The organism is Faucicola sp. SE7633 (genome assembly GCF_059264685.1).
The window spans coordinates 1-57,355 of sequence record NZ_JCADBW010000004.1 but is presented as its reverse complement, the minus strand read 5'-3'; the positions used below and the strand labels follow the sequence as shown (position 1 = coordinate 57,355).

Below are 57,355 nucleotides of genomic sequence, written 5' to 3'. Positions count from 1 at the left end.
ACCGCGTGGCACATTGACGCTGACTTATGCCACAACCAGCGATTACCAGTTGGCGGATTTGTTGGGGTTTGCCGAGCGTATCAACCCCAAACGCGCGTTTTTGTTTGTCTCTAAAGTCTTGGGACGGCATATTCCCGTCGCGCCTGCCAAGATGCGCCGTGCCTTTGTGGCGTTGGCGGCGCAAATCCCCGATGACTTGCCCACGCCAATCGTGGTATTTGGCATGGCAGAGACCGCCGTCGGGCTGGCAGCTGGGGTGCACAGTGCGTTGCAGGCGCGTTATCCCGATGCAATTTTGCTCAATTCGACCCGCCATGCCCAAGACGCGCCCTTGTTTGCCACATTTAGCGAAGACCACAGCCACGCCAGTCGGCATTTGGTTTACCAAAGCCGTGACCCCGACTGCCAAGCCGAGGTGCTTGCCGCCAAGACCTTAATCGTCGTCGATGATGAAGCTTCAACGGGGCAAACGTGCCAGAACGTTGTTCATGCCTTGCGTCAAGCAGGTATGCACGATTTATCTGCCGTGCATTTGGCAACCTTGGTGGATTGGTCGCTTGCTCAACCAACCACCACGCCCAATGACAGCTTGGACGGTTTGCCGCTGATTCGCCATCACCTGCTGGCAGGTAGTTGGCGGTGGAATGCCGCGCCCAATCCGCCACCGCTTGCCATGCCGCGCGTCGATACCACGGCAGCAGGCAGCCAGCCAATTTTGCCAACAGGTCAATGGGGGCGTACACCCACGCGCGATAGCCAAACGGGGTTGGCAACCTTGTGGGCGAATCTTAGCCAAAAAGTCAATCTTGCCAACTGGCAAGGCAAAAACGTGTTGGTGTTGGGTAGCAATGAATTTGTTTGGTTGCCGTTTTTGTTGGCAGAGCGTTTGGCGCATCAGCTGGCAGACACAACGGTCAAATTTGGCGCGCTCACGCGATCGCCGATTGCCGTAAGCACGCCGACCCAACCCACCGATATTCACCACGTGCTCAGCTTTGCCGATAACTATGGCTTGGGCATGACCAATTTTGTCTATAACGTCACCCCAAGCGATTGGCACGTGATTGTGTTGTGTCTTGAAACACCGCCTGATAGCGTTGATACACTGTGGCGCAGCCTAGACAACGTGGTCATCGTCAGCCCAGCCCAACCTTGATACCACATGCCATGCACAGTTTTCATTTAACGCCCGATACCATCAGCAAGCCCTACGCGCTGATGGACTTGGATGACACGCTGTTTCAGACCCTGCGCAAGCTATCACCCGACCAACGTGGCGACGACGCGCTGACCGTCGCAACGCTGGATAAGCGCGGACAGCCTTTGAGCCTGATGACCGCCAAACAGACACGGTTTTTTAACTGGTTGTATCACAGCTGCGAGCTGATACCCGTGACCGCACGCGATACCGCAGAAATCACCCGTGTGCTGCTGCCCTTTAACAGTTGGCGCATTTTGACCCACGGCGCGGTGGTGGTTGCGCCCGATGGTACGTTTGAGCCAACGTGGCAAGCGTATTTGGCAAGCGTTTTACAACCGCTACAACGTCCACTGACGGCGATTGGCGAATATCTGCAAACAGCCGATTTTAGCCAGCTGCGTGTCACACCGCATTATGAACGTTTTGGCGATGATGATTTGTGCGTGTATATCGCGGTGAAACATGTGACAAAAGACGCAGCGGCGTTGCAAGCACTTGCCACACGCTTGCCGACGCTGCTTGGTATCGCCGATTTTGCTGCAAATTGGTACATTCACCACAATGCCAACAATTTGGCGATTTTGCCCAAGGCGGTTCACAAGCGCCATGCCGTGGCGTTTTTGCAAACCACGCATTTGGACAGCACGCGCCCGTGTTTTGGTTTTGGTGACAGCTTGGCAGATGTGGATTTTTTGCGGCTACTTGACTGGTACGGCACGCCTGCGCGTGGGCAGCTGCATGGACAAATCGGTGCATGGCTTGCACACACGTTCACACGGACATGAGCCCATGTGACGTGGTTGATTGATTGTATCAAATCTTGGCTACAAAAATTTTGGCTGCAAAAATATTTTCTCAAATTAAATTGCATAAAATTTAATTTTGTCCTATAATCTTGTCATCCACCGCAGCCAATATACGATTTTGTTATGTACGAACAGCTTAAACTTGCCAACCAACTGTGTTTTCCGTTGTACAGTCTGTCAAAAGCCATCACCAACCGCTATCGCCCACTGCTACAACCGCTTGGGCTGACGTATCCGCAATATTTGGTGATGTTGGTGTTGTGGGAGGATGCTCCGCTTAGCGTCAATGACATCGGCGCACGTTTGCAGCTAGATAGCGGCACGCTCACGCCGCTGCTCAAGCGGTTGCAAAATCAGCAGCTGATTGAACGGCAGCGTGATTCCAACGATGAGCGTCGGGTGCTGATTTATTTGACCGAAGCAGGGCAAGCCTTGCAAGCGCGTGCCAAAGATGTGCCTGCCCAGATGGCGGCGTGTATCGCGGCAACGCCTGAGGACATCGCCACCTTGCGCGCACTGCTGGCGCGAGTGGTACAATGATAGGTTTAATTAATTTTATTTATTTTTTAACCAAAACATCTGGAGTATTTGATGAAAATTTTTTATAAAACCTCTGCCACCGCCACAGGCGGACGCGACGGCCACACCCAAGTTGATGATGGCTCAATCGGTTTTGACTTGGTTGGTTTTCAAAACGACAGCGGCAAAGTCGGCACTAACCCTGAGCAGCTATTTGCCATGGGCTATGCGGCGTGTTTTGACAGCGCGGTAAACCACGTCGCGCCATCTTTGGGACTCAAGCCCACCAAATCAAGCACCAACGTGGCGGTCGGTATTGGGCAAAACCCAGAAGGCGCGTTTGGCTTGGATATTGATATCAGCATCACGGTTGAAGGCCTGAGCGTGGACGATGCCAAACGCTTGATTGAAAAAGCGCATGCAGTCTGCCCATATTCTAACGCCACACGCGGGAATGTCGATGTACGCTTACACGTCAATGTCGTGCAAAGTTTTGATTTGTGATATGGTTGATGTTATGACAGCCAAAAACGCCCAAGTGATTTGGGCGTTTTTTGTACACAGGCAAAAAACGCTACGCCACATGTGACAAAAATCTGCTACACTAGCGCGGCGTTGCCTGCGTGATGGATGATAGTTGATGCTAAACAACGATTAACGCTAAATTATTACGACGACTATTAAAAACATCGTTTAATTGCTTCTATGGATTTGCCACTTTATTCGCCAGCGCCTACTACCCCGTTTAGCGGTAGCTTTTTGCCCAGCGATGTCAGCTTGCTGCTTGATATCGTGCCTGCCGAGTGCGTCACCCATGTCGCGCCTGCGCAAAAAGAGGCACTGATTCAATCAGGTGCGCGTCACTACGCGGATATGCTGACGTTAGAATCCGCGCCAACTGCCGAACACATGCGGCTGTATCGCACGGCATTGGCCAACGGGTGTGAGCGCATGGCACAAGCGATTGCCGATTTGGCCGCCAGTTTGCACGCGCAATTTGGGGAGACGGTGACCCCACACGCGCCATTGGTGTTGGTCAGCCTTGTGCGTGCTGGGCTGCCCGTTGGGGTGTTGCTACAACGCGCGCTGGCCGACACACACCACCCGACCGCCTTACCCAGCGTGCATTATGGCGTGAGTATCATCCGTGAGCGCGGTCTTGATGGTGCAGCGTTGGCGCATATTGTCGCCACGCATCCAGATTCAGCGTTGGTTTTTGTCGATGGTTGGACGGGCAAAGGCGCGATTTTTACCGAATTACAAACCAGTTTACAAGCTTTGTTGCCAGCCTTGCCTGCCAAGGCTTATGAACAAATTTATCATCACGGGCATGGCGTGCTACCGCTACTAACGCTTGCCGATCCTGCTGGCGTGGCATGGCTTGCCGCCAGTGACGATGATTGGTTGATGCCTGCCAGTCTGCTCAACGCCACCGTGTCGGGGCTGATTTCACGCACGCTATATCCTGCCAAAGCCACTGATTTTCATCAAGCGGTGTACTATAGCAAGCTACAGCCGTATGACCAAAGTTTGGCCTTGGTTGAGATGATTGACGCACAGCGGCATGGCTTGGTGGGCAAAGCGATAACACCCACCCCTAGCCCTCGTTGGCGCGCACAAACGGTGATTGACGCGCTGGCTGCCCGTTTTGGCATCAGCAACCGCAATCGCATCAAGCCCACCATTGCCGAGGCCACGCGTGCCTTGTTGCGCCGTGATCCTGCCTGCGTGCTGATTCATCCTGACGCACCTGCCGAGGATGTCGCGCTGATTCGGCTCTTGTGCCAGCAAAAAAACGTGCCCATCGTGACCGACGCACAGATTGCGCCGTACCAAGCCGTGACCCTCATCGCCCAACGCAATTCATCCTTTATCCTCCATGTTTGACCGACGACTATGACGCTTATCAACCTACCCAATCAAGCCATTTTGCCGCTTGGCGACCCTCCCATCAACCCCTACCGACTGGGCGCAAGCCTGTATATGCCTGCCACACGCGCCGATTTGTGGCAGGTCATCACGCGCCAAAAACTGCCCACCGTTAATAGCTTGATTATCTGTTTGGAAGATGCGGTCAGCGCAGGCGATGTAGATAGCGCACTGGCCAATGTTCAGCGTTTGCTTAGCGAGTGGCAAGCGCAGGCCGCGGCTAACTTGGCCAGCGCTGGGGCAAACCATCGGCATTTAAACAACGCTGGCTTAGATAAAACCGCAGGCGACCGTCCTTTGGTGTTTATCCGTCCGCGTCATGCCGCGATGTTGGCACAGATGGCAACATGGCAAGGCATCGCGCTGATTGATGGATTTGTGTTGCCCAAAGTCGATATGCTAAGCCTGGCCGATTGGCGGCTGGCTTGGCAGCAACACGCCGATGGCCATGCCACGCCGCCTTTGGTCATGCCAACGCTAGAAACCGCACCGATTTTTAACCCCCATCACAACCATGAACTGGCGCAAGCGTTTATCGAAGCGTTTGCCGAGCGCGTGTTGGCATTGCGGATTGGCGGTAATGATTTGTTGGCGTGCCTGCGCTTGCGTCGGCCGCGCCAAGCCACGATTTATGCCACACCGCTTGGCACATTGATTGACCAGTTGGTGGGTTGTTTTGTGCCGTACGGTTTTTATTTGACCGCGCCTGTGTTTGAATACCTTGACACGCCCGAGCTGTTCACGCAAGAACTTGAGCACGATGTTGCGCTTGGCATGGTGGGCAAAACCGTGATTCACCCAAGCCAAATCACCGCCGTGCAGCAGGCATTTGCCGTTCAAGCCCGTGCCGTTGCCGATGCACGCGCGATTTTGGCACACAATGCCAAGGCGGTGTTTAAGCAAGACAACGCCATGCTTGAGCCTGCCACCCACGCCGCATGGGCGCGAACGATAGTGGCGCGCGCCGCCGTGCATACGGTACTTGATTGATACTGGCTTAAAAATCTGTGAAAATTTCCATGACAACACACACCTTACCCACGTTTCCACAAAACAAACTGGTTTTAGCCAGCAACAACGCAGGCAAGTTGGCCGAGCTGCGCCAAATGTTTGCCCAAGCAGGGCTTGACATTGAAGTCATCGCCCAAGCCGATTTGGGCATTGATGACGCGATTGAAGATGGCAAAAGCTTTATTGAAAATGCGCTGATTAAGGCGCGGCACGCCAGCGCGCTCAGCGGCTTGCCTGCGCTTGCCGACGACTCAGGGCTGTGTGTCGATGTATTGGGCGGTCGTCCTGGTATTTATTCGGCGCGTTTTGCCGCTGATATGCCTGATTTTCAACAAGCCAGCGTGCGTGCCGACAAAGATCGCGCCAACAACCAAAAATTGCTTGCCGAGCTAAGCGCATACCGTGATGACGCACCCATCCACGCGCAATTCGTCTGCGTGTTGGCACTGGTGCGCCACGCTGATGACCCGTTGCCGATGATCGCACAAGGGCTATGGCGCGGGCAGATTTTGCCTGCACCGCGCGGTGCGCGTGGTTTTGGCTATGACCCGCTGTTTTGGTTGCCCGAACACGCCAAATCTGCCGCAGAGCTTGACAGCGCGTTTAAAAACCGCGTCAGCCACCGCGCGCAGGCGTTGCAGCAACTGCTTAGCCAGCTTACAACAACGCCCAACACCGATTATCAAGCCTCAAAAGCCAGCAAGGTTAAATAGCGTTTAACGCTGCTTGATTCTTTTTTGCACTTTGCCCACGATTTGCTTATACTATATCCCTTTTTGGTTAGATTTTGGCAAATACCCATTGGGTAGGCCTTGATAACGCCCAAATGCCACCGCTGACCAACGAATTTTTACGCCCACGCCGTCTAGGTTTATGCTTAAAAAATAAGCCTGCGGTATGGGTCATGGTGCTTTTAAGCATTAGATTTGCCATGTGTTTTTATCCCTTGTTTTTATAGGAAATTGTTATGTCAGATTTACAAGTCACCACCACCAATCCCACCAATTTAACCACCCAAATGACGGTAAAAGTGCCTGTTAGCACCATCCAAAGCCGGGTTGAGCAGCGTATTCAACAAGTCGCCAAAACCGCCAAAATTGACGGCTTTCGTCCCGGGAAAGTGCCTGTATCGCACATTCGCGCGCAATACGGTGCAGGTATTCAGCAAGAAGTCATCAACGATGTCATCCGCGACACCGTGTTTGATGCGATTCGTGAGCAAAATATCCGCGCGGTGGGTATGCCCAACATCGACGATGTTAAACTAGAAAACGACTTTTTGGTGTACCAAGCCACCGTTGAGATTTTCCCACGCGTAGAAGTACAAGGTCTAAATGAAATCAACGTCACGCGCCAAAACGCCCAAATCAGCGACGCTGACATTGACACGATGATTGAAAACTTGCGCGAACAACGCAAAACCTTTGTGGAAAAAGACGGCGCAGCCGAGCAAGGCGACCAAGTTAAAATTAACTTTGTTGGCCGCGTGGACGGAGAAACGTTTGAGGGCGGCAGCGCGACCGATGTTGATTTGGTGTTGGGCAGCGGCCGCATGATTCCAGGTTTTGAAGATGGCATCGTTGGCATGACCGCAGGCGAAGACAAAACCATCGATGTGACCTTCCCAGAAGACTACCAAGCCGAGCACTTAGCAGGCAAAGCGGCGCAATTTGACATCCATGTCACCCATGTACAAACCCCACAGTTGCCAGAACTTAATGACGAGTTTTTTGCCGTATTTGGCGTGACCGAAGGCGGTTTGGACAAGCTTAAAGAAGACGTGCGCAACAACATGCAGCGCGAAATCAAAGCCGCCGCGCGCAACCAAGTCAAAGAAGCCACCTTTGACGCTTTGCTTGAAAAAAATGACATCGAAGTTCCCCAAGCGTTGTTGGAGCAAGAAATCGGTCGTCAGCGCGATATGATGGTACAGCGTTTTGCCCAGCAATTTGGCGCAGACCCCAAAATGTTTGGCGAAGACATGCTACCCAATGAGCTTTTTGAAGAGCAAGCCCGCCGTGCCGCGCAGCTTGGCATCATGGTGACAAGCCTTGTGGAAGGCAACAACATGCAGGTAGACCCAGAGCGCGTGACCGCCTATATCGATGAGATGGCACAAAGCTATGAAGACCCCAATGAAGTCATCGACTACTACACCAACAACGCGCAAGAACGCGCCAACATCGAGGCGGTGGTGCTAGAAGACCAGTTGATTGACTTTATTTTGGCACAAGCCAACGTCACGGACGAAGAAGTCAGCTACCAAAACCTATTGTCAGCCGCCCAGCAGCAATAAACCTGTGTACGGTTTGGCCAATTTAGGTACGATTGGCTAAACCCATCTTGACGGCTTGTTTTTTTGCCAAATTGCCCTTATACAGTAGCCAACCGTGTAAGGGCTTTTTATTATTTTTATCCAGCACACCTCGTTAGCCTTTGCATGCATCGATGGTTAAAAATGACGCAACAGCGCAAGGATAGTCTATGTTAGAGCAATTTTTGGATTCACCATTTGCCACCGCGCAAGTGCAAAACACCGTCACCCGTGGCCTTAGCCAGCCGCAATCTGCCCTTGTGCCGATGGTGGTTGAGCAGTCATCACGCGGTGAGCGTTCGTTTGACATTTATTCACGCCTGTTGCGTGAGCGTGTGGTGTTTTTGACAGGTCAAGTCGAAGACCACATGGCAAACTTGATTGTCGCGCAGTTGCTGTTTTTGGAGGCCGAAAACCCCGAAAAAGACATCAGCTTATACATCAACTCACCCGGCGGCTCGGTCAGCGCAGGCATGGCCATGTATGACACCATGAACTTCATCCAGCCTGATGTATCCACCATCTGTCTGGGTGGCGCGTACAGTATGGGCTCATTCCTACTGGCTGCAGGTGCTAAGGGCAAACGCTATGCCCTTGCCAACTCGCGCGTGATGATTCACCAACCATCAGGCGGCGCACAGGGTCAAGCCAGCGATATCGAAATCAACGCACGTGAAATTCTCAAAATCCGCGCGCGTCTTAACAAAATTCTAGCCGAGCGCACAGGACAGCCACTTGAAAAAATCGCCCTTGATATGGAGCGCGATTACTGGCTGGATGCGCAAGAAGCCAAAGCCTATGGCTTGGTGGATGAAGTGCTCGAAAAACGCCCCAGCACCGCCAGTGGCGACAACGCCTAAGCAGACTGGCTGATAGATCAAGCACATTATCTTAGGTAAAAGGTTTAGGTCAATGGCAAAAAAAGATATCACGCCGCTGTGTTCGTTTTGCGGCAAATCCAAAGACGAAGTAAATAAGCTGATTGCAGGGCAAGATGCCAATATCTGTAATGAATGTATTGAGCTGTGCCAAGACTTGATTGGCGATGCCAGTGCACAGGCAGGTAGCGACGACCGCGCAAGCCACGATGAATGGCTCACACGCAAGCTGCCCACGCCCAAAGAAATCCGCGCCCACCTTGATGACTATGTCATCGGACAAGACAAAGCCAAAAAAACGCTGGCGGTGGCGGTCTACAACCACTACAAACGCCTCAAGGTTGCCGAGCAGCTGCGCACGCAAGATAGCAGCCAAACAGGCCGCGATGATGCCATGGTTGAGCTGGCAAAAAGTAACATCTTGCTGATAGGCCCGACAGGTTCGGGCAAGACCCTATTGGCGCAGACCCTAGCGCGGCTACTTGATGTGCCATTTGCCATGGCAGATGCCACCACCTTGACCGAAGCAGGCTATGTGGGCGAGGATGTCGAAAACATCGTCCAAAAACTGCTCCAAGCCGCGGATTATGACGTTGAGCGCACCCAAACGGGCATTATTTATATTGATGAAATTGATAAAATCACCCGTAAAAGTGAAAACCCATCGATAACCCGTGATGTCTCGGGCGAAGGCGTACAACAAGCCTTGCTAAAACTCATCGAAGGCACGGTTGCCAACATTCCCCCACAGGGCGGACGCAAACACCCAAATCAAGAAATGATTCAAGTGGATACCAGCAATATTTTGGTGATCTGTGGTGGCGCGTTTGCAGGCTTAGACAACGTCATTCAGCAGCGTACCGAAAAAACAGGTATCGGCTTTAATGCGGATGTCAAAGCCAAAGACAGTGGGCAAAAAGTTGGCGAATTATTGCGCCAAGTTGAGCCAGAAGACTTAATCAAATTTGGCTTGATTCCCGAGCTAATCGGTCGTTTGCCTGTCTTGGCAACCCTAGAAGAGTTGGATGAAGCGGCGTTGATTCAGATTTTGACCGAGCCCAAAAACGCCCTAACCAAGCAGTATGAATACCTGTTTGCCATGGAAGATGCTAAGCTAGAATTTAGCCAAGATGCGTTGGTGGCGATTGCCAAACAAGCGCTTAAGCGCAAAACAGGGGCGCGTGGCTTGCGTTCAATCGTTGAAAATGCGTTGCTTGAGACGATGTATGAGTTACCGTCATTGCCTGCTGGCAAAACTGTGCAGGTGGATGAAGCGGTCATCAACGCTGGCACAGCTCCACAAATCGCCTAATGCGGCTGTATGCTAGCGGCTATGAGCCGTGGCTATGCGGTCATGACCACAGGTTAGATTGTCTGACAACAACCAACAAAAGCGCGTACGATAGGCGCTTTTGTTGTATGGGTTATTTATGGGTTATTGGGCTTGATTAGCTTGTTGTTTAGATTTAACAAAAGTTTGGATAGACAGCGGTTTGGTCAAACAGCGGCTTAGCGCACCAGTTGGATATCGCCCTCGGGTAATCCCACCACGGTCAATTCATAGTCCAAATGTCCCAAATAGCCGTATTTGCCCTTACGGCTGACACGCGCCAACACACAGGCATCAAAGTCATAAAACGCTGTGCGGATGCCCTGCTGTTGGGCTAGGCGGTCAATCACCGCCATTGGGTCATCGATGGCATAGGTTTTGCTTGTGGTGGTCAAGGTAAACGTCTGCGCGTCACGGTGTACCCGTCCGCGATACAGGTTGGTGGCCTCAAGCCCACGAAAATCGCGCAATGGGGCGCGGCGGCGGTGCATTTGGTGTTTGACGTACTTGACTCCTGCTACCGTACCGCCCACCACGGCAGCGGTGGTTGCCACACTGGCACCGATGCCAAACGCCGCTAAGCCCAAGACGGTTTTGAGGATGGGATGACGGGAGCGCTTGTGTTGGTGGCGTGGGTGGTCGGTGTGCTGTTTGTTTTTGGCGGTGGCGTGCGTGTCCGTGTGGGTGGGTTGGCGGTGTTTGCGCCCGACGTTTTGATGAAATGGGCAGTGCGCACGGTTGTCCACCGCCTCAGAGGTTGGCTTGGTTGTGGTTTTATGTTTAGTGGAGGGCAACAAATCGGTCAATCGGCGCATGGTGGGCTTAACTCGTGATAAAATTTAACGTATTGTAGCAAATTGCGGTTGGTGGCATTGTGACAAATTTTTTATGCCGCTGATGTTTAACCGAACTGGGATCTTATGAAAGCCAAAATCATCGCTGTGGGGCAAAAAATGCCTGCGTGGGTACAGACAGGGTTTGCTGATTATCACAAGCGCATTCAGCCGATGTTGCCAACCGAACTGGTCGAAATCGCTGCTGCAAAACGCAGCAAACAGCCATCGGCGGCAGAAATCGAAAAATACGCCAACACCGAAGGCAGCTTGATTTTGCAAGCCCATCACAGCGCGCGTGAGCGTTTGATTTGCCTTGATGTGCGCGGCAAAAACTGGAGCACCGAGCAGCTTGCTGAGCGCGTGCAAACTGCCATGCAAGACGGTGAGGATTTGGCATTTGTCATTGGCGGTGCAGACGGCTTGTCCAAAAACGTATTGACACAGGCGCAGGCGTGTTGGTCGCTGTCGAATTTGACCTTGCCCCATGCGTTGGTGCGCGTGTTGGTCATGGAGCAGCTGTACCGCGCGATGACGATTTTGCACAACCACCCGTATCATCGCGGTGATTATTTTTAATTTAACTTTAATTTTTTATCATTCAATTTTTATTATTCACTAAAGAAAATTTAGCCGTCTGAGGTGTTGTTATCTATTTGCCTATGCCAACGTTATCCACCGATTATTCACCCGATTTTATGCCATCAACCGCGCCCAAGCTGTCGCTGACCGATGTGCTGCCTGAGCCCAGCCAGCCGTTGGCAACGCTGCCTGCGTTGTTTGTGTCGCACGGTGCGCCAAGCCTTGCCATTGAGCGCAACGCCACCACCCAAGCGTTGGCAAAAATCGGGCAAAACTTGCCTACCCCACAGCTGATTATCATGCTATCAGCGCATTGGCAGAGCAGCCAGTTGGAGCTTAACGCCAATCCACTACCGCCCACATGGCATGATTTTAGCGGTTTTGGGCAAGCGTTGGCGGCTATTGATTATCCTGCCCACGGTTGCCCTGAGGCGGCGCACGCGCTGGCTGAGCAGCTACAGGCGCGGCAAGTGGCGGTGTCACTGAATCGGCTACGCGCGTATGACCATGGGGTGTGGTCTCCGCTGGTGCATTTGTATCCGCAGGCGGATGTGCCGATTGTCACGTTGGCATTGCCACGGCATTTTGATAGCTATGCGTGCTATCAGCTGGGCGCGTTGTTTGCGCCGCTGCGTGCTGAACAAGTTTTGCTGATTGGTTCGGGCAGTGTGACGCACAATTTGCGCCAAGTGCGTTTTGGCAATACCGTCAAGATTGACCCGAATGCGTGGGCGTTTCGTCAGTGGTTGGTTGAGCAGTTGCGCCACGATATGCCGCGCGCGCTTGACTGGCAAGCGCATCCGTTAGCAGCGTACAATCACCCTTCACCCGAGCACCTACTACCCCTGTTTTTTGCCGCAGGTGCAGGGCAGCGCGTGAGCGTGGTGCATGAACGTTTTGACCATTATAGCCTAGCGATGGATATTTATCGGTTTGATTGACCATGGGTTAGATTGATTGGGCGCGATGTTGGTATCTAGCGCATAGCGCGTAAATCCAAATCCTTATCAATCTGCCACACCAGCCATGTACCCACCGCCATCAAGGCAAATAGCGTCATGCCCAGTTTGGCAACAGCGTTTAGCGCAACCAAATTGAGCAATAAACCGCCAAAAATCCCGACAATAAAATTCAGCGAACCTTGCAGTGCGCTTGCCATGCCTGCGCGGTGTTTTTGAAACGCCAGCGCAATCGCGCCTGCATTCGGCTGCGTCAAGCCTAAGCCTGCGATACAGCAAAAAATACTTGCCAACACCGCCCACAACCACGCGTGCGTACCAAACAGCAGCCCAAGCGTCATCAGCACGCCTGCCGCTATGACCTGTATCAACGCGCCAACGCGCAACAGCTGCACCAGTTTAAAGCGACCAACCAACCATTGATTGACCTGCGTCAGCCCAATAAACCCTGCCGCATTCATGCCAAAAATCCAGCTAAAATGCGTCGCGCTGACACCGTATTCCTCCATAATCAGCTGCGGCGCGGCACTGATATAAACGAACATTGAACCCATCAGCAGCCCTGCGCCCACCGCAGGATAACGAAAACGCGCATCTTTGAGCAAATCAGCATACTGCTGCACGACTAGGCGCAGTGGCAAGGCATTGCGACGCGCAATGGGCAGTGTTTCATGCAAAAATAACTTGGTAAGCACCAACAGCAGCACGCCAAAACCTGCCAAAAACCAAAAAATCGTCCGCCAACTGCTGATGTGTAGCAACAAACTGCCCAGTGACGGCGCAAGGATCGGCGCAATACCCATCACCAGCGTCATCAACGAAAACGCCTTGGCCATCTGTGTTGGGTCTAGGCGGTCACGAATCATCGCCCGAATCACCACCGCCCCAACACACGCGCCCAGTGCCTGTAGCGTACGCCCTGCAAACAACACCGCCACACTGGTTGTCGTCGCGCAAATCACACACGCCACCACATACACCAACGTGCCGACATACAGCGGACGAATACGCCCAATGCGGTCAGACAACGGGCCATAAAACAACTGCCCCACCACCAACCCGACAAAATACGCAGGCACCGAATTGGCAATCCATCGCGTTGCCACGCCAAAATCCTGCGCCATTGCTGGCAAGGCAGGCAAATACATATCAATCGACAACGGCCCGATAGCAATCATCAACCCAAGCAGCATAATCCATGCCGTTGGGTAGGGCGCAGGCGCATTTGGTGTGGGATGAGCAGGCGATTGAATAGGCGGTTGGGCAAGTTGGGTCGGCTGGGTGGTCATAACAACATCGGTGATTGGCACAAAAAACCGCTCGGCTTGGGTGTAGCTTTGGGCATATATCAAGCACGCTAAAACCAAACCCGTCTATTGTAACGCATTTTGCCCTATAAACGCGCCAGTGTTTATGCAGCGCAAGCACGGCACAGGCTAAACCATCTAAAATACAGCCTTGTCACAAACCGCTGCACCGCCGCTAAACGGGCTTAAAATGATTGGTCTGTAGCGTGCCAAGCGACTCACCCATACGCACCGCCTTGCCGTGCTGCATGGTGGGTAGCCACTCGGTGTGCGCTGACGCAGGCAACAGCACAATCGCGGTTGAACCCAAATAAAACCGCCCCAATTCCGCGCCTTTTTGTAACACAAGGTCATGCGATTGGCGAACGATGGTATCACCGCGTGCAAGCTTGCCTGTGGCGACCGTCTCAATACCTGCAACTATCATCGCACCGACCATGACCACACACGCTTGCCCAAACGCGGTATCAAATACACACACGCAGCGTTCATTGCGCGCAAACAAATCGGGTACATGATTGGCAGTCACATCATTAACCGAAAACAACTGCCCTGGTACATAAATCGTCTCAATCAGCCGCCCATCAAATGGCATATGCACGCGATGGTAATTGGTCGGCGCAAGGTACACCGTGGCAAAGCTGCCATCTTGCAACGCCTTACCCAGTGCATAATCCGCCACCAATTGCCCAACTTCATACTCACGCCCCTTGGCTTGCAGCAACTTGCCATCGCTGATCGTGCCAAGCTGTGAAATCACACCATCGGCAGGGCAAGCAATGGCATTGAGCGCGTCAGCAATCGGGCGGCGGTCGGTTTTGAGCTCACGGGTAAAAAAATCATTAAAACTTTGGTATTGGCGCAAGCTGCCACGCGCGTAGTCATCCAAATCAATACCGTACGCACGCGCAAAGCCATGAATCAGTGCGGTTTTGACCAATGGCTGTTGGCTTGCCGCCAGTTTGCCTGCCAGTTCGCTAAGTTTTTGTTGCGGGACAATGTGTTGTAAGGTAGTAAATAGGTTCATAATAATGATACGATTGGATAAGGACAATGAGGGCTTGCTAATCGCGCCGTGGTTGCCTAGCAGCCGCGTTGGGCGTTTGCCGTTTAGACATCGCTGACATTATAATTCAAACCCTAGATGAGCAAAACCGCAAATTTTACCGATTTTGAGTAACAGGACACTGCCATGAAAGCCGTCATCCAGCGTGTACGCCACGCCAAAGTTGAAGTCAATCAACAAACTGTTGGACAAATTGAGCATGGTGTGTTGGTCTACCTTGGGCTTGCTCACGGCGATACGCTTGCCGTCGGGCAAAAAATGGTCGATAAAATTCTCAACTACCGCTTATTTGCCAATGCGCAAGATAAGCTTGATTATTCACTACGCGATGTTGGCGGTGGCTTGCTGATTGTGTCGCAATTTACCCTGCTTGCCGATACACGCTCAGGGAGGCGGCCGGATTTTGCTGGCGCGATGCCGCCTGCTGACGCGCGTGACTTGTTTGCCCAAATCGTTGATTATGCCAACGCCCAATACCCCAACGTTGCAACGGGTGAATTTGGCGCGGATATGCAGGTGGTTAGCTGCAATGATGGCCCGATAAATTTTATTGTTGAACTGGCTGGCTAGCTGTTGCGACTAACGTTGGCAATGCCTTGAAAAATCTAAAAATATATACTGTATTGCTGTTTTGTCATCATTGTGTCACAATCATGAATTGTAATAGCGAGGTGTCATCTAGCTGTCACATTTAGTTGTCACATTCAGTTATCACATTTGAGAGGTCAGATTTGATAAGCACTTTGACAGCGGCGGTTTTTCGGCTGCGTGATTTTTAGCGATACCATTTGTAAGACTGCTTGACCTGTTCGCCATCAACTTTATTTTTTATAATTTTATACGTTTAAATTTTCTCAGCCTAAACAAATCGCTCCAAGAATTTGCCATGAAAAACGAAACGATTTTGGTCGTTGAAGACGAACCTGCCATTCAAGAAATGATTGTGACCACGCTTGAGATGGCAGGGTTTGACTGCCTGCAAGCCTCAGATGTGTCTCAGGCGCACCATTTGGTGGTGGATCATCGTCCTAATCTGATTTTGTTGGATTGGATGTTGCCAAATGGTTTGTCGGGCATTGATTTGTGCCGACGGCTCAAAAAAGACGATATGCTGTCAGAAATCCCCATCATCATGCTGACCGCAAAAGGCGAGGAAGACAACAAGGTGCAGGGGCTGGACGCAGGTGCAGATGACTACATCACCAAGCCATTCTCAACGCGTGAGCTGGTATCGCGTATCAAGGCCGTATTGCGCCGTAGTAGCGCGTTGTCGGGCGATAAGCCGATTGACATTGGCGGCTTGACGCTTGACCCTGTCAGCCAACGCGTGAGCGCACACAACAAGCCGATTGAGATTGGTCCGACCGAATACCGCTTGCTGGCGTTTTTTATGAGCCATCCTGAACGCGCCTACACGCGCACACAGCTGCTTGACCAAGTTTGGGGTGGCAATGTGTATGTTGAAGATCGTACGATTGACGTGCACATTCGCCGCCTGCGCAAGGTGCTTGAGCCGTTTGGCTTTGCCGATTATATCCAAACCGTGCGCGGTACGGGCTATCGGTTCTCTAGCCATGTCAATTAATCCGTCAATCGCACCAACTGCCCTAGCCTGCTGCCAATCCAATGGATGCGCGTAGAATCAACCTGTGGTCATCGCTGCTGCCTTTGACGCTCACCTGCTTGCTTGGGCTGACGCTGGGCGCGCTGGTTGATAAGCCTGCGTGGGGGCTTGGACTGGGGGTGCTGGTATATCACGCCTATGTGCTGTATTCGCTGCAACGTTTTAAACAATGGGCATTGCATCACATCAACACGCCGCCGCCGAATTTAGACAGCAACCTCAACGTCATCGCCTACAGCCTCTACCAATCAACGCGACAAGAGCGGCAAGCCCACCAGCAAATGCTACAGCTGATGCAAAAAATTCGCGCGTCATTGAGCGCGTTGTCTGACGCGGTTTTGCTGGTGGATCAAAAAGACTGTATTGAGTGGTGGAACCCCTCGGCGCAGCACCTACTGGGTTTAAATGCGCCTGACCAAGGGCGGCATATTTTGACGGTGATTCGTCAGCCTGCGTTTCATCAATACTATCAAAATCCAAGCCACTACAGCGACGGCGTGCGCCTAAGCGGTTGGCAAAATCATGCACGCTTTATTCAGTGTGAGGTCACCCCGTTTGGACAAGAAAAACTGCTGATTTTGTATGATGTCACGCGCTTGCAGCACCTTGAACAGATGCGCAAAGACTTTGTTGCCAATGTGTCGCACGAGCTGCGCACGCCACTGACCGTCATCATGGGCTATGTTGAAACGTTAAGCGAACAGCCAGACCTTGATGCGCGTTGGCAACGCGCGCTGCTACAAATGACCCAGCAAAGCCAGCGCATGAACAGCATTATCAATGATTTATTGCTGCTATCGCGCCTAGAAAATGACGAAAAACCCAGCACACCGCGCCAAATTGACATGCCCAAGCTGCTGATGCAACTTTTTGATGACGCGCAAATGTACAACAAAAACTTTGACCATCTGATCCACCTGCATTTAGACAGCCAACAACAGCTGATGGGCTATGAAGACTATTTGCGCAGCGCCCTGAGCAACTTAATCACCAACGCCATCAAGTACACACCAAAAGGCGGTGAAATCAACATCAGCTGGGAAACAACCGAAGACGGCGCGCGCTTTTGTGTGCAAGATAACGGCATTGGCATTGCGCCGCAGCACATTGCTCGGCTGACTGAGCGTTTTTATCGCGTCGATACAGGGCGCAGTCGCGAGACGGGCGGCACAGGGCTGGGCTTAGCCATTGTCAAGCATGTAGTGTATCAGCATGGCGCGGAGCTTGACATCGAGTCTAGTGTGGGCAAAGGCTCGACGTTTAGCGTGTTATTTCCGCCATCTATTTTGGTCTAGCCCAACAAAATTAAAATCAACCTCAGGGGCTTGCCCCATGATGATATCACGCATGGCTTTTGCCGAACCGTTAGCATGCGTCCAACCCAATGTGCCATGCCCCGTGTTTAAATATAGATTATCAATGCGGCCATACCGATTGACCGCGCGCCCAATAATCGGCACATTAGAGGGTGTCATTGGGCGTAAGCCCGTCCAAAAATTCGCCTCGCGCGTATCGAGCGCATCGCCAAATATCTCAACCACACGCCGTGTAAGCGCCTGACAGCGCACAGGATTCAGCGCGCGGTCAAAGCCGTTAAATTCTGCCGTACCTGCCACGCGCAACTGATCACCCAAACGCGAATAGACAAGTTTAAATTCATCATCAATCAAGCTAACATATGGCGCGCGTGCTGCGTCCAACACCTGATAGGTTGCTGAATAACCTTTGGCAGGATAAATCGGCAATTGTACGCCCAAGGGTCTTGCCAACAATGGGCTATAACTGCCCAACGCCAACACATACGCATCAGCGGTCAAACGTTTGGGCGCAGGTGTTGGGGTGTGGTTAGGCTTGGCGACTTCTTGCACTGCTATGCCTTGCACATGCTGGCCATCGTGGATAAGGTGCAAAATCTTATGGTTAAACAAAAACTGCACCCCCATACGCGCGGCATCTTGCGCCAATGCTTGGCTAAAGCGGCGTGCATCGCCCGATTCATCAAGCGCGGTAAACGTTGCGCCCACCAGCCTGTCTTGCACAGCGCCCAGTGCAGGCTCAAGCGCAATGGCTTCAGCAACGTCTATCACACGGCGGTCACAGCCTAGCTGCTGCATACGCTCGGTTGGGGCAAGCGCGCTGGCAAATTCCGCTGAGTCGGTGTAAAAATGCATGATACCACGCGTTAAGTGATTGTACTCAATCCCCGTGGCTGCCCGTACCTCACCAAGTACCTGCCGTGAATACAGACCCAAGCGCACCATCTGCACCAAATTGGCATCGGCGCGTTGGGCGCTACATTCACGCAAAAATTGCGCCCCCCACTGCCACAACGCGTTATCGAACGTGTGGGCGGCATCCAAGCCAAACAACCGCCGCCAACGAAACAATAGCGGCGCGTCTTCTTGCCCCAACCATTTCAAAGCCTTGAGCGGCGTACTGGGATTTGCCCACGGTGTGGCGTGTGAAACCGAAATCTGCCCACCATTGGCAAAGCTGGTTTGCAGGGCAGCGGTGGACTCTTGCTCGACGACAGTCACGCCAAAGCCTGCCTGTGCCAGTTGCCACGCAGTCGTGACACCGACCACACCTGCTCCCATGATGATGATATGTTTACTCACGTTGCTACTGACAATCAGTTGGATAAAAACTATAAAACGCTATCTTGCTATATCCATTCAAGCCAACCCACCTATAACCTAGCGGCGATCAAGTTTTGCGCTGATTTCACGCAACAGCTGTACCTCTTCTGAAGGCTGCTCCTCAATGACCTGTGCCTCACTTTGTCGTCGTAAGCGGTTCATAGCTTTAACCAACATAAAAATGATAAACGCCAAAATAATAAAATTAATCACAATCGTGATGAAATTACCATACGCCAACACAGGTACACCAGCCTCTTTAAGAGCAGCGTACGTTAGTGGCGTACCCGCAGGCACGTTGCCTAGCGGAATCAGCATGTTGCTAAAATCCATGCGTCCACCCATGATTGCTGCCAACAGCGGCATAATGATATCTTCAACCAATGAGGTGGTGATTTTACCAAACGCTCCACCAATGATCACACCGATGGCTAAATCCATCACATTGCCCTTGAGGGCAAATTCCTTAAACTCCGATAACAAACTCATTTTACTTCCCTTTTGATTTGCCCCAAAACCGCCAAGGCAGTTTAACTCAGCGGTTTTGTGCCGTTTTATTAACCGCCAAATCACTTACGATTATGTCGCTTACGCTCGTTTTCGGTTAAATAACGCTTGCGCAAGCGCACTGATTTTGGGGTAACCTCAACCAACTCATCATCCGCGATAAACTCCAACGCTTGTTCAAGGGTAAATCTAATGGGCGGCGTTAAAATAATATTTTCATCACTGCCCGACGCGCGGATGTTAGTCAGCTGCTTGGCTTTGGTTGGATTCACAACCATGTCATCACCACGCGAATTGATACCAACAATCATGCCTTCATACACCTCAAGCCCTGGCTCGGCAAACAGCTTACCGCGCTCTTGCAAGTTGAACAGCGCATACGCCAAACACGTGCCATTGGTCATCGAGATTAACACACCATTGTTACGCGCACCCACATCGCCGACTTTTTGCTCACCATAGTGTGAAAAGCTTGATGTCAAAATCCCTGTACCCGAGGTCATGGTCATAAACTCAGAGCGAAAGCCAATCAAACCGCGTGATGGCATGGTCGCCTCAATGCGAATGCGCCCTTTACCATCAAGCTCCATGTTGGTCATCTCACCTTTGCGCAAGCCAACTTGCTCCATGACCGCGCCTTGGTGCTGCTCTTCGACATCAAAAATCACGTTCTCATACGGTTCTTGTAGCGCGCCATCGACTTCACGCACAATAACCTCAGGCCGCGACACGCCAAGCTCATAACCTTCGCGGCGCATATTTTCAATCAACACCGATAAATGCAACTCACCACGACCTGATACCTTAAATTTATCGGGGCTGTCGCTGTCCTCCACGCGCAAGGCAACGTTGTGAATCAACTCGCGCTCAAGGCGTTCGCGGATGTTGCGTGACGTGACAAACTTACCCTCACGTCCTGCAAATGGCGAATCATTGACTTGAAACGTCATCGACACGGTAGGTTCATCGACACTTAGCGCAGGTAAGGCTTCAACATGTTGTGGATCGCACAGCGTATCCGAAATATTCAGCGCGTCGATACCTGTGATACATACAATATCACCCGCTTGTGCCATGGGCACTTCAACACGCTCCAGGCCATGATAGCCCATGATTTGTAAAATACGACCATTGCGTCGGTTACCGTCTTTATCTACCACCACAACGGGCGTGTTGGTCTTAACCGAACCGCGCTGGATACGCCCAATACCAATCACCCCAACAAAGCTGTTGTAATCAAGGCTTGAAATTTGCATTTGAAACGGACCATCGACATCGACTTGCGGCGCTTCGACCACATCAACAATGGTTTCAAATAGCGGCGTCATATCCTCGGCAAGCGCATCGGGCGCAGGGCCTGCCACACCATTTAGGCCTGAGGCATATACCACGGGGAAATCAAGCTGCTCATCGCTTGCCCCCAGATTATCAAACAAATCAAACACCTGATCCATCACCCAATCGGGGCGTGCACCGGGACGATCAACTTTATTGATAATGACAATCGGCTTTAAACCACGGGCGAAGGCTTTTTGGGTGACAAAGCGCGTCTGTGGCATCGGCCCATCAACCGCATCGACAAGCAGTAGCACACAATCAACCATTGACATCACGCGCTCAACCTCACCCCCAAAGTCCGCGTGCCCAGGGGTATCGACGATATTAATGCGGTATTCGGTGTTGTCTTTTGGGTTTGTCCATTTAATCGCGGTATTTTTGGCCAAAATGGTGATACCGCGCTCTTGCTCAAGCGCGTTGGAGTCCATCACGCGCTCAATTTCACCAGCACGCTCACCAAAAGTACCTGATTGCTGTAGCAGCTTATCAACCAATGTGGTTTTACCGTGGTCTACGTGTGCGATAATGGCGATGTTGCGTAAGTTTTGAATATTATCAGACATAAAGTCTCACTTCGATAGCAAAAATTTTGATGAGCGCTAGTATAGCATTTTATCAGCTTTAAAAGCTGCCGCGCTTCATCTGACGTGCAAAAATTTGACAAAAAAAGCTGCCAACTGGCAGCTTTTTTTAAACAGATAATCGGTACATCAATTATGGTTGTACGTTCATACCTTGAGTTTGGTTCACTGTGTTGGTTTTGTCCCCAGCAATCTTCGCGTATACGCGACGGTTCATTGCACGGCCTTCTGGTGTGTTGTTGTCAGCAATCGGACGGCTGAAGCCATAACCAACTGTGCTGATACGGTTTGGCGCGATACCAAATTGATTCACCAACATGCCTTTAACCGCGTTTGCACGGGCTTCAGACAAGCGTTGGTTATAAGTTGCGCTACTACGCTTACCGATACGCGAAGCGTGACCTTCGATAGAAGCGGTTGCGTTTGGATACTCGTTCATCTTCTCAGCCACACGCTGGATTTCTGGACGGTATTGCTCTTTGATGTTTGACTTGTCATTGTCAAAGAATACGCGTAGCTCCATTTGTAGTTCGTCTTTAACGTCTACTTTAACTGGGCAGCCGTTAGCATCAACTACTGTATTAAGCGGAGTATTTGGGCACAAATCGATGCTGTTTGGTACGCCGTCTTGATCGTCATCACCGTCTTGCTCCACCACTTGTACAGGTGGTTGTACCACTTCAACAGGTTGTACAGGCACGATGGTAGGCTCAATCACGTCAGTAGCAGGCGCCAAGTGTCCACCCAATACAACGTTCAAACCTGCCAATGCCATACCTTCCCACCAGTTGTTGTCGAAGTTATGAACAGCACGTGCTTCAGTACGTAAGCTCATCGCATCATTGATGCGCCAGTTAGCACCGATACCTAGGTTACCGATGGTATCAGTAGACTGAGCCACTTCAGAACCTGATTTAACAACGTATTTACCGTTACCTTCTACACCTTTTTGAGGAATACCATCTGGAGCAGTTACTCGATAGGCTTCACGGTTTTTGACTGAAATGTCCGACTGACCTGCACCGATCAAGATATAAGGCTTAAAGTTGCTGTTGGTATAGCCGCTGAATGTTTCAGTGCCGATCAAGAAGTTACCAGACGTCATTTTTTGCTTGGCGTCAAAGCGGTTTACACCTGCTTTAGCAGATTTTTCGCTGGCTTCAGCATTAACGTTGGTTTCACCGTATTCAACTTCAAGTGCGATGGTTGGTGTCAATTCGATACCGATTGCCGCACCCGTGTATAGACCGTCTTCTAGCGCCACACCGCCGTTGGCATGACCTTCGCGGTTGCCAATTTTGTCACCATTGGCGTTACGATAAAGGTTTTTACCAGTCTTAAGGATTTCACGCTGCTTTTCAGCGGTGTCGTCGATACTCTCGTTCCAGTGATAACCTAAAATAACAGGGGTAATGGTAACGCCAGCATTAGCCACTGCTGGCAAGGTAGCTGCAGCAATGACAGCTAGCGCGATTTTATTAAGTTTCATGGATTGCCTCCAAAAAAGTTGCGTTTAAGTTTACAATGATTTAAACGTACGACGTTAGCCAATGACAGTAAGTGGGTTTTCAAACGCGCTTAGTAGTCGCTTACTGGCAGCTACCTAACAATTGTTTGAAGATATAAAAAATCACTTATTCATTGCTGATGTTGTGCATAGCTTAGCGTTATCTGCCATACTTGACAACTACTTTTTTTACATCGCTACACAATATTACACGATTATCACAAGATGTTATGCTTGGCGTTGTCAAATTTGGCGTTCCTGTAGAATATTTATTGATAAATAAAATTTATGCGCAAAAAATAGACCCTTGAAAAATCATTGACTTGCACAGTCAATTTAGCTAAATTAAAGCAGCAATTGCTTAAGCCCAGTCATGTTTATCACAACAATCACTTTTTGCATTTGTTATGTCAATAATAAAAATAACACGGCAAGCAAATTCATCGATACTGCCAACCTCAGCAGGCTTCACGCTAATTGAGTTGTTGATCACGGTGGCTATTATGGCAATTGTCGCAACGTTGGCGGTGCCTTCATTTGGGCAGATGTTACGCGCCATGGAGGCTCACACGGTAGAAAGCTCGCTACACGATTGGTTAAAATCCGCGCGCGCTGATGCGCTTATTTATCAGCGCAGTGTCATTGTGTGTATTGCCGATGACCGTCTCAACTGTGTTAGCCGTGACGGCACACGCCTGCTTACGTTTATTGATCAAGACGACGATAACCAATTTGACCGTACCAAAGATAATCTTTTGCAGCAGCACGACATCACGCTGCGCTTTGGGTATATGTTTGCCAGCTTGGCTGCCAATCGAAATTATATCAAACTTACGCCACAGACCGGTCGGCCCGTTGGTTATATGGGGAGTTTTAACTATTGTACCCGTGATAACGATTTAACGCGACATTTTAAAGTCAGTTTTAATATGGCGGGTGGTATTAAAACCAAACCCCATAGCACTGAGGCTACCAGATGTTCTTAGTTTATGTGCCTAATCAAGGCGGTTAGCAAACGCTTGGCGCATGGCTTGTACCGCGTCATTTAATCCCATAAATACGCTGTCAGCGATAATGGCATGCCCGATGTTAAGCTCATGAATATCCGCTATCTGTGCGATGGGTGCTACATTGGCACGGGTCAAGCCATGGCCTGCATTGACCAATAAGCTTGGGTGTTTTTGCTTGGCATAGCGCACGGCCGCTTGGATACGGGCAAGTTCTTGCGCGGTTTGTGTGGTGGCTTGTGCCAAATGCGCCTCGGCATAACGCCCTGTGTGCAGCTCAATCGCATCTGCGCCAAGAGCGATGCTGGCATCAATTTGGGTATATTCGGGGTCAATAAATAGCGATACTTGAATACCTGCGTCATGCAACTGCGCGATGGCGGTTTTTAGTCGCGCTTGATAAGCGATGACATCAAGCCCGCCCTCGGTGGTCAGCTCTTGGCGTTTTTCGGGTACGATACACACCCACGCAGGACGCACGTCACAGGCAATGGCTAGCATTTCATCGGTCAGCGCCATCTCCAGATTCATGCGCGTGGTCATCACTTGGGCAAGACGGTACACGTCGGCATCTTGGATATGGCGGCGGTCTTCACGCAAATGCAGGGTGATACCGTCTGCGCCTGCCTGCTCACAGACCAACGCCCCTGCCACGGGATCGGGATAATCCACGCCCCGCGCTTGGCGCAAGGTGGCGATGTGGTCGATGTTCACGCCCAATAGTGGCAATTTTTTCATGAGAAAAGTCCATGTAATGGTTTAATGTTGGCTAAGGCGTTGCAAGCTGCGCCATAGGTTGCGACTTTGTAACGGCTGATAGCCGATCAGATGGTCAATGATAGCGCGATAAACTTGCCCGATATTGTTCAGTAATTGTATGGTGGCAGGCGCGTCGGTTTGATAGGCTTGGGCAAATTGGGCGGTATCCGCCAGCCAATGCTGCCATGTTGCCAACTCTTTGCCCGTCAAGTCTTTGCCCGTTTTGGTAGGCAGCTGGCCTTTGGCCGATGTGGGCACAAAGCCGTGTTGCAAACGGTACTGATATCGCGTATTGGATGCAAGCGCGTCGCCATCGGGCGTGTGGCAAAAGTCAATGCCATAGCCAAGTTCATTTAACACTTGTGTCTCAAACCAGCGCAGCTGCCATTTTAGCGTATTTGCGTCTGCTCCTTGAGCTTGCCAAGTGCCAAGTTGTGTAAGGCTGTCAGCATAGGCGTGCCAAACGGCTGGCATGGGCTCTTCAAGCGGTAGCAGCTTTGCCAACAGCTCGTTGAGATACATCCCCACATACAGCGCTTGTCCTACCAAGGGTTGCACGGTGGCAAGCGCTTGGCTTTGGCTAAAAGTTTTTAGGCTATGTTTGCCACTGGCAAACACCTGTAACGGCACAAACAGCGGCAGGTTTTTTTTACCAACACCGTGCACCATGCCAAATTCTGCGCTAAACAAGGTCAGCAAGCTGCGGTTTTCTTGATACGGCTTTTGGTGCAGTACATAGCCTGTCAGACATTGTTGGCGCATGGTGGTGGGTCTATGGTCGGCTATAGGTCAATGTGGCTGGTTATCGGCACAAGATTTAGTAGCCCAAACTGGTCAAGGCGCGTTCATCATCTGACCAACCTTTTTTGACTTTCACCCACAGGGTCAGCATGATTTTTTTGCCAAACATCTGTTCCATATCTTGCCGCGCTTCAACGCCGATTTGCTTGATTTTTTCACCCTTATCGCCGATGATGATGGCTTTTTGTCCTTGGCGTTCGACAAAAATCGTCGCGTCAATAAATGTCACCGCTTGACGTTGTTTGCCCGTTTTTGGGTCGGTGTGGGCAGGTTCATCTTTGAAGGTGTCAATTTGCACGGTCAAATCGTACGGGATTTCGTCACCTGCGCTGCGCATGATTTTTTCCCGAATCATTTCACTGGCTAAAAAACGTTCTGAGCGGTCAGTGACTTGCTCGGCAGGGAAAATCGGCTCACCTTCAGGTAGATGGCTGGCAATCACATCCAGTAGATTTGTCAAGTTTTGGCCGCGTAGTGCGGAAATCGGCACGATATCGCGGAACACGCCGCTGGCATGGAGTTTATCCATCAGCGGCAGTAGCATGGCTTTGTCTTTGATGGTATCAGCTTTGTTGATGACGGCCACCACAGGCATGGGCAAGTTTTGCAATTTTGCCAGCACCAGCGCGTCATCTTCCACCCATTTAAGCGCGTCGATGACAAACAGCACCACATCAACATCCACCAATGCCGAAGTCGCCGCCTTATTCATGCGCTCATTGATGGCGCGCACGGCGTGGCTATGAATGCCCGGGGTATCGACAAACAACGCCTGCATGCGCGCATCGGTATAAATACCCATGATACGATGGCGTGTGGTCTGTGGCTTGCGTGAGGTGATGGACAATTTTTGCCCAAGTAAGTGGTTCATCAACGTTGATTTACCGACGTTGGGGCGTCCCACAATCGCCACATAACCTGCGCGAAAGCTGTCCGCGCGTACGCTGGTGTTACCGCCCGAAAAAAACGCGCGGATTAAAGCGTTATTGTCGGCTTGGCGTTCGGTCTCGTTTTCGTTGAAAGCTTGTTGCGCGTCGGTCATGGTATTGGCAGTCATTCAGATCAGTTAAATTTTAAGATAAAGGGCAAAAATTTAGCAAACTAACGCTTAGCAGGCAAACGTTCTGCTAGACGCTTGAGCATCAACTCTGCGCCACGCTGCTCAGCGATGCGCCGGCTTTCGCCTTTGGCCGTGACTTGCTCGGTATGGGGCGGCTCAAGGCTGTCATCAACTTGGCAGGCGATGGTAAATACCTGTTCAGGGGCATTGCCTGCGATGTGCAGGGTTTCATAACGCGGCAAGGGTAGCTGATTGGCTTGTAGCAGCTCTTGTAGGCGGCTTTTGGCGTCTTTGATGACAACTTGCTCGCCGATTTCGGTGATAAGCGCGTCAAACCACGTCAAAACACACCCTTTTACCGTGTCAAAACTGCCGCTGTCCAAATAAATCGCGCCGATCAATGCCTCGACGGTGTCGGCTAAAATCGAGGCACGATGTCTGCCACCGCCTTTGCGCTCACCCACGCCCAAAATCAAGTATTCAGACAAACCCAACTGCTTGGCGACAATCACCAAAGTTGCCTCACGCACAAGGCTTGCACGCAAGCGAGTCAATCGCCCCTCGTTGTAATCAGGATAGCGTACAAACAACGCCTCAGCAATAATCGCGCCCAGCAGGGCATCACCCAAAAATTCCAACCGCTCGTAGTTATCATCTGAATCGTATGAGCGGTGCATCAGTGCCAAAATCGGCAAGTTAATATTGGTAAACTGATAACCCAAGCGGTAATACAACGCCGTCAGCCCACGCACCTGTGAGGGCAGTTTTTTGAGGTCAAACTTAGGGATACTGGCAAGGCGGTTGGTTGGGTCGGTCATTGGGTAGATTAAGGCTCGTTATATGCTGTCTGCACGTTGGGTTGATTAAACTTGAATGTCTGACAACCAGTCATTGGCTGGTAGGGTCTGACCACGCTGGTTATTTTTTCGCTGCGTTAGCATCTTCAGCGGTGATGGTGTCATTAAAGCGATTGACGATATCCACATTGCCAAAAAAATTGTTGGCTTCATCGTAGCTGAGCTTGATGGACAGCTCACCGGGTGTGCGGCTGACAAAGCTGATGACATCCTCAGGCTTTTGTCCAAAACCGTTGATGCTCCATTGTGATGCAACGTTGCTCAAAAACGTTCGGTCGGACTCTTTGTTGTCATTGGCCTTTTTAAGCTCCCATGCCAAAGATTTTTTGAGCTGATAATGCCCGATTTGTGCAGGCACAATGCCCAAACCAATTTTGGCACATACAATAATCAGCGCAATTATGACCACCACGCTGGTCACGCTTGCACCGCGCTGGGTACTGGGTAACGCAAGTTGGGGTAACGACATACTCACCTCCACAATGGCTAAAAAATGGCTAAAAAATGGCTAAATCAAACCTGCAATTACACCATTTACCACGCAGTTTTTATGCCAAAGTTTACAACAAACGCCTCTAAATGCTTACTCAATCGCTTTATTACGCCCAAAGGTCGGTAATTGTAACCCAGGGGCTTTGTGCATCCAAATATAGCTGGCTTTACCCGATAAATTTTCATCGGGCACTAAACCCCAAAAACGCCCATCAAAGCTGCGATCACGGTTGTCACCCATGACAAAATACTGTCCTTGTGGTATGGTGATTTGCCAATCTTGCCCACGGCTGGCGATGACCTCGGGTGATTGCTGCGCGACAAACTGCGCTTGTAAGTACCATGGCGTGTTGCCCACATGGCGCGTCAGGTGTGTATGCCCTGCCGCGGGGCTTTCTTGCTGATAGCGCGCTTCAAGCTCTTCTTCTTGCCCCTTTTGCGCAGCTTGCTCGGTGGTCAAAACACCCTCAGCGTCTGATACGCCAGCAGGATACATTTGCGCCACCATGGTAGGGTCGGCGTTATAAGTCACGGGTACGGTCGGCACAGGTTGCCCATTGACCACCAGTTGGCCGTTACGCATCCCCACAGTGTCACCACCCACGCCAATCACGCGTTTGATATAGTACACCTTGGGATTGGGCGGAAAACGAAACACCACCACATCACCGCGCTGGGGGCTGCCGATAGCCACGACTTTGGTGTTGAGTAGCGGCAAGCGCAAACCATACGCGTATTTATTGACGGTGATAAAATCGCCCGTGTACAGCGTCGGTACCATCGATGACGACGGGATATTAAATGGCTCAATGATAAACGAGCGCACCACAAGCACCACCGCCAAAATCGGCAAATACTCATACGCCCAACGCACGATAGCAGGGCTATCTGCCAAGCCGCGCTGTTTTTTAAAGTGCCACAGCGCGATATCGAGCAACCATACGATTGCCAGCCCTAAGGTCAGCGGTACTAAGATGATGTTAAAATCAAAATCCATCACGCGTCTCGTGTGCGTTTATGTCTGTGGTTGGGTCGGTTGGCTCAATGTGTCCTAGCGGTTGCGCAGGCAGTCAAGATTTAGCTATCCACCTGCAACACCGCCAAAAACGCCTCTTGCGGAATCTCAACGCGTCCGACTTGCTTCATGCGCTTTTTGCCTTCTTTTTGCTTGGACAGTAGCTTTTTCTTACGCGACACGTCACCGCCATAACATTTTGCCAACACGTCTTTGCGCAAGGCTTTGACGGTGCTACGCGCAATAATTTGGCTGCCAATCGCCGCTTGAATCGCCACATCAAACATCTGGCGCGGAATCAGCTCTTTCATTTTTTCTACCAGTTGATTGCCGCGATACCGCGCTTGATCAACGTGGCAAATCATCGCCAAGGCATCGACTTTTTCGCCATTGATTAAGACATCGACTTTGACCAACTTATCACGCTCAAAACGCTCAAAGCTGTAATCCAGCGAGGCAAAGCCGCGCGACACCGATTTTAAGCGGTCAAAAAAATCCATGACCACCTCGCCCATCGGGATATCAAAGGTTAGCTGCACTTGCTGCCCCATAAACTTCATATCCACCTGCACGCCGCGCCGTTCAATGCACAGCGTCATGACGTTGCCCAGATAGTCGGGCGGCACAAGGATATTACAGCGCGCAATCGGCTCACGAAACTCATCAATCGTGCCAACATCGGGTAATTTTGATGGGTTGTCAATATGGATGATGTCGCCGTTTTTCTTTTTAATTTCGTAAATCACCGTCGGGGCGGTGGTAATCAAGTCCAAGTCATACTCGCGCTCAAGGCGTTCTTGGATGATTTCCATGTGCAGCATCCCCAAAAAGCCGCAACGAAAGCCAAAACCCAGCGCGTCTGAGGTGTCAGGTTCAAAAAACAAGGCCGCATCATTGATTTGTAGCTTTTGTAATGCCTCGCGAAAGCTCTCAAAATCTGCCGAATCCACAGGAAATAGCCCTGCGTACACCTGCGGCTTGACCTTTTGAAACCCTGGGATGCTCTCAACATCGGGCGTTTTGGCGTGGGTGATGGTGTCACCCACGGGCGCACCACCGATATCTTTGATCCCTGCGATGACAAAACCGACCTCGCCTGCCTCAAGCACGTCGGTTTCTAGCGACTTGGGCGTAAACACCCCGATGGATGAGACAGGGTAGCTCATCTTGGTCGATTTGATGTAGATTTTGTCGTTTTTTCGAAGCACGCCTTGGCGCACGCGCACAAGTGACACCACGCCCAGATAGTTATCAAACCATGAATCAATGATCAAAGCTTGCAAAGGCGCGTCACGATCGCCCGTTGGGGCAGGGATTTTCTCGACAATCGCTTGTAGCAGCTCATCCACCCCAAAGCCTGTTTTGGCGGACACACGCGGCGCGTCAATCGCCTCAATGCCGATGATGTCTTCAATCTCTTGAATCACACGCTCAGGATCAACCTGCGGCAAGTCGATTTTATTGAGCACGGGCAACACCTCAAGCCCTTGCTCAATCGCGGTGTAGCAGTTGGCAACCGACTGCGCCTCCACGCCCTGTGCGGCATCCACGACCAACAGCGCGCCCTCACACGCCGCCAACGAGCGCGACACTTCATACGAAAAATCGACGTGCCCAGGGGTGTCAATGAAGTTAAACTGATAACGCTCACCGTTAGGATGGTCATAGTGCAGCGTCACCGACTGCGCCTTGATGGTAATCCCACGCTCTCGTTCAATATCCATCGAATCAAGCACTTGCGCTTGCATTTCACGCTCTTGCAAGCCACCGCACATCTGGATGATGCGGTCAGCCAACGTTGATTTGCCGTGGTCAATGTGGGCAATGATGGAAAAGTTGCGAATATTAGATAATGCTGTCACGATGTCCTGTCACGTGCCCAAGCCCAAGGCTTATAGGCTAAAAAAGATAAAAACCAAACAAACGTTAAGAAAAAATGAACGCCAAAACACAGACGCTAATCTGCGGTATTGTAACGCATTTTTACCCCGTCGGCTAATATTTCAATCGGTTATCAAAACACGTTTTGTTGGGCTGGGCAAACCCATGACGCACGGCTGGCTAGACAGGTTTGGTCGCATCGTGTGGTTGCGCGGCAGATGGTGGCGCGTTGGCGGCTTGTGCATTGGTGAGCGGCGTTGTGGTGGCTGGTGTGGTGGTAAGTGTGCTGGGCGTTTGTAACGCAGGCGATAAATTCGGCTGCATCCGTGATGGCTTGGCAGGTGATGGCTGTACAGCCGCTTGGTGGCTGGCAGCTTGCATGGTGGCTGGCTGATTTGCGCCAGCTTGGTTTGCCAATTGGTTTGCCAAATAACGCCCCATCCACGGCGAATCGCCATAAAACGAGCCATTCAACTGGGTTTGCTCAATCAGATATTCGCGAAAACGCTGATAAAAATCTTGGTCGGGCGGCATCGGATGTTGCCAAAAGCCGTCTAATGGCTGCTGGTCGGTCAGTTGCGGTACATTATAAATCGCGCGCCCCATGACCTTGGTCGGGCGGTTATGGTAAATCGACTGTAGCCCCGTGGTGCTGTTAATCGTCACCATACCCAAGCTATCACGAATCAGCGTCGGTAGATGCATGTCGCAACCATAATGCACACGCCCCGTGATACCCAGCTTCTTTGCCAACATAGCAATCAGCGCGCCATAATGCCGATGGGCCCGATCAAGCGGATGATGCTTAAACACCAAATGCAAATCACACGGCGCGTGCTGGGCAAAGCTTGTCATCACCTCATCAATAAACACCGTGATATCGGCATAATCACTGTGAAAGGTGATTTGCGAATCGTTGTACACCTGCAGGCTGACCAAAAAATACCGCTGAACCAAACTTTCATGCAAGCGGCGCTGCAAGCGTTTGTCAGGTAAATAGTGGTACGCCTTGCGCACGGGAGCTTTAAGCCACGTGATGCCCTCTTGCCATGCCGTCATACCGCGATAATGCGTGTAATGCGGAAATTCATCCTGCTTGGCACGCGCCACAATATAATACACAATCGCCGCCAAGCACAGTTTATAAAAACGGTTGTGCGTCGGTAGCGGCTTATCATTGGCTTTTTGTAGCTGCTTGATGACACGCAAATCCAACTGCGAATAGCCATTGATGCCGTCTTGCTGCAAGGTGATATAATCAGGGCGCAAATAGCCTTCTTCAAAAACAAAAAACGCCGTCCCCAGCCGTCGGCACACCGCCCCTGCAACCGCATGATGCGGACGGCAATCACCAAAACACACCACCGCGCCGATGGCTTGGCTGTGCAACAAATCCGTCAAATAACCATCAAAATCCGCCAGTGTGCCTGCGTAATTGTACACGCGCTCACGATGGCGGTAAAAAAACGCATCACCAGCGTTGAGGTTGATTTTGCTGACCTCGATGCCTTGGGTGTGCAAAAAACTGGCAAAACGGCTAAAAAACGACCCCATCTTGCCCTGAATGAGCAAGACGCGTTGGTGGGTTAAAAGTCGTTCTAACGATGCCGTCATCGTGAATCCTTGGCGCTAAGCTTGGGCGGCAATAGGCGGGTTTGCGCGGTGGCTTAGCGGCTGTTATTGCATTACTTTTTGGCTAAAAACGCGTCATTATACGCATTTTAGGGCGCGTTGTCTGCTGGTGCAATCAGCCCACCTTATCAGTCGCCGCTGGCTGAGCCCATACACAAGCCATGCTAACGCAAACGTTGGCGTAGCTGCATAAATTTTTTTGCCAATGGCTGTTTGAGGTGGCGCAGTTGCTGGCTAAGCTGTGACAAGCCGTGCGCACCCGTTGGCAGCTGGTCGTTGGTTTTTGCTTGGTACAAATACGCAATCACATCCTCAACCTGCGCCAGTCCAAAACCATTTGGCACACGGTATAGCGGATAGTCAATCAGCGTGACATACACCAACTGCGACAAGCTCAAAGGTTGGCTGCGCTTGCGTCGGGCGTAAGCGCGTTGTGCCGCAGCACCCGTGGCACGGTCATCGGTCAAGCCAAACCCTGCATAAAACGGCACGCCATAGCACGTCACGTCAAGCCCGCGTAACAACGCCTCAAAGCCCGTCAAAGAGCTTATTGTGTGCACTTCATCGACCGCCGCCAAACACGCAGGCATGGCGATATCAGTGACGACTTGGTCAGCAAAGTGCTCAAGTGCCTGCGCCTCAATCTGCCCTGTGCGCAGGCCTGCCTGCACATCAGGGTGCGGTTTATAGATGATATAAGCGTCTGGGTTGGCAGCGCGCACCCGTTCAAGTAAGGCGCGGTTGGTGCGGATATCACTGGCGCAGCACTGCACAGACATATCGTCCTCTACCTGCCCCACCACCAAAAGCGTGCGCTGATGCGGTGCAGCATGGGTGATAACGGTTTGTTTAGCACCAACATTGTACTTACTGACTTGTTGGGCAAGTAGCGTGTCAATCAGCGCGGCGGTACGCGCAGATTGCATGGGCGTTAAATCGGTTTGGGTAACCAGTCGATGCTCCAAATCGCTTGTGGTGGTGGCATCATAATAAATCCCACGGCCATCTAACACCACCGACAACGGTGCAATCAGACTTGCGCCTAGCCCCGTTGAGCGGATAAAGCCATCTTCCATACACCAAATCCGCGCATGGGGTAGCTGGCGCTGTCGTTCGCGGCGTTTGGCAATGCCCCAGACGATGATATCATGGGCGGCATACAGCTGCTTTTGTGCCGCGCGCTGCTTAACGCGCTGCCATAGCGCGAACGGCTTGGCCGCACCGCGCAGGCTTGGTGCAGGTTTTGATTTGGCAATAAAATACAGCTTACTGCCCGTACTTGCCAAAAACGCACGCACAAAACCGTACTTCCAACGGCTAAACGCATACACCGTCACCTCACGTGGCAAACGGTCACGCCACGCACGGTTGGTCGTTAGCCAATCAATCACTTGCTTGATATCACACGCTTGCCCTGTGGCAGGATTGGCATAATAACTGTAGCGCACATAGGCAGCATGGAACAAATCATCCAGCACTCTAGGCTTGCCAACGCGTTGCGCGCGCCTTGCGGTAGCCGCGCGATACAGTGGCTGCATCGTGTGATGCGCAAGATAACTATCATCGGTCAGCCCCCAACCTGCATACCACGCCACGCCAAAGCAGTGCACGCGCTTACCAAGCATCAATGCTTCAAAACCCATCTGTGAGCTAACCGTGCACACCGCATCCATGTTTGCCAACAATTCTAGCGGATTAACGGCTTGTTGAATCACGCCCACTTCAGGCGGTAGGGTCAGCGCTGTCAAATAGCCTGCCTTGCCTGCAGGGTGCGCCTTGACCCACAGTTTGGCGGTTGGATACCGCTTGCGTGCGCCGGCCAGCATATCAGCAAATGTCTGTGCGGTTGCCCCTGCCCCTGTCACCGACTGGTCGCCTGCCACTTGGTCGATAAGTAAGACATTGCACGCGCTGGCCTCAATGCCAAGCCCACCGAGCGTATTTGTGGCAGCGGTTGGATTGTATTTGGATAAATGCGCCATCACGATACGCTCACGCAGCGCTTGCGCGTCGGCGCGTTGGGCGGCGGTTAAATCGCTTGCCGCAACCAACTGCTCAAGATACGAGGGCGCATGCGCATCAAAATACACCCCAATCGGGTCAATCACCACGCTACAGCCATAGCGCTGCGTTGTACCACTGCCAAGCCCACGTAAAAAGCCATCTTCCAGTGTCAAAACAGGCAGTCCCTGCTGCGCGGCAAATCGAGCAGCGCGACGGTAGCTTTTTTTGCGCCCCCAGCCCATCATCGCATGCACATCCGCGGACGGTCGCCTAACAGGTAATACAGGAAACACACGCGTCACCACAACCGCGCGCTGACAATACGCTTGCAAAAACGCGCCCAACAGCGCATTGTTGTGCGTGATTCCGCGCCCAACCACGCCCAACACCAACGGCTTGTCTGCATTGGCTGGCGGTGATGATAACTTGGTATTTGGTAAAAAAGGTTGAACGCTCATCGTAAATACTATCAAAAAACCATGCCGTTAGTATAGCAAACCTTGCTGACGCGCGCTTGTGTGTTGCGCGGTGATTTACCTTGCCGCAGGGCTTGTAATTAACAGGCAGTGACCAAACCATTTTAGCAAGCTAGGCATAAATTTTGCTAAAATTCGACGAATATTGATAAGGATAAAGCCATGACGGATTTTTGCGTGATGACGCTGACAGGCGAGCAGGCGGCGAAGTTTTTACAAGGGCAAGTGACTTGTGATGTCGATAAACTCACCGCGGCCACCTTTCAGCCAACAGCGATTAGCAACCTAAAAGGACGGGTGGACTTTGGTGTGTGGCTCAAGCGCATCGATGACACGGCATTTGACATCGTGCTAAGCGCCGATTGTGCCGCCGACTTTGCCCAACACATCAAAAAATACGGCGCGTTTTCCAAAGTCATTTTATCGCAGGCAAAGCCCATCTATCCTGTTGTGGTTGAGGGCGTGCCAACGTTTAGCCGTACCGATATGGGCGACTCACTTGCCGATTGGCAAGCACGCAGCATCGCGCAGGGCAATTACTGGCTGACCCAGCCGACGCGTGGGCTGTTCCAGCCGCAGGCGTTGCGCCTGCATCAGCGCGCTGGGGTGGATTATGACAAGGGCTGTTATTTGGGGCAAGAGATTATCGCGCGGCTATGGTTTAAGGCAAGCCCCAAGGCATGGCTGCATCGCGTGACAGGTGACGGCACGCCACCCGACGCAGGCGCGATATTGGGTGAAGAGGTGGCGGTGGTCAATGCCGTTGCCCAATCTGACAGCGTCAATACGTTTGAGGCATTGGTCGTTGCGCGCCCCGATGCTATCGCAGCGGCAGGCTTGAGCGCACTGGCATTGCCTGAGCCGTTGCAGCAGCCTGTTGGGCGACAAGTTTAAGATTACGCTAAGCTTAATGTTACAACGACACATATTATAACGACGCAAAGGTAACGTCATCAAAAAGCACAACCATGCAGATTTTTACCGCCGAGCAAACCGCCGCCGCCTTACCTTACCCTGCGCTGATGGACGCGATTAAAGCCATGTTTGTGCAAGGCTGTGTCGTGCCGCGTCGTCATCATCACGCCATCGACAGCAGCGACGCAGGTGCAACCTTGCTTATCATGCCTGCTTGGCAGCGTGACCGCTATCTGGGCATCAAACAGGTAACGATTTATCCTGAAAATAGCCAAAAGCACCGTCTGGCAGGGCTGTTTTCGACTTATACCTTGTTTGACGCGCACAACGGTATGCCGCTGGCGGTCATTGATGGTAACACCATCACCAATCGGCGGACGGCAGCAGCGTCGGTACTGGCGGCGACCTTTTTGGCACGGCGCGATAGCCAGCGTTTGCTGATTGTCGGTGCAGGCAATGTGGCACGCGAGCTTGCGCCTGCGTATGCAGCCGCATTTAATCTTACACGCGTGCAGGTATGGAACAAAACCCATGCCAAAGCCGTCACGCTTGCCAATGACTTGTGCGCACAAGGTTTTTATGCCGAGGCGGTGAGCGATTTGGCAGCCGCGGTGGCAGATAATGACATCATCAGCTGCGCAACGCTCTCCACCGCGCCGCTGGTTGAGCGCGCGTGGGTGCAAGCAGGCAGTCATGTTGATTTAATCGGCGGCTTTACGCCGACCATGCGCGAGTCTGATGACGCGCTGTTTGGCGATACATCGGTATTCATTGATACCGCTGAGGCGTTGGATAAAGCAGGCGATTTACTGTTGCCGATACAGGCAGGCATTTTGACGCGCGAGCAGGTGCAAGCCGACTTAATAACGTTGTGCCGACAGCAACATCACGGACGCACCCATGATGATGACATCACGGTGTATAAAGCCGTTGGCAACGCGGCAGAGGATTTAGCCGCCGCGATGTTGGTGTATGCCAACGCCAAGCCCACGGCTTAAGGCGCGCTATTTTGCACGTTTTGCTCTGCTTTTTAACGCTTTTTGCCCAAAGTCAATGCTGATTTGGCTATAATAGCCGTAATATTTTTTTGTTAAAAAGAGTTTAGCCATGACCGCCGCTGTTCGCACCCGTATCGCCCCTAGCCCCACTGGTTTCCCGCACGTTGGCACTGCGTATATTGCCTTGTTTAATTTGGCATTTGCCAAAACACACGGCGGTGAGTTTATTTTGCGTATTGAGGATACCGACCAAGCGCGTTCGACCGTGCAATCTGAGCGCATGATTTTGGACGCGCTGCGTTGGGTGGGGTTAGACTGGGCAGAAGGCCCCGATGTGGGCGGGCCACACGCGCCTTATCGACAAAGTGAACGCCGTGAGATTTACCAAGCCCACGCTCAGCAATTATTGGACGCAGGTCATGCGTTTCGCTGTTTTTGTACGCCCAGCGAGCTTGATGCCATGCGCGCCGAGCAGATGGCACGCGGTGAGACCCCACGCTACGACGGGCGTTGGGCGCATGTCAGCCGCGAGGAGTCTGACCGCCTAGCCGCTGAGGGCAAGCCATTTGTCATCCGTATGCGCGTGCCCGATGAGGGGGTGTGCCGCTTTCATGACCTGCTGCGCGGTGAGATTGAAATTCCGTGGGCGCAAGTCGATATGCAAGTGCTGCTAAAAACCGATGGCTTGCCAACCTACCACCTTGCCAATGTCGTCGATGACCACTTGATGCAAATCACCCATGTGATTCGGGGTGAAGAATGGCTCAGCTCCGCGCCCAAACACCAGTTGTTGTACCAGTATTTTGGCTGGCAAATGCCTGTGTTGTGCCACATGCCGCTGCTGCGCAATCCCGACAAGTCCAAGCTATCCAAACGCAAAAACCCCACCTCCATCACCTACTACCGTGATGCAGGCGTATTGCCCGAGGCGCTGCTCAATTACTTGGCGCGAATGGGCTATTCATTGCCAAATGAAGCAGAAAAATTCACCTTAGAGGAATTGATTGCCACATTTGACATCACGCGTGTGTCATTGGGTGGGCCGATTTTTGATGTAGAAAAATTGACATGGCTCAACGGCGAGTGGCTGCGCGCGCTAACACCTGAGCAGCTTGCCGATAAAATCCTTGGCTGGGCAAATCGCAGCAACAACTTGGCCGCCATTGCACAAGCGATTCAGCCGCGGATTAATCTGTTGTCTGACGCGGTGAATTGGGCAGGGTTTTATTTTCAAAATCTACCCACTATCAGTGCAGCAGACTTTGACCACAAGGTGCTATCCACCGAGCAAATCGTTGAAGTGCTACAACTGGCACAGTGGCAGCTTGAGGCGTTGCCTGAGTGGACAGAAAGCAACATTCAAACCGTGCTTAGCAATTTAGCAGGTGCGCTGGGCATCAAGCTGCGCGATATGATGGCGCCATTTTTTATCGCCATTGCTGGCAGTAAAGCCAGTACGCCTGTGATGAACTCCATGTTTTTGATTGGTGCGGACATGACTCTACAACGCCTGCGCCACGCCATCGAGGTATTGGGCGGTGTGAGCAAAAAACAGCTAAAAACGCTAGAAAAACGTCACCAAGCGTTGGGCAGTTTGTGGCAGACCAAAGCCGAATAACTTGGCTATCCCATTCGACCATCTCGGCCATTTTTTCCTAGACCAAAAAGCCTAGCGTTTGATAGATAGGCTTTTTTGGCGATAGATTTAAACTGGCTTACTCCACCGTCACACTTTTTGCCAAGTTACGTGGTTTATCCACATCCGTGCCTTTTGCCAAGGCGGTGTGATACGCCAACAATTGCACAGGGATGGTATGCACAATCGGTGATAAAATACCTGCGTGGCGCGGTGTGCGGATGACATGCACGCCCTCACTGGCGGTGTACTCGCTGTCTAAATCGGTGAACACAAACAGCTCACCGCCGCGTGCCGCGACTTCTTGCATATTGGCTTTAACCTTGTCTAGCAGGCTGTCGTTGGGCGCGATGACGACGACGGGCATGTTTTCATCGACCAATGCCAACGGGCCGTGCTTTAGCTCGCCTGCAGGATACGCTTCGGCATGAATATAGGTGATTTCTTTGAGTTTTAACGCACCTTCAAGGGCGATTGGGTAGTGAATACCACGTCCCAAAAATAGGCTACTGGGCTTACTGGCAAATTGCGCTGCCCACCCGATGATTTGCGGCTCAAGGTTCAGCGCGTGCTGAATACTGCCTGCCACTTGGCGCAATTCTTCGGTAAATTGGGCCTCTTGCTTGGCATCGACCACACCGCGCAACTTGCCCAACGTGACCGCCAAGCCAAACAACGCAATGAGCTGCGTGGTAAACGCCTTGGTTGAGGCAACGCCGATTTCTGCCCCTGCGCGGGTGTAAAACACCAGTTCGCTTTCACGCGGCAATGCCGATTCCATGACGTTACAAATTGACAGGCTGTGCCGATGCCCCAATGCCTTGGCGTATTTGAGCGCTTCGAGGGTGTCGAGTGTTTCGCCCGATTGTGAAATGGTGATAATCAGCGTATCGGGGTCGGCAATGACGGGGCGGTAGCGGTATTCGCTGGCAATTTCAACATCACAGGGTAGCCGCGCGATGTCCTCCAGCCAGTATTTGGCGGTCAAACCTGCATAATACGACGTGCCACACGCCAAAATCTTGATACCACGAATCTGACCAAACACTGCCGCCGCTTGCTCGCCAAAGTTGGCAGGGATAAAACCTGAATTCATAAACACCTCGGTGGTGTCGATGATGGCTTTGGGCTGCTCGTGGATTTCTTTTTGCATAAAATGCGTGTAAGGGCCAAGCTCAAGCGATGCCAATGACACTTGTGAGGTTTTGACCAGTCTCTCGGTAGGCTGCCCGTCTTTATTCACCAAACGCTCGACACCATCGGCGGATAATAGCGCCATATCACCATCTTCTAGGTACATGATATCACGGGTAAATGCCACCACCGCTGAGACATCTGAGGCGACAAACACCTCCTGTTCGCCACAGCCGATCAACAGCGGACAGCCCATGCGCGCGACCACCATTTGATCGGGCAAGTCGGCAGCAATGACCGCAATGGCATACGCGCCATGAAAACTTGCGCACGCTGTTTGCACCGCGGCAAACAAATCTTTGCCGTTGCTGACGTATTGCTGGTGCACGCTGTGGGCAATGACTTCACTGTCGGTTTGTGAGGTGAAAACATAGCCTGCGGCCTGCAAGCGTTCGCGCTCGGCTTCAAAGTTTTCAATAATACCGTTATGCACCACGCAAATTAAGTCATTGGATAGGTGTGGATGGGCGTTGGGTTCGGTCACACCGCCATGCGTTGCCCAGCGTGTATGCCCCACCCCCGTGCTGCCCGTCAAGCCCATTGCTTGCGCGGCTTGGGCGGTCAAGGCCACGCGTCCAACACGGCGCACGCGCTCAATACCTGCCGCGGTCTGCACGGCGATGCCTGCTGAGTCATAGCCGCGATACTCAAGCCGCTTGAGCCCATCGGTCAAAAAATCCACGACATTGGCATGACGACGTATGCTACCGACGATACCGCACATAGGTTTTCCCTTATATCAACTGTCAAAAAAAATCAAGATGATGAAAATTACACTAAATTCGATTGGCTAAATGCCTGCCCATCATGGCGCGGCTGCTCGCTACGTTTTATGGGGGCGCTGCCACCGCGCCACGGTCACTTGTCTTGCCCGTGCCAAGGTGAGTTTATCGGCAGGCGCGGCTTGGGTAATCACCGAACCTGCGCCAATCGTCGCGCCTGCGCCAATTTGGACGGGAGCAACAAGGCTTGAATTGCTGCCGATAAACGCACCGTCACCGATTTGGGTTTGTGATTTGTTCACGCCATCGTAGTTACAAGTAATCGTGCCTGCGCCGATATTAACCTGACTGCCAATTGTCGCATCACCGACATAGCTTAGATGATTGACCTTACTGCCTGTGCCGATTTGCGCCTTTTTGGTTTCAACAAAGTTGCCGATTTTGACCCCATCGGCAAGCTTGGTTGCGGGGCGCAAATGGGCAAATGGGCCGATATCCACACCAGCGCCGATGGTGGCTTGATGGATGACGCAATACGGCTTGAGATGACACGCCGTGCCAATGCGGCTATCACCAATCACACAGCCTGCTTCAATGTACACATTATCACCAAGCTGCACATCGCCTTCAAACACAACATTGATATCAATAAACACATCGCGCCCAACACTTAGCGTGCCGCGAATATCCACGCGGCTAGGGTCAGCAAACTGTACGCCTTGCCGCTGCAGCTGCTCGACTTGATGGTTTTGGTAACGCCGCTCAAGCCGCGCTAGCTGAATGCGGTCATTTACGCCCTCAACCTCAAAGTCAAAACGCGGCGCAACCGTTGCCACCGTCACACCATCGGCGATTGCCATTTGGACGATATCGGTTAAATAATACTCGCCTTGGGCATTGTGATTGCTAAGTTTTGGCAAAAATTGCTGCAAAATCGCATTATCAATCAAGTAGATACCGCTGTTGATTTCTTGGATTTGTTTTTGCTCGGGCGTGGCATCTTTTTCTTCAATAATACCCATCACTTTGCCTGTGGCATCGCGCACAATCCGCCCAAGTCCAAACGGGTTGTCCAATGCCAAGGTGACCATCGCCAGCTGGCTATCGCTGTCAATCAGCTGCTGCAAGGTATCTTGCCCAATCAGCGGCACATCGCCCGATAAAATCAGACTTTTGCCTGTGGTTGGCAAATGCGGCAAAGTCATTTGCACCGCATGCCCTGTCCCCAGCTGCTCGGCTTGCTCGACCCATGCTAGCGTGCCATCTTGCACCGTATCATCAGCAAACGCGGCCTTAACCTGCTCACCACCAAAACCGTACACCACGATGATTCGCTCACTGCCCAACCGCTTAGCGGTGTCAAGCACATGGCGCAATAGCGGCTTACCGCCCAGTGTTTGCAGCACTTTGGGGCGGCTTGATTGCATCCGCGTGCCTTTGCCTGCCGCCATGATGATCGTGGTTAGGTTTTGCATAAACTTTCCTTGCGTGTTTAAAATTAAATTCCGTACCGTTAAATTTTTAACTGTATTTCAAAAATTCCTAAAATTTATTGAAAAAACTTTTGGCAAGAATATTAACCATCAGTAAGCAAATATTAGCAACCACCACACAATAGCCGCCATGATTCCTGCCAGCACATCATCAATCAAAATACCAAAACCGCCCGATACATTTTTATCCACCCATTTAATCGGAAACGGCTTTAAGATATCAAACAGGCGAAACAGAATAAACGCTATCAGCAAATGAATCCATTGCCACATGCCAAACCATGTATCAATCCGATAATGGCTCATGTTGTTAAACGGGTCAAATTGATAACAGTATTTTAACGACAACAGCGTCACCCACATACCGACCCATTCATCAAACACGATATGCGGGTCATCGTGCACGCCCATCAAATCCGACGTTTTGCCGCAAATATAACTGCCGACCACCCCCCCAAAAATCGTCACCGCCAAAAATCCCCAAAAACCCAGCCACATCAGAGGGATAGCGACCAGCAAGCCGCCCACTGTGCCCCACGTGCCTGCCGCGCGTTTGGGCACGCCTGACCCAAGCCCAATGCCAAGCCAATAAATCGCCTTCTCCCACGCGGTGGCGGTAGGCGGACACGGGGGACAAGGGTTGGCGCTGCGTACGTCGGGCTTGTGGTTGGTCATGGATATACCCTAAAAATGCTGCCAGCCTTGCACGCTAAAATCGACCGTTTTGCCTTGATAAATCAACTGCAAATTATCGTTGTGTTTGGGCACGATGATTTCACCAATCGGGTAAATTTGCTGGCTAAATTCAGTAAAATTGCGCTCAAATTGCGCCAATTTGGCAGGCGCGATGGTAAAGCACAACTGATAATCATCGCCGCCGTTGAGCTGATGTTGCCATCTTTCGGCATTGGGCAGGTTTTGTAACAACCGATGCGCGGGGATAGCGGCTAAATCCAGCCTTGCGCCCACCTCACTTGCCGCCAAAATATGCCCCAAATCCTGCGCCAAACCATCGGATATATCAATCATACTGCTGGCAAAACCGCGCAAGGCTTGCCCCAATTTGACCTGAGGCATGGGCAAATCCAGCGCATTTTGCAAGTCAGACGACTTACCCTGTAATACTTGCTGCAAAGCAAAACTTGCCGAGCCCATATCACCGCTGACACACACCATATCGCCAACTTGCGCCCCACGGCGGCAAATTGCCTGCCCTTTTGGCACCCAGCCCAAGGCAGTCACGCTGATGGTTAAAGTGTCGGATTGGGTGGTATCGCCGCCAATCAGCTGCACGCCAAACTGCCGACCTATCGCGCCCAAACCACGGCTAAATTCACCAAGCCACGCCTCATCCGCTGCTGGCAGACTTAAGCCCAGCAATAGCGCGTACGGGGTCGCGCCCATCGCCGCAAGGTCAGACAAATTCACCGCCACCGCTTTGTGACCAATGCTAAATGGGTCAGCCGACGGCAAAAAATGCCGCCCTGCCACCAACGTATCCAAGCAGCTAACCAGCTGACAGCCTGTGGGTGGGTGGCTGATGGCCGCGTCATCACCCATGCCCAGCACGGTATCACGGTGCGCCTCAGTGGCGGCAGCAAAATGACGGGCGATTAACGAGAATTCAGACATGGCAAAGGGCGACAAACAGGGCGTTATTCGGCAGATAGGCTTTGGTGCTGGTCATGCGGCTGGACTTGTCCCGTGGCTTAGGTTTGGGTTTGGGCTTGGGTTTGGTCATCGGCAGCGGGTGGGTTTTGCGCTTTTTTGGCATCTGCTGCAACCTCTGGCTGGCGCAAGTCTTTGGCAACTTTATCCATCACCACATGTATCAGCTTGTAGCCATCGGATGAACCAAAATGGCTGTTAAGCTGCAATGCCTCATCAATCACCACTTTATAGGGCACTTCAAAGCGGTATTTCATCTCATACGTGCCGACCAACAACACGGCTTGTTCAACCTTATCAAGGCGCGACCAATCGCGGTCAAGCACGCCGCTGATATAGTCAATCAGCTCATCACTTTGGGCAATGATTTGGCTGATTAGCTCATGATAATAGCCCAAATGCACGGTATGCATGGCGTTTTCGCTGCGCGTGTGGGCTTCAATCTCATGCGCAGGGTTGCCCGTCATCAGCCACTCGTACAACCCCTGCACGGTAAAACGCCGCGCCTTACGAATCGCGGTCAGGCTGGTTTTGTAGTTGAGGGCTTCGCGTTGTGGTTCGGTGTCGCTCATCGTCTGCCTTACATTCGGTAAAAAGAGGTTACGGTGAAAAAATTATTCGTCATCGCCAAGCGTGTCGATTTGGTCAAGCACGCCAATCATCTCAAGCGCGACGGCTGCCGCTTCACTGCCCTTGTTGCCTGCCTTGGTGCCAGCACGCTCGATGGCTTGCTCAATGCTGTCGGTGGTCAAAATACCGTTGATGACAGGCAAATCATAATCCAGCCCAATCGCGCCCAAGCCTTTGGCAGATTCACCTGCCACGTAGTCAAAATGTGGCGTGCTGCCACGGATTACCGCGCCTAGAGCGATAATGGCGTCAAATTTGTCGGTTTGGGCAAGGCGTGCGGTTGCCAAGGGAATCTCCCACGCGCCCGGTACGCGCACCACGGTGATGTTGTGGCCTGCCACGCCATGACGCAACAGCGTATCTAGCGCGCCATTGACCAGCGATTCGACCACAAAGCTATTAAACCGCCCGACAACAAGCGCGACGCGGGCATGGGATTGGGTGTGGAGCTCACCGTGTAGGTGCTGCACTTGGGCAAGTTGGTTGGGTAAATTGGTCATAATTGTGCCTTTAATGGGTTGTGTGATGATGGTTTTTCACCTAAGCTAAGCTAAAAAAACGCGTGCGGTTGTTCGCGCCAGTTAGCGGCTATCATAGCATTTTTTATGGGTAAAGTCTTACCATTCCATCTTAACGCCTTGTATTTGATCTAAAACCGCTGTCATCAAAACGTCATCTTTTGGCGATAAAGTAAGCACGTGTACCACAACCTTATTTTTTATGCCAATCCCATCTTGTCCCAATCCACCCAACGCGCAGCGATTTGCCAAACGCGCCTTATCCCAACCGCTTAAAAACATCCACCCTCTCCCCACAAGCATTCCACACTTAGACTGCTGCAGCGATGTGGCAACCCATGACGATATGACCCACGCACCGACTGGTCAAAAGGCGGCTTATAACCCTGATCTTGAACGCCGCGCGCTGCAATACTCGCTGATTGGTACGTTTGTCATGTCCATTATGGGCTTGAGCGCAGGGATTTTTGCCCATTCGCAAGCGATTTTGCTTGATGGCATGTTTTCGGTGCTATCAATGGCGATGACGGGGCTGGCGTTGTTTACCACGCGGCTGGTGCATCGCCCCGATGATGCGCGCTTTCAGTTTGGCTATGCTCACCTTGAACCTTTGACCACGGTGCTACAAGGGCTGTTTGTGTTGGCAGTGTGCGTGCTGGCACTGGTGTCGGGGTTTGAGGCCTTACACGGCAACAACGAGCCGCTACGCTTAGATATCGCGTTTGGCTATACCTTGGTGACGGCGGTGTTGTGTTTGCTGAATTATCGCTATCTGAAGGTGGTTGGGCAAAAAACAGGCTCAGAAATCATCCGTGTTGATGCACATGAATGGCTGATTGATGGGTTATTGACCGCAACGCTGTTGGTCGGGTTTATCATCGCGCTGCTGCTTGCGCCGACGCGTTTTGGCAAATTTGTGCCGTATATTGACCCGATTTTGACGATGATTTTGGCAGTCATTGCCAGTATCGTGCCTTTAAACATCGTCCGCAAAAATATCCAAGAGGTGCTGCTGGTCAGCCCCGATGACATCAACCGTCGCTTGCGCGATTGGCTTGGCGAATTGGCGCGTGTGTATGATTTTGCCGATTATAGCTGCCATTTTGCCAAATCAGGGCGGCAATATGATATTGAAATCAATATTTTGGTGACGGACAACGAACGCTGGACGCTTGATGCGCAAGATGCGGTGCGCGCGGTGATTGAGCGTGAACTAAGTGAGCAGTTGGGTGAGGTGTGGCTATCGGTCAGCTTTACCCGTCAGGCCAAGTGGCTGTAAGATTAGCCGTTTGGCTAGGTAGGATTTAGCAAGAATTTGGCGGTGAAAGAGGGATTCGAACCCTCGATACGCTATTCACGTATACACACTTTCCAGGCGTGCGCTTTCGACCACTCAGCCATTTCACCGTGACATCAGCTGTGCTACAGCGCAGGGCAAAACCTGCCAAATGCCAGCTAAAGGACGTTTATTTTACCCAAAAAATCGCGCGTTGTCATGTATAATCAGCATTTTTTGGTGCAACGTTTGGTAGGCGCGTTTTAACAAGCGCGTTTTGGGCGGATATAGGCGGACAAGATGAAAGCGGCAATTTCGGCAAATTTTTTGACGTTTATCCTTGGTGTGTTGGTTAGTGTCGTACCCATCTTGCAAGCCGCTGCCAAAACCAACGCTACCGCGCCTGCTGCCGATTTGGCAATGTACCGCCAAAAACACCTTGCTCAGTGCGGTGACAGCTACCTACAACGCCAAGCCCCAAAACTTGTGCGCAAAACCGATGTTGAGCTGTATTATCTGTGCTTTGATGGGTTTGCGGTCGGCTATTCAGGCGTGAGCCGCACGGCGCTGTGGTCGGCTGAGCACTTGACGCGCGCGCGAATTAAAGCCGCCCAACAGCTTGAGCGCGTCAATAACTTTCATGAAGAAAGCCGCTTGCCTGATCGCGTCAAGGCGCGTTTATCAGATTACAAAAACACCCCGTATGACCGTGGGCATTTATCGCCCAATGGCGACATGGCAACGCCTGAGCAGCAGTACGACAGCTTTAGCCTAGCCAATATTGTGCCACAAAACCCGACGCAAAACCGCACCACGTGGCGTAATCTTGAGAGCCAAACGCGCTATTTGGCGATAACATACGGCAATGTTTATGTGGTCACGGGCGCGACGTTTGAGGGCAATTCGGTCAAGCAGATGCGCGGACGCGTGTTGGTACCAACACATTTGTTCAAGGCGGTGTATGTGCCCAAACTTGGGCAAGCAGGCGTGTATTACGCGCCCAATGATGACAGCCAGCGCGTGCAAATCATCAGTCTTCATGACCTCACGCGCCGCAGCGGGCTTAGTGTCATGCCAAATTTGCCATCCCATGTGCAAGCACAGGCGTTGGATTTGCCACTTAGCCAAGAGGACAATCCCACCTCACGCAAGCCGCCTGCCAACCACACAGGCACTGACGCGGGGTTTGACTGGCAGCTCATCGTCAATGTCATCGGTGTGATTGGTGCGTGGCTACAAGCCTTGCTAAAAAGCTAGCCCAAACCAGCGATCATCACGCTACAAAAAACTTCAATAAACGCTTTACGGCAAGCAAAATTGGTCTATAATGCCAGTTATGACCGCAAAACATCTTTGGCGGTCTGTCAAGGCAGAACAGGTAAGTTCGCCTATTGCCAACAGGACGACTTAACAAGGAATGTGTATGAAACGTTTGAGCAAAACCGCTATCATCGCGCTGGCATGTACCAGCGTCACCGCTTTTGCAGCCGAGCCGCTGGTTGGCGTTTGGCAAACCTTTGAAGACGGCAAACCCAAGGCGCAAGTCCAAATCAGCGACGCAGGCGGCGCGCTATCGGGCGTGGTTATCGATGGCAATTCTGATAAAGCCAAAACCTATGTCGGGCGCACCGTCATCAGCGGACTTAAAGCCGATGGCAACGGTAAATACAGCGGCGGCACGATTACCGACCCCGTCAATGGCAAATCATATAAGCTCACCGCAACGCTATCGGGCAATAATTTGGCACTAAAAGGCCATTTAGGCCCATTTAGCCGTACGCAAAACTGGAAGCGCGTCAAGTAAGCTTACGCGTTGGGTGTCAAAAAGCCGAGCCAATGGGTTCGGTTTTTTTGTTGGTGTCTTGGCACGGATTGGGCGACGGGCGCGTCAGTCAAACGCGCCGCTATTCTTTACGCGCCAAAAAACAGTATAATCACAGGTCTTTTTCGGTGATTTTTAGTGGCTTTTGATTCAAGCGTTTTTGTCTAAGCTAGGGAAGTTAAGCGATGCAGCCTCTACCCTCTACCCCCGTCAGCGCACCCACCGCCGCCGATGTCAAGGAACTTACCTTGCGCGGCATGGTACTTGGTGCGCTCATTACGGTGATTTTTACCGCGTCGAATGTTTATCTTGGGCTTAAAGTTGGGCTCACGTTCGCCTCGTCGATTCCTGCGGCGGTGATTTCGATGGCAGTGCTCAAGTTTGCCAAAGATAGCAATATTTTAGAAAACAATTTGGTTCAGACCCAAGCGTCAGCAGCAGGTACGCTGTCGTCGATTATTTTTGTGTTGCCTGCGCTGTTGATGCTCGGCTATTGGACGGGTTTTCCGTTTTGGCAAACCACGATGTTGTGTATTGCAGGCGGTATTTTGGGCGTGGTGTTTACTATTCCGCTGCGCTATGCGATGGTGGTTAATAGCGATTTGCCGTATCCTGAAGGCGTGGCAGCGGCGGAGATTTTGCGTGCTGATGACAAAACCAGTCACGTGGTACACACAGGTGAGGCTGCCCAAGCGTCCGCGACTTCTTCCGCTTCGACAGGTGCTAAAGATATCGCGCTTGGCGGTTTGTTGTCGGGCACGGTGGCGTTTTTGACGGGTGGTTTACGCGTGTTGGCGGATTCTGCTGGCTATTGGTTCAAGGCAGGGTCGGCGATTTTTCAAATCCCGATGGGGTTTTCCTTGGCGTTATTGGGCGCAGGTTATTTGGTTGGTATTGCTGGTGGTATCGCGATTTTGCTTGGCATTGCGCTGGCATGGGGTGTGGCAGTGCCGTGGCTAAGTAGCGGTATGGCGCAGCCAAGCGATGTTGAGATGACCGCGTTTGCCATGCAGTTGTGGAAAGAAAAAGTGCGTTTCATCGGCGCAGGTACGATTGGCATTGCTGCAATTTGGACGCTTTTGACGCTGCTGACACCGATGGTTGAGGGCTTAAAACTCTCGATGCGTGCCTTGAAGGGCGGCAACACGGCCAGTCAAGCGCGCACCGAGCAAGATTTGTCACCCAAGGCGATGATGGGCTGGGCGGCGGCTATGGTGTTGCTGCTTGCGGTGGTGTTTTATCAGTTTGTCGCGGCAGCAAGTTTGCCTGCGGGGCTGGCATGGCTGTTGGTGGCGGTGTGTACGCTGCTGACGTTTGTCATTGGGTTTTTTATCGCGGCGGCGTGTGGCTACATGGCAGGGCTGGTGGGTTCGTCGTCCAGCCCGATTTCGGGGATTGGCATTGTGTCAATCGTGGTGATTTCGTTGGTGTTGCTGCTGGTCGGTAATGCGTTTCCCGATTTATTGGCGACAGGTGATGGCAAGTTTGTCACCGCGTTGGCGCTGTTTTGTGGCTCGGCGGTGCTGTGTGTGGCGACGATTTCTAATGACAATTTGCAAGATTTAAAAACGGGTTATTTGGTGCAAGCCACACCATGGCGGCAGCAAGTTGCCTTGATGATTGGTGTGGTGGTGGGCGCGATGGTGATTGCGCCTGTGTTGCAGCTACTGTATCAAGCGTACGGCTTTACGGGGGCGTTGCCGCGCCCTGATATGGATGCCGCACAAGCACTTGGCGCACCACAAGCCACGTTGATGACGACGATTGCCAAGGGCATTTTTACCCACAGTTTAAGCTGGCATTATATCATCATCGGTGCGTTGATTGGGGCGGTGTTGATTGTGGTGGATGCACTGCTGCGCAAAACATCGGCAGGCAAATATAGCTTGCCTGTGCTGGCGGTTGGCATGGGGATTTATTTGCCACCGTCGGTGAATATGCCGATTTTTGTCGGTTCGCTGTTGGCATGGTGGCTTAAGCGTCGCATTGCTGGCCGTGCCGCGCCTGCCCAACGTGAGGCCGCGCTCAAAGCCGCTGAGCGTCGTGGGACGCTGTTTGCTGCAGGTTTGATTGTTGGTGAAAGCTTGGTCGGTGTCATACTGGCGTTTGTCATCGCCGCATCGGTGGCAACGGGCGGTTCGGACGCGCCGCTGGCGATTGGGCTTGATGATTGGGATACCGTCGGTCAATGGCTGGGCTTGGCGGCGTTTGTCGCGGCGATGATAGCCTTGGCAAGGCGCGTGCTTGCCAGTCGGGCTGATTAGCGCCCCATCACACCACAATCCCTGCCAAATGCGCAGGGATTTTTTGTGCGTTTGTGCCGCTGTTTTTAGATTTTTAGAGGGATTTTAAAACATCTAGCAGTACTTGCCACGTTTTTGCCACGCTGGCGATTTCGACGCGCTCTTTGGGTGAGTGCGCCGCACGGATGTTAGGGCCAAATGAAATCATATCCATGTTGGGCGCTTTGCCTTTTAAGATACCACATTCTAGCCCTGCGTGAATCACTTGTAATTTGGGCGTATCTGCAAAGTGCCGTGCCATGCTATCACGGACAACGCCCAATAGCTGTGAGCTGGGGTCAGGCTGCCAACCAGGGTAGTCATCACTTAGCGTCAGCCTTGCCCCTGCCAAATCCGCCAAGGCTTGTAGGCGTTGGCTGACATCGTCTTTGGTGGTTTGTAATAGCGAGCGCATCAAGCAATGCACCGTCAGCTGCGCGTTATCGGCCTGCTTGCTGGCCGCAAGGGTCACCACCCCCGTGCTGATGGAGGTTTCAACCACGCCTGCAAAATCATCACTCATCCGCAGCACACCATTGGGCAAACTGCGCAACAAATCCAACACGCGTTTGCTATCAGCAAGCGACAAGGCAAGCGGCTGCTTGGTGCTGGTAGGCTCAGCGGTGAGGGTCAGGCTTGGCTCGGCAGTGTGTAATTCAGCTTGCAAGGTTGCCAGTATGGTAGGCACGCGCTGTGCAATTTGTGCGTGGTCACCAAAGACCACCGCGGTGGCCTCACGGGTGATGACGTTGCGCAGCACACCACCTTGCCAGCTCTGCAAATACAATGGCAACTCGGCCGACAATATCGCCAACACGCGCGCCAACAGCAAGTTGGCATTGCCCAAGCCTTTGTGAACATCAATCCCCGAATGCCCACCTTGCAAACCTGCCACACTGATAGCAACGGGGGTGGCAGCTTGCACAGGTTGCCACGCCGCGGTGAGCTCAAACGTCGCATCGCGCCCACCTGCACAGCCGATGAACAGCTCGCCTTCGTCTTCAGAATCCAAATTAATCAGCGCAGGCGCGGTCAGCCAGTCGGGGCTCAGCGCCTGCACACCGCCCATGCCGACTTCTTCTTCACAAGTCAGCACAATATCTAGTGGCGGATGCACGATATCATCGCTAAACGCCACCGCCAATGCCATCGCCAAACCGATGCCATTGTCCGCGCCCAACGTGGTATCCGTCGCCCATACCCAGCCATCTTTGACCACAGGCCGAATGGGATCTTGAACAAAATCATGGGTCGAATCACGCCCCTTTTGTGCCACCATATCAAAATGCGCCTGCATGGCAACGCGCGGACGCTGCGCCATCGTCGGGTTTAGCGACCTTGCAGGTTTTTGAATCAAAATATTGCCTTTGGCATCTTGTTGCACCGTCAAGCCATACGCTTGCCCGCGGCTTTTGACCGCGTCAATGATAAATTCACCAAGCTTGTGCTCATGAAACGTCGGATGCGGTATGGCGCAGATATCAGCAAACCACCGCCACACAGCGGCTGGTTCAAGTTGTGCGACGGGGGATGGCGTGGTAGAAGTGGTCATGATTTGCCTTATTGGGGATTAAACACTTATTTATGGTTAAAAACTTACCGTTAAAAAATATTAAAAAAATTCTAGCCAAATTACCGCTTAAAGGCCTCAATGGCAAGCCTGCGCGTCACCTTGGTTGCTGTCTGTAAACGCGGATAGTCAATGCCAGCCGTCGCCGCCAGATGCTTTTGCAACTTGGCTTCATCGTGCAGAATTTTGGCAGGAATAGCGGCAAGCTTAGGCAGCCAATGCTTAATAAACACCGCATCCGCATCATGGCTTGCCGCTTGGCTAAACGGATTCATCACCCGAAAATACGGCTGCGCGTCTGTCCCCACCGATGCCGACCACTGCCAGCCGCCGTTGTTGCTGGCAAAATCGCCATCGACCAGTTGCTGCATAAAATAACGCTCGCCCCACCGCCAATCAATCAGCAAATTTTTGGTCAAATACATCGCCACCACCATACGCAGCCGATTGTGCATAAAGCCTGTGGCATTCAAACAACGCATCGCGGCATCAACCAACGGCACACCCGTGCGCCCTGCACACCACGCGGCAAAATCATCCGCATCATAACGCCATGCCACCGCCGCATCGGTTGCCACCAAAAACGCCTGCCCCTTGACGATATCGGGACGATTGACGATGACATCAACATAAAAGTCACGCCACGCCAGCTCGCTAATCCAGCGATAGATATCTTGCTGTGCGTCGGGCAACACGTCTAACTGATCACAGGCTGTGACATAACACGACCGCGCCGACAGTATCCCCACCGCCAAATACGGCGATAAACGACTGGTTGCGCCCAAGTTGTCGTGCAAAGCAGGCACATCGCGCGCGCGGTTGTAGTCAGCGATATCACGTTGCAAAAACTCATCCAACCGTGCTTGCGCTGCCGCCTCACCTGCAGGGTATAGCGTTTTACCCAAAGCTTGCACCTGTGCCAGTTGGTTGTCAAACTGTGCACTTGGCGCATACCACGCTTGATAAAACTCGGCAATGCTGAGCGCCTGACGCGCTGGGGTCAAGCGTTGCGCCAATACCGTGGTATCTTGCCCACTGGCTTGCGGCCTATCGGCAAGCGTCAAGGGCGCGGCTTGCAATAATGCCAGCCAACGCTTATAAAACGGCGTAAACACCTTGTACGGCTGCCCTTGGTGGGTCAAAACCCGCTGCGGGGCGACAATCGTGCTGTCATCGTACCAATGCGTTTGGATACCGACGCGCTCGGCATGGGCATGGACATAACGGTCGCGGCGGATTTCACGGTCTAGGTACTCACGGTTGGCAAACACTTGCCGAATGGCGTTTTGTTGGCACAGTGCCACCACATCTTGTGCCTGTGCGGCAAAATCCGCCACCGTACGCACCACCAAGCCGATGCGCAAGGCGGCCAAATCCTGTTTAAGCTGCGCAATTTGGCGCAAAATCAAATCAATCTGCCACAATGACTTAGCATGCCGCTGCCACTGACTGGGCGTAAGATACACCACCGCCAATACCCCTGCGCCTGCCTGCTTAGCCGCCTGACAGCACGCCGCCAACGCGGTGTTATCAATGATGCGCAAATCCTGCCGCAACCAGATTAAAAAATTGTCCGCCATGCTCTTATCCGTTCGCTGATGAATTTTTAGGGTAAAATCTCTTGTCCATCCCACGCCCAAATTTTGCCCGTGTCATCCGCGCTCAGCCCATCTAGCACGTTTAATAACGCATTGACCGAATACTTAGCGTCAAACAGTTTGCCTTTGGCGACGTTTTTTTGAAACGGCTGAGACAATGCGCTAGCCACCGTACCAGGGTGCAGCGCGACGACAACCGCCTGCGGATTTTTGCGCCGCAGCTCAATGCTTAAGGTCTTGACCGCCATATTGAGCGCGGCTTTAGCCATGCGATACGCGTACCAACCGCCCAGCCGATTGTCCGAAATACTGCCCACCCGTGCCGACAGCACGGCAAACACCGATTTGGCATTGCGATTGAGCTTGGGCAAGGTATATTTGGCAAGCAACGTCGGGATGACGGTATTAACATGAAACGCGTTGTGCAACGCGTCGGCATGGATGGCATGCAAGGTTTTTTCGGGCGCTAAGCCTGCCGCATGGTGCAGCACCCCAACAGCAACGATGGCGCAATCAATCGGCACGGTCTGCGCAATGGCATCAAGCAAAGCCGCAATCGCGGTTTCATCGTCAAAATCAAGCGCGTGGCTTATGATATTGGCTTGGGCAAAGTCCACCGCATGGCGGCTGACCGCATGCAGCGTTGCGGCAGGATAACGCGCTGACAACGTCTGGCAAAACGCCTTGCCAATCGCACCCGACGCGCCAAAAATCACGATATTTTGCATCATCCACCAGTTATTTCATCAGCTGACCGTTAAAAATATTTAACCCCTAACAGCCAAACCCATTTTACTTGTTTTTGTGGCAAGCCAACACCAATAAGCCGTATTCACCACTTTAAACAAACCGCCAGCCCATACCATGCCAACATCTGCCCAAAAAACCAGCCACAAAATACGCAAAAAATCTGACTTACCCAGTAAAATTTGCCCCGTATGCCAACGCCCGTTTGTGTGGCGCAAAAAATGGGCACGCGATTGGGATAACGTGGTGTACTGCTCCAAACGCTGTCAAGGTATGCGGCATCTCACCGCACGCTAGCCCAACAGGTTGTTTAGGCAATTTCAACTTTTTTAGGCGCGTTAAGCCAACTGTGGGAACTAAGCCAACTGTGGGAACTAAGCCAACTGTGGGAACAATGTGCGCAGGCCTGCCACGATAATTTCCACCGCCAATGCCGCCAGCAGCATACCCATGACGCGGTTTAACACATTGATGCCCGTATCGCCCAAAAATCGGCTGACCTGCCGCGCCGCACTAAAACTTAAAAACGTAAACACACTAATGAGCAGCCCTGCGGTGATAATCGCCAGCGTTGCCTTATAACCCTGCCCTGTTTGCTGCCCCTGCGCTGCATAAATAATAACCGTCGAAATCCCCCCTGGGCCAATAATCATCGGGATAGTCAGCGGTACAATCGCCGCCGACGTGCCCACAAACGCCTTGGGGCTTAGCTCGTCAGAATCCTCAGACGGCTTGGCGATATTGCCTGCACCGTTCATCATCCCAATGGCAATCAACAGCACCAACAAGCCACCTGCCACACGAAACGACCCCAACGAAATCCCAAAGATTTTAAGAATCAGCTCACCTGCCACGGCAAAAATTATCACCGTAATCAGTACCGTTGCCGCTGAGATAAGCGCGACTTTGCGTGATTGCTCGCTGGTTGCGCCCTCGGTGATACTGATAAACATTGGCAACGCCGAAATCGGATTGACCAGCACAATCAACGCAAAAAATATCTTTAAAACCTGCCCATCCATCGTTTGTACTCTGTTTTTAATTTAAAATCTAAAATAATGGCATTATACGAAGTTTGGTGCAACTGTTTTGGGCTGTTTGGTAGTTGGCTTGTAGCCTTGAGTCACACCCCATAGCCGCCAGCGGGTGTGGCGTTTTTGCACGGATTTTACGCGGACGGCATTGCATTTTGGCGGCGTTTGGTGTAGCTTAACGCCATGTCTATGACCGCGCCCGACTTGACGTTTCACGCCTTTGCCCAGCCTGTGCTTGCGCAGCTTGAGGCGGATATCCGCACTTATCTTGACGATAAACACCTGCCGAACCCACTGGGGGCAGCCTGTCTGTATGCCATGACCAATGGCGGCAAACGCGTGCGTCCGCTGTTGGTGGCAAGCAGTTTTGCCAGTGTGCAAGCGGTCACTGACGCAAAAGCCGCGTTACCGCCCACGGTACGCGGTGCGATGCTGGCGGTAGAATTGCTGCATGGTTATTCCTTGGTGCACGATGACCTACCGTGTATGGATGACGACGACTTGCGCCGCGGTCGGCCAACCACGCACATCGCCTTTGGCGAAGCGACAGCACTGCTGGCAGGCGATATGCTACAAAACTTGGCGTTTGAAGTGTTTGCCGCCCCTGCGTTTTTTGGCCAGCAGGATACCGCGCTTGGTCACAGCCTGCTTGCGACCTTTGCCCCTGCCGCGCGGCGGATGATTGTCGGGCAAATGCTGGATCTAAATGGTGAGCACCGTGACCTTAGCCAAACCGAACTTGAAGCCATTCACCGCGACAAAACGGGTGCGCTGATTGCCGCCAGTGTGACCATGGGCGCGCTGTGTGCACAAGCCGATGCCGCCACGCTTGCCGCTGTGACCACATTTGCCGAACATATCGGCCTGGCCTTTCAGGTGCAAGACGATATCTTAGACGTTACCGCCGACACCGCCCAACTTGGCAAACCTGCAGGCAGTGATGAAAAACTGGCAAAATCCACCTACGTCAAACTGCTGGGCGTGGCTGGGGCGCAGGATTATGCCGAAAGCCTGTTTGCCCAAGCCCATGCCGCGCTTACCAGTGTGCTGCCTGCCGACAGCCTCTTGCACCAACTGGCCAACTGGCTGTGGCAACGCCAAAAATAAACCCATATCAAGACAAAATCAGCGATTTTTTTTGCGAAATGACGCAAAAATACCCTCGTGTTGGATTTTAGGCATTTTTAGCGTTACCGTATCGGTCAATACATCGTGCAATGCCATGCCCTGTTTATTGACATAAGCAAACAAATAGTTGCCAAGCATACCCAAAAACGCGCTCAATAACAGCGCGACGCGGTCATGATAAATCGCAAAGCCTGCCATGGCACACAGTGCAGGCAGCACACACGCCGCCAAAATCCGCTGCACACTGCGCCGCCATGTCAAAAGCGCACCATCGCGCTGCACGGTTTTAAGCCGCCAACTTTGCATGCCCAACGTCTGCCCCGCCAGTCGCCAAAATATGCCATAAAACCCAATCAGCGTCAGCACAAACGACGGCGTTAGCACCAAATTTTGGTACCACGCAGGCAGAACCTGCGCATCTTGCGCGCGCGTGCCAACAGGCAGCAGCAGGTTTGTGCCAAGTGCAATCAACACCAACGACACAAAAAACAACAACGCCAAAATCAACATGCCGTCGTACAACATCGCCGCCAAACGCACCGCCACGCCTGCGACTTTGGGCATCTCGCCTGCGCTATCAGGCGGCTGGTGGGTATCAGGTGGCACAACAGAGCGGCTTGGCATAGTGTCTTATTCAATGCTTGGTGGGGTGGCTGGTTGGATGTTGGCGATTGACCTTGCGGTGCGGCGCGTGGCGGCAGCCTGCCGCCGATTGTACTAAGATTTGGCAAAAATAGCCATGATTTTGCGGTGATTTGGCTGATGGTTTGGTGCAGCGCGCGCCCTAACGACTGGATAGACGTTGCGTTTGGACGAATTTTAGGCATAAAAAAATCGCTTAACTATACCAGTTAGCGATTTTTTACCTTAAAAAGGTAGTATCAGTGGCGCGCCCGGAGAGATTCGAACTCCCGACCCCCAAGTTCGTAGCCTGGTGCTCTATCCAACTGAGCTACGGGCGCTTGTTTGATGTCAGCTTATTTGATACTAGCATCAAAGTGGGCGATATTATAACACCCTTTGGCAGGCTGTCAAGTATTTTTTGCTAAAAATTTTAACTTTTTACTTGCTGCCAGCCAACCTTGACTTCCTCCCCTCCCTATCGTTCGGGGATTCCTTCTGCAAGACGGTGAAGCCCCACCGCAAACCTAAGACAATGGCAACCGCCCGTACGACACACCGTACATCTTAGGTTCTTATTTTAAGCTA

At 52.1% G+C, this 57,355-nt stretch carries 53 protein-coding genes and 2 tRNA genes (1 of these 55 cut by a window edge); 25 read left to right on the top strand and 30 right to left on the bottom strand.

Annotated elements, in window-relative coordinates:
* The 7 genes from AC5L4R_RS02635 to rdgB all read left to right on the top strand — a co-directional run.
* Positions 1-1,156, top strand: the 3' portion of a protein-coding gene (locus tag AC5L4R_RS02635) for a phosphoribosyltransferase domain-containing protein (protein WP_494472257.1). 56 nt of this gene lie to the left of the window's left edge; only the last 1,156 of its 1,212 coding nucleotides appear in the window; its start codon lies beyond the left edge, outside the window; the stop codon is at positions 1,154-1,156.
* Entirely contained in the window at positions 1,108-1,986 is an 879-nt protein-coding gene (locus AC5L4R_RS02630) for a hypothetical protein (RefSeq protein ID WP_494472256.1), read from the top strand. The genes AC5L4R_RS02635 and AC5L4R_RS02630 overlap by 49 nt, the downstream gene beginning before the upstream one ends.
* A 144-nt stretch (positions 1,987-2,130) precedes the next feature.
* Positions 2,131-2,547 carry a MarR family winged helix-turn-helix transcriptional regulator gene (locus tag AC5L4R_RS02625; protein ID WP_494472255.1) on the top strand — a complete coding sequence of 139 codons (417 nt, stop codon included), beginning with the start codon at positions 2,131-2,133 and terminating at the stop codon, positions 2,545-2,547.
* Positions 2,548-2,598: 51 nt separating this feature from the next.
* On the top strand, positions 2,599-3,030 hold the full coding sequence (locus AC5L4R_RS02620) for an organic hydroperoxide resistance protein (protein WP_494472254.1): 432 nt from the start codon (positions 2,599-2,601) through the stop codon (positions 3,028-3,030).
* 201 nt (positions 3,031-3,231) lie between these two features.
* On the top strand, positions 3,232-4,413 hold the full coding sequence (locus AC5L4R_RS02615) for a cysteine protease StiP domain-containing protein (protein ID WP_494472253.1): 1,182 nt from the start codon (positions 3,232-3,234) through the stop codon (positions 4,411-4,413).
* 9 nt (positions 4,414-4,422) lie between these two features.
* The gene (locus AC5L4R_RS02610) at positions 4,423-5,445 is read left to right on the top strand and encodes an HpcH/HpaI aldolase/citrate lyase family protein (RefSeq protein ID WP_494472252.1); all 1,023 of its coding nucleotides are present in this window, start codon (positions 4,423-4,425) and stop codon (positions 5,443-5,445) included.
* Positions 5,446-5,474: 29 nt separating this feature from the next.
* The gene (gene rdgB, locus AC5L4R_RS02605) at positions 5,475-6,179 is read left to right on the top strand and encodes an RdgB/HAM1 family non-canonical purine NTP pyrophosphatase (protein ID WP_494472251.1); all 705 of its coding nucleotides are present in this window, start codon (positions 5,475-5,477) and stop codon (positions 6,177-6,179) included.
* A gap of 67 nt (positions 6,180-6,246) precedes the next feature.
* On the opposite strand, the gene AC5L4R_RS02600 is transcribed toward rdgB, so the two are convergent.
* A complete protein-coding gene (locus AC5L4R_RS02600) occupies positions 6,247-6,399 on the bottom strand; it encodes a hypothetical protein (RefSeq protein ID WP_494472250.1) in 153 nt (50 codons plus the stop codon).
* Positions 6,400-6,433: 34 nt separating this feature from the next.
* Here AC5L4R_RS02600 and tig point away from each other — a divergent pair, with 34 nt between their 5' ends.
* The 3 genes from tig (at position 6,434) to clpX (ending at position 9,970) form a co-directional block, all read left to right on the top strand.
* The gene (gene tig, locus AC5L4R_RS02595; RefSeq protein WP_494472249.1) at positions 6,434-7,762 is read left to right on the top strand and encodes a trigger factor; all 1,329 of its coding nucleotides are present in this window, start codon (positions 6,434-6,436) and stop codon (positions 7,760-7,762) included.
* A gap of 188 nt (positions 7,763-7,950) precedes the next feature.
* A complete protein-coding gene (gene clpP / locus AC5L4R_RS02590) occupies positions 7,951-8,640 on the top strand; it encodes an ATP-dependent Clp endopeptidase proteolytic subunit ClpP (RefSeq protein ID WP_494472248.1) in 690 nt (229 codons plus the stop codon).
* Between the two features lie 52 nt (positions 8,641-8,692).
* Positions 8,693-9,970 carry an ATP-dependent protease ATP-binding subunit ClpX gene (clpX, locus tag AC5L4R_RS02585; protein WP_494472247.1) on the top strand — a complete coding sequence of 426 codons (1,278 nt, stop codon included), beginning with the start codon at positions 8,693-8,695 and terminating at the stop codon, positions 9,968-9,970.
* 197 nt (positions 9,971-10,167) lie between these two features.
* Here clpX and AC5L4R_RS02580 read toward each other — a convergent pair whose 3' ends face one another.
* A complete protein-coding gene (locus AC5L4R_RS02580) occupies positions 10,168-10,803 on the bottom strand; it encodes a hypothetical protein (protein WP_494472246.1) in 636 nt (211 codons plus the stop codon).
* A gap of 105 nt (positions 10,804-10,908) precedes the next feature.
* Between AC5L4R_RS02580 and rlmH the strand changes: the two genes are divergently transcribed.
* On the top strand, positions 10,909-11,400 hold the full coding sequence (gene rlmH, locus AC5L4R_RS02575; protein ID WP_494472245.1) for a 23S rRNA (pseudouridine(1915)-N(3))-methyltransferase RlmH: 492 nt from the start codon (positions 10,909-10,911) through the stop codon (positions 11,398-11,400).
* An 83-nt stretch (positions 11,401-11,483) separates the two neighbouring features.
* Positions 11,484-12,344 carry a DODA-type extradiol aromatic ring-opening family dioxygenase gene (locus AC5L4R_RS02570; protein WP_494472244.1) on the top strand — a complete coding sequence of 287 codons (861 nt, stop codon included), beginning with the start codon at positions 11,484-11,486 and terminating at the stop codon, positions 12,342-12,344.
* Between the two features lie 35 nt (positions 12,345-12,379).
* Here the strand turns inward: AC5L4R_RS02570 and AC5L4R_RS02565 are convergent, their stop codons facing one another.
* On the bottom strand, positions 12,380-13,555 hold the full coding sequence (locus AC5L4R_RS02565; RefSeq protein WP_494472335.1) for a multidrug effflux MFS transporter: 1,176 nt from the start codon (positions 13,553-13,555) through the stop codon (positions 12,380-12,382).
* A 289-nt stretch (positions 13,556-13,844) separates the two neighbouring features.
* On the bottom strand, positions 13,845-14,696 hold the full coding sequence (gene asd / locus AC5L4R_RS02560) for an archaetidylserine decarboxylase (protein WP_494472243.1): 852 nt from the start codon (positions 14,694-14,696) through the stop codon (positions 13,845-13,847).
* Positions 14,697-14,861: 165 nt separating this feature from the next.
* Here asd and dtd point away from each other — a divergent pair, with 165 nt between their 5' ends.
* The 3 genes from dtd to phoR all read left to right on the top strand — a co-directional run bounded on the left by dtd (position 14,862) and on the right by phoR (position 17,654).
* Entirely contained in the window at positions 14,862-15,305 is a 444-nt protein-coding gene (gene dtd / locus AC5L4R_RS02555) for a D-aminoacyl-tRNA deacylase (RefSeq protein ID WP_494472242.1), read from the top strand.
* A 316-nt stretch (positions 15,306-15,621) separates the two neighbouring features.
* Positions 15,622-16,320: a phosphate regulon transcriptional regulator PhoB gene (gene phoB / locus AC5L4R_RS02550; protein WP_067336921.1), complete on the top strand. Its 699-nt coding sequence runs from the start codon at positions 15,622-15,624 to the stop codon at positions 16,318-16,320.
* Between the two features lie 41 nt (positions 16,321-16,361).
* Positions 16,362-17,654, top strand: coding sequence for a phosphate regulon sensor histidine kinase PhoR (phoR, locus tag AC5L4R_RS02545; protein ID WP_494472241.1), 1,293 nt, complete (start codon positions 16,362-16,364; stop codon positions 17,652-17,654).
* On the opposite strand, the gene AC5L4R_RS02540 is transcribed toward phoR, so the two are convergent.
* The 4 genes from AC5L4R_RS02540 to AC5L4R_RS02525 form a co-directional block, all read right to left on the bottom strand.
* Positions 17,628-18,977 carry a D-amino acid dehydrogenase gene (locus AC5L4R_RS02540; RefSeq protein WP_494472240.1) on the bottom strand — a complete coding sequence of 450 codons (1,350 nt, stop codon included), beginning with the start codon at positions 18,975-18,977 and terminating at the stop codon, positions 17,628-17,630. The genes phoR and AC5L4R_RS02540 overlap by 27 nt on opposite strands.
* Before the next feature lie 78 nt (positions 18,978-19,055).
* Positions 19,056-19,487, bottom strand: coding sequence for a large conductance mechanosensitive channel protein MscL (gene mscL / locus AC5L4R_RS02535; protein WP_494472239.1), 432 nt, complete (start codon positions 19,485-19,487; stop codon positions 19,056-19,058).
* Positions 19,488-19,567: 80 nt separating this feature from the next.
* Positions 19,568-21,406 (bottom strand): translational GTPase TypA, encoded by a 1,839-nt coding sequence (gene typA / locus AC5L4R_RS02530; RefSeq protein ID WP_494472238.1) that lies wholly within the window; start codon positions 21,404-21,406, stop codon positions 19,568-19,570.
* Positions 21,407-21,557: 151 nt separating this feature from the next.
* Positions 21,558-22,913 (bottom strand): OmpA family protein, encoded by a 1,356-nt coding sequence (locus tag AC5L4R_RS02525; RefSeq protein WP_494472237.1) that lies wholly within the window; start codon positions 22,911-22,913, stop codon positions 21,558-21,560.
* Between the two features lie 425 nt (positions 22,914-23,338).
* Between AC5L4R_RS02525 and AC5L4R_RS02520 the strand changes: the two genes are divergently transcribed.
* Positions 23,339-23,917 carry a pilus assembly FimT family protein gene (locus AC5L4R_RS02520; protein WP_494472236.1) on the top strand — a complete coding sequence of 193 codons (579 nt, stop codon included), beginning with the start codon at positions 23,339-23,341 and terminating at the stop codon, positions 23,915-23,917.
* Positions 23,918-23,926: 9 nt separating this feature from the next.
* On the opposite strand, the gene pdxJ is transcribed toward AC5L4R_RS02520, so the two are convergent.
* From pdxJ to AC5L4R_RS02475, 9 genes are all read right to left on the bottom strand, one after another.
* A complete protein-coding gene (gene pdxJ / locus AC5L4R_RS02515; RefSeq protein WP_494472235.1) occupies positions 23,927-24,676 on the bottom strand; it encodes a pyridoxine 5'-phosphate synthase in 750 nt (249 codons plus the stop codon).
* Between the two features lie 21 nt (positions 24,677-24,697).
* Positions 24,698-25,459 carry a DNA repair protein RecO gene (recO, locus tag AC5L4R_RS02510; protein ID WP_494472234.1) on the bottom strand — a complete coding sequence of 254 codons (762 nt, stop codon included), beginning with the start codon at positions 25,457-25,459 and terminating at the stop codon, positions 24,698-24,700.
* Between the two features lie 55 nt (positions 25,460-25,514).
* Positions 25,515-26,555, bottom strand: coding sequence for a GTPase Era (gene era / locus AC5L4R_RS02505; protein WP_494472233.1), 1,041 nt, complete (start codon positions 26,553-26,555; stop codon positions 25,515-25,517).
* 44 nt (positions 26,556-26,599) lie between these two features.
* The gene (gene rnc, locus AC5L4R_RS02500; protein WP_494472232.1) at positions 26,600-27,376 is read right to left on the bottom strand and encodes a ribonuclease III; all 777 of its coding nucleotides are present in this window, start codon (positions 27,374-27,376) and stop codon (positions 26,600-26,602) included.
* Between the two features lie 100 nt (positions 27,377-27,476).
* Positions 27,477-27,884 (bottom strand): DUF4845 domain-containing protein, encoded by a 408-nt coding sequence (locus AC5L4R_RS02495; protein ID WP_494472231.1) that lies wholly within the window; start codon positions 27,882-27,884, stop codon positions 27,477-27,479.
* A 114-nt stretch (positions 27,885-27,998) separates the two neighbouring features.
* Entirely contained in the window at positions 27,999-28,904 is a 906-nt protein-coding gene (gene lepB, locus AC5L4R_RS02490; RefSeq protein ID WP_494472230.1) for a signal peptidase I, read from the bottom strand.
* An 80-nt stretch (positions 28,905-28,984) separates the two neighbouring features.
* Positions 28,985-30,784, bottom strand: a complete 1,800-nt coding sequence (lepA, locus tag AC5L4R_RS02485; RefSeq protein ID WP_494472229.1) for a translation elongation factor 4 — start codon at positions 30,782-30,784, stop codon at positions 28,985-28,987.
* Between the two features lie 199 nt (positions 30,785-30,983).
* Positions 30,984-32,417, bottom strand: coding sequence for a capsule polysaccharide biogenesis protein (locus tag AC5L4R_RS02480; protein ID WP_494472228.1), 1,434 nt, complete (start codon positions 32,415-32,417; stop codon positions 30,984-30,986).
* A 182-nt stretch (positions 32,418-32,599) separates the two neighbouring features.
* Positions 32,600-34,897, bottom strand: coding sequence for a capsule polysaccharide biogenesis protein (locus tag AC5L4R_RS02475; RefSeq protein WP_494472227.1), 2,298 nt, complete (start codon positions 34,895-34,897; stop codon positions 32,600-32,602).
* 180 nt (positions 34,898-35,077) lie between these two features.
* Here AC5L4R_RS02475 and ygfZ point away from each other — a divergent pair, with 180 nt between their 5' ends.
* The 3 genes from ygfZ (at position 35,078) to gltX (ending at position 38,446) form a co-directional block, all read left to right on the top strand.
* Positions 35,078-35,809 (top strand): CAF17-like 4Fe-4S cluster assembly/insertion protein YgfZ, encoded by a 732-nt coding sequence (gene ygfZ / locus AC5L4R_RS02470; protein WP_494472226.1) that lies wholly within the window; start codon positions 35,078-35,080, stop codon positions 35,807-35,809.
* 74 nt (positions 35,810-35,883) lie between these two features.
* Positions 35,884-36,828 carry a bifunctional Delta(1)-pyrroline-2-carboxylate/Delta(1)-piperideine-2-carboxylate reductase gene (lhpI, locus tag AC5L4R_RS02465; RefSeq protein WP_494472225.1) on the top strand — a complete coding sequence of 315 codons (945 nt, stop codon included), beginning with the start codon at positions 35,884-35,886 and terminating at the stop codon, positions 36,826-36,828.
* Positions 36,829-36,937: 109 nt separating this feature from the next.
* Positions 36,938-38,446 (top strand): glutamate--tRNA ligase, encoded by a 1,509-nt coding sequence (gene gltX, locus AC5L4R_RS02460; protein ID WP_494472224.1) that lies wholly within the window; start codon positions 36,938-36,940, stop codon positions 38,444-38,446.
* Between the two features lie 97 nt (positions 38,447-38,543).
* Here gltX and glmS read toward each other — a convergent pair whose 3' ends face one another.
* The 6 genes from glmS to ribH form a co-directional block, all read right to left on the bottom strand.
* A complete protein-coding gene (glmS, locus tag AC5L4R_RS02455) occupies positions 38,544-40,382 on the bottom strand; it encodes a glutamine--fructose-6-phosphate transaminase (isomerizing) (RefSeq protein WP_494472223.1) in 1,839 nt (612 codons plus the stop codon).
* 99 nt (positions 40,383-40,481) lie between these two features.
* Entirely contained in the window at positions 40,482-41,855 is a 1,374-nt protein-coding gene (glmU, locus tag AC5L4R_RS02450; RefSeq protein ID WP_494472222.1) for a bifunctional UDP-N-acetylglucosamine diphosphorylase/glucosamine-1-phosphate N-acetyltransferase GlmU, read from the bottom strand.
* Positions 41,856-41,963: 108 nt separating this feature from the next.
* Positions 41,964-42,548, bottom strand: a complete 585-nt coding sequence (locus AC5L4R_RS02445; RefSeq protein ID WP_494472221.1) for a phosphatidylglycerophosphatase A family protein — start codon at positions 42,546-42,548, stop codon at positions 41,964-41,966.
* Positions 42,549-42,557: 9 nt separating this feature from the next.
* Entirely contained in the window at positions 42,558-43,505 is a 948-nt protein-coding gene (gene thiL / locus AC5L4R_RS02440; protein ID WP_494472220.1) for a thiamine-phosphate kinase, read from the bottom strand.
* A gap of 77 nt (positions 43,506-43,582) precedes the next feature.
* Positions 43,583-44,113, bottom strand: coding sequence for a transcription antitermination factor NusB (gene nusB, locus AC5L4R_RS02435; protein WP_494472219.1), 531 nt, complete (start codon positions 44,111-44,113; stop codon positions 43,583-43,585).
* A 42-nt stretch (positions 44,114-44,155) separates the two neighbouring features.
* The gene (gene ribH, locus AC5L4R_RS02430) at positions 44,156-44,671 is read right to left on the bottom strand and encodes a 6,7-dimethyl-8-ribityllumazine synthase (protein ID WP_494472218.1); all 516 of its coding nucleotides are present in this window, start codon (positions 44,669-44,671) and stop codon (positions 44,156-44,158) included.
* 220 nt (positions 44,672-44,891) lie between these two features.
* Here ribH and AC5L4R_RS02425 point away from each other — a divergent pair, with 220 nt between their 5' ends.
* Entirely contained in the window at positions 44,892-45,968 is a 1,077-nt protein-coding gene (locus AC5L4R_RS02425) for a cation diffusion facilitator family transporter (protein WP_494472217.1), read from the top strand.
* 37 nt (positions 45,969-46,005) lie between these two features.
* Here AC5L4R_RS02425 and AC5L4R_RS02420 read toward each other — a convergent pair.
* Positions 46,006-46,096, bottom strand: a tRNA-Ser gene (locus tag AC5L4R_RS02420).
* A 169-nt stretch (positions 46,097-46,265) separates the two neighbouring features.
* Between AC5L4R_RS02420 and AC5L4R_RS02415 the strand changes: the two genes are divergently transcribed.
* From AC5L4R_RS02415 to AC5L4R_RS02405, 3 genes are all read left to right on the top strand, one after another.
* Entirely contained in the window at positions 46,266-47,222 is a 957-nt protein-coding gene (locus tag AC5L4R_RS02415) for a DNA/RNA non-specific endonuclease (RefSeq protein ID WP_494472216.1), read from the top strand.
* Positions 47,223-47,388: 166 nt separating this feature from the next.
* The gene (locus AC5L4R_RS02410) at positions 47,389-47,769 is read left to right on the top strand and encodes a DUF2147 domain-containing protein (protein ID WP_494472215.1); all 381 of its coding nucleotides are present in this window, start codon (positions 47,389-47,391) and stop codon (positions 47,767-47,769) included.
* A 203-nt stretch (positions 47,770-47,972) separates the two neighbouring features.
* The gene (locus AC5L4R_RS02405; RefSeq protein ID WP_494472214.1) at positions 47,973-50,051 is read left to right on the top strand and encodes an OPT family oligopeptide transporter; all 2,079 of its coding nucleotides are present in this window, start codon (positions 47,973-47,975) and stop codon (positions 50,049-50,051) included.
* A gap of 73 nt (positions 50,052-50,124) precedes the next feature.
* Here AC5L4R_RS02405 and AC5L4R_RS02400 read toward each other — a convergent pair whose 3' ends face one another.
* The 3 genes from AC5L4R_RS02400 to AC5L4R_RS02390 all read right to left on the bottom strand — a co-directional run bounded on the left by AC5L4R_RS02400 (position 50,125) and on the right by AC5L4R_RS02390 (position 53,968).
* Positions 50,125-51,621 carry an aminoacyl-histidine dipeptidase gene (locus AC5L4R_RS02400; protein ID WP_494472213.1) on the bottom strand — a complete coding sequence of 499 codons (1,497 nt, stop codon included), beginning with the start codon at positions 51,619-51,621 and terminating at the stop codon, positions 50,125-50,127.
* Between the two features lie 80 nt (positions 51,622-51,701).
* Positions 51,702-53,219 carry a cryptochrome/photolyase family protein gene (locus AC5L4R_RS02395; RefSeq protein ID WP_494472212.1) on the bottom strand — a complete coding sequence of 506 codons (1,518 nt, stop codon included), beginning with the start codon at positions 53,217-53,219 and terminating at the stop codon, positions 51,702-51,704.
* A gap of 26 nt (positions 53,220-53,245) precedes the next feature.
* Positions 53,246-53,968 carry an SDR family NAD(P)-dependent oxidoreductase gene (locus tag AC5L4R_RS02390; protein ID WP_494472211.1) on the bottom strand — a complete coding sequence of 241 codons (723 nt, stop codon included), beginning with the start codon at positions 53,966-53,968 and terminating at the stop codon, positions 53,246-53,248.
* Positions 53,969-54,101: 133 nt separating this feature from the next.
* Between AC5L4R_RS02390 and AC5L4R_RS02385 the strand changes: the two genes are divergently transcribed.
* Positions 54,102-54,281 carry a DUF2256 domain-containing protein gene (locus AC5L4R_RS02385; protein ID WP_494472210.1) on the top strand — a complete coding sequence of 60 codons (180 nt, stop codon included), beginning with the start codon at positions 54,102-54,104 and terminating at the stop codon, positions 54,279-54,281.
* A gap of 77 nt (positions 54,282-54,358) precedes the next feature.
* Here AC5L4R_RS02385 and AC5L4R_RS02380 read toward each other — a convergent pair whose 3' ends face one another.
* Positions 54,359-55,006 carry a MarC family protein gene (locus AC5L4R_RS02380; RefSeq protein ID WP_494472209.1) on the bottom strand — a complete coding sequence of 216 codons (648 nt, stop codon included), beginning with the start codon at positions 55,004-55,006 and terminating at the stop codon, positions 54,359-54,361.
* 201 nt (positions 55,007-55,207) lie between these two features.
* Here AC5L4R_RS02380 and AC5L4R_RS02375 point away from each other — a divergent pair, with 201 nt between their 5' ends.
* On the top strand, positions 55,208-56,125 hold the full coding sequence (locus tag AC5L4R_RS02375) for a polyprenyl synthetase family protein (RefSeq protein WP_494472334.1): 918 nt from the start codon (positions 55,208-55,210) through the stop codon (positions 56,123-56,125).
* An 18-nt stretch (positions 56,126-56,143) separates the two neighbouring features.
* Here the strand turns inward: AC5L4R_RS02375 and AC5L4R_RS02370 are convergent, their stop codons facing one another.
* Entirely contained in the window at positions 56,144-56,710 is a 567-nt protein-coding gene (locus AC5L4R_RS02370) for an RDD family protein (protein ID WP_494472333.1), read from the bottom strand.
* A gap of 321 nt (positions 56,711-57,031) precedes the next feature.
* Positions 57,032-57,108: transfer RNA gene (locus AC5L4R_RS02365), tRNA-Arg, on the bottom strand.
* Positions 57,109-57,355: the final 247 nt, after the last annotated feature.

Excerpts from the sequence above, each read along its gene's own strand:
- AC5L4R_RS02625 (WP_494472255.1), top strand. The coding sequence starts at position 2,131 with ATGTACGAACAGCTTAAACTTGCCAACCAACTGTGTTTTCCGTTGTAC.
- AC5L4R_RS02620 (WP_494472254.1), top strand. The coding sequence starts at position 2,599 with ATGAAAATTTTTTATAAAACCTCTGCCACCGCCACAGGCGGACGCGAC.
- AC5L4R_RS02615 (WP_494472253.1), top strand. The coding sequence starts at position 3,232 with ATGGATTTGCCACTTTATTCGCCAGCGCCTACTACCCCGTTTAGCGGT.
- AC5L4R_RS02610 (WP_494472252.1), top strand. The coding sequence starts at position 4,423 with ATGACGCTTATCAACCTACCCAATCAAGCCATTTTGCCGCTTGGCGAC.
- rdgB (WP_494472251.1), top strand. The coding sequence starts at position 5,475 with ATGACAACACACACCTTACCCACGTTTCCACAAAACAAACTGGTTTTA.
- AC5L4R_RS02600 (WP_494472250.1), bottom strand. The coding sequence starts at position 6,399 with ATGGCAAATCTAATGCTTAAAAGCACCATGACCCATACCGCAGGCTTA.
- tig (WP_494472249.1), top strand. The coding sequence starts at position 6,434 with ATGTCAGATTTACAAGTCACCACCACCAATCCCACCAATTTAACCACC.
- clpP (WP_494472248.1), top strand. The coding sequence starts at position 7,951 with ATGTTAGAGCAATTTTTGGATTCACCATTTGCCACCGCGCAAGTGCAA.
- clpX (WP_494472247.1), top strand. The coding sequence starts at position 8,693 with ATGGCAAAAAAAGATATCACGCCGCTGTGTTCGTTTTGCGGCAAATCC.
- AC5L4R_RS02580 (WP_494472246.1), bottom strand. The coding sequence starts at position 10,803 with ATGCGCCGATTGACCGATTTGTTGCCCTCCACTAAACATAAAACCACA.
- rlmH (WP_494472245.1), top strand. The coding sequence starts at position 10,909 with ATGAAAGCCAAAATCATCGCTGTGGGGCAAAAAATGCCTGCGTGGGTA.
- AC5L4R_RS02570 (WP_494472244.1), top strand. The coding sequence starts at position 11,484 with ATGCCAACGTTATCCACCGATTATTCACCCGATTTTATGCCATCAACC.
- AC5L4R_RS02565 (WP_494472335.1), bottom strand. The coding sequence starts at position 13,555 with ATGCTGCTTGGGTTGATGATTGCTATCGGGCCGTTGTCGATTGATATG.
- asd (WP_494472243.1), bottom strand. The coding sequence starts at position 14,696 with ATGAACCTATTTACTACCTTACAACACATTGTCCCGCAACAAAAACTT.
- dtd (WP_494472242.1), top strand. The coding sequence starts at position 14,862 with ATGAAAGCCGTCATCCAGCGTGTACGCCACGCCAAAGTTGAAGTCAAT.
- phoB (WP_067336921.1), top strand. The coding sequence starts at position 15,622 with ATGAAAAACGAAACGATTTTGGTCGTTGAAGACGAACCTGCCATTCAA.
- phoR (WP_494472241.1), top strand. The coding sequence starts at position 16,362 with ATGGATGCGCGTAGAATCAACCTGTGGTCATCGCTGCTGCCTTTGACG.
- mscL (WP_494472239.1), bottom strand. The coding sequence starts at position 19,487 with ATGAGTTTGTTATCGGAGTTTAAGGAATTTGCCCTCAAGGGCAATGTG.
- typA (WP_494472238.1), bottom strand. The coding sequence starts at position 21,406 with ATGTCTGATAATATTCAAAACTTACGCAACATCGCCATTATCGCACAC.
- AC5L4R_RS02525 (WP_494472237.1), bottom strand. The coding sequence starts at position 22,913 with ATGAAACTTAATAAAATCGCGCTAGCTGTCATTGCTGCAGCTACCTTG.
- AC5L4R_RS02520 (WP_494472236.1), top strand. The coding sequence starts at position 23,339 with ATGTCAATAATAAAAATAACACGGCAAGCAAATTCATCGATACTGCCA.
- pdxJ (WP_494472235.1), bottom strand. The coding sequence starts at position 24,676 with ATGAAAAAATTGCCACTATTGGGCGTGAACATCGACCACATCGCCACC.
- recO (WP_494472234.1), bottom strand. The coding sequence starts at position 25,459 with ATGCGCCAACAATGTCTGACAGGCTATGTACTGCACCAAAAGCCGTAT.
- era (WP_494472233.1), bottom strand. The coding sequence starts at position 26,555 with ATGACTGCCAATACCATGACCGACGCGCAACAAGCTTTCAACGAAAAC.
- rnc (WP_494472232.1), bottom strand. The coding sequence starts at position 27,376 with ATGACCGACCCAACCAACCGCCTTGCCAGTATCCCTAAGTTTGACCTC.
- AC5L4R_RS02495 (WP_494472231.1), bottom strand. The coding sequence starts at position 27,884 with ATGTCGTTACCCCAACTTGCGTTACCCAGTACCCAGCGCGGTGCAAGC.
- lepB (WP_494472230.1), bottom strand. The coding sequence starts at position 28,904 with ATGGATTTTGATTTTAACATCATCTTAGTACCGCTGACCTTAGGGCTG.
- AC5L4R_RS02480 (WP_494472228.1), bottom strand. The coding sequence starts at position 32,417 with ATGACGGCATCGTTAGAACGACTTTTAACCCACCAACGCGTCTTGCTC.
- AC5L4R_RS02475 (WP_494472227.1), bottom strand. The coding sequence starts at position 34,897 with ATGAGCGTTCAACCTTTTTTACCAAATACCAAGTTATCATCACCGCCA.
- ygfZ (WP_494472226.1), top strand. The coding sequence starts at position 35,078 with ATGACGGATTTTTGCGTGATGACGCTGACAGGCGAGCAGGCGGCGAAG.
- lhpI (WP_494472225.1), top strand. The coding sequence starts at position 35,884 with ATGCAGATTTTTACCGCCGAGCAAACCGCCGCCGCCTTACCTTACCCT.
- gltX (WP_494472224.1), top strand. The coding sequence starts at position 36,938 with ATGACCGCCGCTGTTCGCACCCGTATCGCCCCTAGCCCCACTGGTTTC.
- glmS (WP_494472223.1), bottom strand. The coding sequence starts at position 40,382 with ATGTGCGGTATCGTCGGTAGCATACGTCGTCATGCCAATGTCGTGGAT.
- glmU (WP_494472222.1), bottom strand. The coding sequence starts at position 41,855 with ATGCAAAACCTAACCACGATCATCATGGCGGCAGGCAAAGGCACGCGG.
- AC5L4R_RS02445 (WP_494472221.1), bottom strand. The coding sequence starts at position 42,548 with ATGACCAACCACAAGCCCGACGTACGCAGCGCCAACCCTTGTCCCCCG.
- thiL (WP_494472220.1), bottom strand. The coding sequence starts at position 43,505 with ATGTCTGAATTCTCGTTAATCGCCCGTCATTTTGCTGCCGCCACTGAG.
- nusB (WP_494472219.1), bottom strand. The coding sequence starts at position 44,113 with ATGAGCGACACCGAACCACAACGCGAAGCCCTCAACTACAAAACCAGC.
- ribH (WP_494472218.1), bottom strand. The coding sequence starts at position 44,671 with ATGACCAATTTACCCAACCAACTTGCCCAAGTGCAGCACCTACACGGT.
- AC5L4R_RS02425 (WP_494472217.1), top strand. The coding sequence starts at position 44,892 with ATGCCAATCCCATCTTGTCCCAATCCACCCAACGCGCAGCGATTTGCC.
- AC5L4R_RS02415 (WP_494472216.1), top strand. The coding sequence starts at position 46,266 with ATGAAAGCGGCAATTTCGGCAAATTTTTTGACGTTTATCCTTGGTGTG.
- AC5L4R_RS02410 (WP_494472215.1), top strand. The coding sequence starts at position 47,389 with ATGAAACGTTTGAGCAAAACCGCTATCATCGCGCTGGCATGTACCAGC.
- AC5L4R_RS02405 (WP_494472214.1), top strand. The coding sequence starts at position 47,973 with ATGCAGCCTCTACCCTCTACCCCCGTCAGCGCACCCACCGCCGCCGAT.
- AC5L4R_RS02400 (WP_494472213.1), bottom strand. The coding sequence starts at position 51,621 with ATGACCACTTCTACCACGCCATCCCCCGTCGCACAACTTGAACCAGCC.
- AC5L4R_RS02395 (WP_494472212.1), bottom strand. The coding sequence starts at position 53,219 with ATGGCGGACAATTTTTTAATCTGGTTGCGGCAGGATTTGCGCATCATT.
- AC5L4R_RS02390 (WP_494472211.1), bottom strand. The coding sequence starts at position 53,968 with ATGATGCAAAATATCGTGATTTTTGGCGCGTCGGGTGCGATTGGCAAG.
- AC5L4R_RS02385 (WP_494472210.1), top strand. The coding sequence starts at position 54,102 with ATGCCAACATCTGCCCAAAAAACCAGCCACAAAATACGCAAAAAATCT.
- AC5L4R_RS02380 (WP_494472209.1), bottom strand. The coding sequence starts at position 55,006 with ATGGATGGGCAGGTTTTAAAGATATTTTTTGCGTTGATTGTGCTGGTC.
- AC5L4R_RS02375 (WP_494472334.1), top strand. The coding sequence starts at position 55,208 with ATGACCGCGCCCGACTTGACGTTTCACGCCTTTGCCCAGCCTGTGCTT.
- AC5L4R_RS02370 (WP_494472333.1), bottom strand. The coding sequence starts at position 56,710 with ATGCCCAAAGTCGCAGGCGTGGCGGTGCGTTTGGCGGCGATGTTGTAC.